The sequence below is a fragment of the Clostridium tagluense genome (assembly GCF_003865095.1).
Classification (GTDB): Bacteria; Bacillota; Clostridia; order Clostridiales; family Clostridiaceae; genus Clostridium_AD; species Clostridium_AD tagluense.
On sequence record NZ_BHYK01000010.1, the window covers coordinates 1 to 57,671 of the forward strand.

The following is a 57,671-nucleotide window of genomic DNA, read 5'->3' on the forward strand; positions in this document are numbered from 1 at the left end:
TCGTTCTCCTTTTCAGTTTCGTCACTAAAAAGGATAGTATATTTTGAGGGTGCTGGCAATGGATTTTTCCATTTTATGCTTGGTTTTTTAAAGGCCGGTCTGCATTGATTTTAGTATACCAGAAACAAATGTTATGACCTTTGAAGAACTGGATATATTCAGTGACCCCGACAACATGTACATAAGAGACGAAATATTAGCCTGTTGCAACAAACTATGGGCACTGAAGAAAGAGTATAATAATGATGTTAAGGTAGAACATGATTTCTATTTGAAACTTTTCCAACTTTCTAAGAAAAAAATGAATAACCAGTATCATTGTATTGTTTTAGACGAGGCACAGGATAGTTCTTTATTAACATTGGATTTAATCCTTAATTCGCAAGTTACGGGAATTGTATGTGTCGGGGATTGCTACCAAATGCTCTACTCATGGAGAAATGCAGTTAATATATTAGATAAGATAGAGGGAGCAACCGAATATGTCCTTACAACAAGTTTTAGAGTAGGGCAAAGCATTGCTAATTTAGCAAATCTACTAATATCAGATTTAACAGATACAGATATAAACATGAAGGGATTTAATACTAAGCAAAAAATTGTAGATAAGATAGATAGAAATAAACCCTATGCTTGCTTAAGCCGAACTAACTCTTCTTTATTTGAAGAAGTTATAAACGCTATTGAAGCAGGTAAAACAAAGTTGTATTTTGAAGGTGGATTTCAAGGTTATAAATTTAATAATATTAGAGATTGCTATTACTTCTCAATAGGATTTGAGACTAAAAATTCAATGTTATCCAAATTTGACAACTACGGTAAGATGGAAGAGTATGCAGATAGCAGTAAAGATATAGAGTTATTATCCTTAATTAGTATGGTTAAAAAGTATGGAGCACAGATACCTAGCTTAGTGGAGAGTATAGAAGGAAATACAGTAAAGAGTAAAGAAACTTCACAGGTAATATTCACAACCATACATAAATCTAAAGGAATGACATTTAAAAATATGGTGATATGTAATGACCATATGGATTTAGCCGATTTTTATAAGAAAAAATTCATAGAGGAAGACCAAGACCTTAAGCAAGAAACTTTTAAGGAAGAATGTTGTATTCTATATGTAGCTATTACAAGAGTAAGTGGTGAAATAGAACTCAGTGATAATTATAAGGAATATTTAGTATTAAGACATAGATATATAAGTGGCAGAGTAGGTCTGCAAGAAGAAGATTTAGCTATATAGCTAAGATGTAATATGGCGAATTAATTATAGGGGTTGTAAATATGAAAATATGGGAAGTTTTAAAAAGAGAAAACATAGATAAGAAATACAAGACTACAATTTATTCAATGGATGAAGTTTTAAAAGTTGGCTACGATATAAATTCTAATACGCATTTAACTCTAAAGAGGAATAAGAATAGTGATAGTATAGAGTTTCCGTTATCGCAATTGTATTTAGGGTGTATCTTAGAAATGGATTTTGAGGAAATAAATAAGACGTAATTCAAATAAAATATGATATAAGTAATAAACTGGTTTGGCTCTATGAAAAAAGTGTGACGAAACACACAAGTTGAAATAGTATATTTAAAAAGGAGAAAATTATGAAAGAAGCAACAAAAAACAAGAATGATTACCTTATAAGACTTTGTGACCAAACTGGTAAACGTATGAAAACCTTGTATGGAAGTCTTTCTAAAGAGCAGTTTGAAGATATAAATAAGATTTTAGAATCAACAGAAGAAGATTGGCATTAGTTATGCAATTCAAAAAACATAAGTCATAACAAGGTAAAATCAATAATGCTATTAAATTAATAATAAATAATTATAAAATGCTTTACATATTATTAATTTGATGGTATTATGTAAATAAGGAGATAACAGATGTTGGATTTTAACAAAAATGATTTTATAAATAATTTTAATCCATTTAAGAGAACTGCAATAGTAAGACATACATTTTCAAGACCTATGAGAGAATTATTAAATAGAGGACTCTTAGATAATAGCACAGTATTAGATTATGGAACAGGAAGAGGAACTGATTGTAAGTTCCTAGAATATTCATATCAATGTAATAATATTGATGCTTATGGATATGATGAATATAATGAAGAGTATTCGGGTATTTATGTGTTTAAGAGATTTTACACTAACCTCACAAGTATATATATGATGAATACAGTATATTCACTGGAAACTCATAAAAGGTTAGTTGATTCATTTGGGAAATTAGCTAAAAATGTTTACATAGCAGTAAGGACAGATATAAGTAGTGTTAAAGACACATGGAGATACATAGAAGAATATGATGGTTATATTACTCCAAATGGAAGTTTTCAAAGATTCTATACAGAAGAAATGATTACAAAATATTTTGGAAAGGTTACTTATATCAAAAGCACCACAGGGTATAAGTTATTCAAATTGGAGGATTAGACATGACAGCAGGGAAGAGAATTGGAAATAATTTATATATACATAGAAGTGTCATTGCAAACCTAAGTTTTAATAATTTAAACTTAGTTGGTGATAAAATATTATATTTGTTAAAGCATGATTTTAAGTGTAATTGGGATATAATAAGGATTAATTTAAAAGAACAAAAGGTTGCATTTATTATAAGTGAAGATTGGGATACGGCTACAGAGCCACAGGTAGGGGATAGCTATTGCGTAGATAAAGACAATATAATTCATTTCAAGAAAGCCTGTGGTCAAATATATCATCATAAATGGAAATTTGTTCAAACGGACTATAAAGGATTTGATGTCAAAGAAAGTATTGCATGGTCAGAAAAATGGTTAAATAGTGATATAGTTAAAAAACTTAAAGCAGACCCTCAAGAAAAATTTAATTGTAAAATAGGATATAAAAAATATTTTGATAAGGTTCTCAGACTAATAGAGGAGGATTCTAAATGATGTGGTTTAATAAGAAAACAGAGGAACAGATTAAAGCTAAACTGCTCAAAGATACTAGAGTGGATGTATACAATAGATATAGATATGAGATTACATTTATTAATGGTGATATATTAGAGGTAACAGATACAAGGTATTCCAAATGGAAATTTATATATTTTGTAGATAGAATGTTAGCAGAAGAAACTATTATTGTTGGAGAATGTCAATATACTACTTCCAGTATACTTAAGGTTCAATTCATAGATGTTTTAGAAACAATTAGATATAGGAGAAAAGACGTATATTATACTGACCTAGGGAATATAGTTTGGGATAAAAAATATTTTAAAGATAATTTAATAATAGATTAAAAATAATTATAAAACAATATAAAAATAAGGAGGTCATACCAAAATGCAAAGAGATAATAAGATACCAGTAAATAATAAGAATGATGAAGGATGCTTATGTTTAGTAATATTTTCTTCGGTTATTATAGCAATATTGATAACTTTTCCAAAATTATTATTAATTCTAATAATATGTGCAATAATATCAATCAATTCATTACATAAATATTAAAAATAAATATCAAATACATATAAAATGGAGGAATTAAATAATGGATAAAGGATTATTAGTTTTGAAGGAAAATAAGGGAAATAAATATGGTGAGAGTAAGATAGAATATGGGATTGATGCTAAACTAGAATTCATTGATTTGACGGATATTTTCAATAGCTCACTTATGGATAAGGTAGAAATTCTAATACTAATACAACATGCATTATACGTATCTAAAGGTGAATTATTATATAAATTGGTTAATGGAATATTGCAATTACATGTGGGAGATACAAATATAGACGAAATATTATGGAATAATGTAGGACAACAAATTGAACTGAAAATGACCGTAGTTAAAGAATGTGAGAAATAAAAATAATAATAATAATATATAGGAGGTTATTAAAATGAAAATGGATATTAATTTAATTAGAACAGATTTAGTAACAATAGAGGATATAGGAATTATACAGGAACTATGGCAGTATGCTTTTCCAAATAGAGTTTATGCCGTATATAAATCAATTACAAGAAAGAATTCAGAGACAACATATCTTCAAGCTAAAAAGAAATTAATAAGGGATATATTATTAAGCAATGAAGCACCTATAATTAAAGGGTCTGAACATAGAAGAATTTTTTATTATGGAAATCTTACCATAGAAATTGATGTAGTGAAAAGAAGTATTTGTTATATAGCTAATGATAAAGGTAAGTTTCGATTCACACTAAATAAGGAAAAAAGAGCCGTATTAAATGAAATAATGAATATCAAGGAGAGTATGTAACATGGATATTAAAGATTTTACGCTTTTATCAAATACTAATCATATTTATTTTCAAAATGAATTAACTAAATCTATATCAAAGTTACAGGGACAAGATTTAGAGGTTGAGATACAACTATACTAGATACTATTGACGGGAAACTAGTTCATTCTGCTTTAGTTATAGGAAGAGTAAAAAAGTAGACATATAAAATAATTATACAATATACATAAATTAGGGGGAAGTATATACATATGAAAAATGAAAATACATATATAATGAATTTAGAAGCTTGTTACATATATAAAGACATAATGAATGGAATAGAGATATCATCAAAGAATAAAGATTTAAATAAGTTATTTTCTGCTACAATCCCTTATAGTTTAGAAACTATTAGAATGGATGAAATATATAAAGATACTTTCTATGAAGTTAATAAAAAACAATATACTAAAAAGATAATTAATATCACTTTTGAAAAGAACTATACTGTTTGGAATGAAGATAAAGAATTTGTGAATAGAGAAGGAGAAAATCAAAAAGGTAAAAGGGTAGTATTTGCAAATAAAAAGAAAATAAGAAAGTACTTATATGTTAATGGATTCGTAATGGATGGAATTAAATACATATTTTATAAAAGAGGAGCAGGGAAAGCTAAAAATGGATATGCCCTATATATTCAAGATAGTATGCAAGAAACTTTAATAGATAGAAGTAGATTAGGACTTAAGTTTGAGAAGAATGAACTGTTAGATTTAACCTCTGTATTAGCTTATGAGTCGCTTATAACCTCGGGCTTAAGCTTCACTATAGAATTAGACCCAAAGACAGAAATATTGCTCATAGAGGACATATATGGAATAGAATTTGATAGTAATGCAAGTGTTACTAGAGAATCAAATGGAGAAATAATCACAGGAAATGAAATACTTAAGTTGCAGAATTGTTTAACGGATGGTCAAGCTCTAATTGATGAATCAATTTTTGATAAGTATGGTAAAAGTGGTCATGCATTTATGTTGTTAAGAAATGACTTGCTAAAAAGTTGTGGGTTTAATACAAAAATACAAGCTTTCTTCTTAGCTAATAATATAACAACTGTAATAGATATGTTTGGAACAGTCTATGATGCAAGTAAAATTAAATTAATTACAACACCTAATTCAATAAAATTCTTAAAATTTGCCTATAAAATAGGGGATGGAAGTAAAAAGGGATGTTATGAATATTGGAAGGAACACATTACAAATGTATTTGGAGTGGTGAAGTGTGATAAAGAAGGAAATTATGGTAGTTATAACAGGACAACTTATCAATTACTTAACAGTATACCGAACTTAAGTTATGAAGACTTAATGGCTATAACTGAACGTGAGAGAGAATATGTAATGTTGCTTAAGAATGACAATGCAGTATTCCGAAACTATCTAGGGTGCGATGCTAAAGCCAGTTTAAAGTTAGAGAAACATATGGATAATGGAGATATTAGTTTATATGAAGATACTGACTTAATGAATGCATTACTTATGGTAAACTCGGATATGCAGTATACTAAGAAGTTTAAAAAAATGAAAAGTGATTTAATAGCTAATTATGTGTCTCATTTAAAACAAGGCAAAATTAGAATGAAAGATAATAAGTATGTAACCCTAATATCCAATCCTTATGAGATGTTATTAGCCAGTATAGGTAAGTATGACGGCAAATCTATCATGCATGGCAGGGAAGTTTATTGTTCTTACTATGAGGATGGGCAGGAATTCTGTGCAACTAGAAATCCTCATATAAATGGTGGAAATGTTATGTATACGAGAAATAAGCATCATAAGGAATATATAATGTGGTTTAATTTTACAGACAATATATGTGTTATTAATTTCTATGATAATGATGCTCCCGATAGATTGCAAGGAGCAGATACAGATTCAGATACAATGCTTTTACTTAAGAAAAAAATAATGGCTGACAAGGCAAAATATTGTGAAGATAATTTTCCTACACCAATTAACAGGGTAAGAGGTAGTTCTAAGCCACGTAAAAATAACATGGAAGAATTATATAAGTTAGATGTTATTTTGAGTGATAATTACATAGGTAGGATAGTAAATATGTCTCAGATAATTAATTCATATTTAAATGATGCCATAACAAAGGGAAAATCTCAAGAAATAATTGATGAATTATATCATGCAAGTTCTAGGCTTTCAAGTATGAGTCAGATAGAGATAGATAAGAGTAAAAAAGTTTTTGATAATATAAGCATGAGTAAAGAATTGTCAAAAATGAGACAAATACAATCTATTAGATATGCTAGAGAAGAGGATAAATATGGAGAAATGGTTAATAAGATGATAGTACCTAATTTTTTTGATATGATTTCTGATAGTAATGAATATAGAGTATTTGAAAAATTTGACACACCATTAGATATTTTACAGGAAGTCCTTCTATTTAATAGAGGTAAAAGACTTGAAGGTGATAAGAATAAAGAAATGAAAGAATTATTAGTTAAGAATTCAAGGTATGTAGAAGGTATATCCCAAAAGAGACAATTCAAACCTATCCTTGAGATAATAGCAGAATGCGGTAAAAAAATTAATGGATTAAGAATGAAAACTTGTACATTAAATGATAAATCTAAGAAAACTGTTGAGAAGAAAGCAAAAAAAGAGGCAATAGAAAAAATTAAGGATATGGAGATATGTAGTGCAACCATATTAAACTACCTTAAATTATGTTTCAGTAAAGAAGATAAAGATTATAGTAAGTATGCAACATTATCTTTAAATATTTTATTTTGTGCTAAAAAGAAAGAATTACTACCATGTTTTAAAAAAGGGGATATGGACAATGATGAAGTTTTAATTAAAATGGAAGATAAATGCGATTACAATATTTTTGGAGAAGAATACCAAAAGAGTATAAGAAAGAATTTAACATAGTAATAAAAAATACATATATAATAGAAGGTAAATAATTTGAGTTTGGTTACTCATATTTAAAAAAATTACTAGTCTCATGTTAGGATTGGGTTTCTTGAACCTCTCAAACCCTTGTATATCAACGGTTGAGAGAGTTGACGTTAACCTTGTATATGAAGTATATAACATGTATCTACACAAAATTATTGGGACAAAGTTTCCCACCATAGAGATACTTAAAGTTATATGCTTTAATTATATTTTTATAATTAACCAAAAGCAAATATTGCAAACAGATGCCGAAATAATGGATGGATTTCCATATCGGTAGTGGATAATGATAGTCCATATAGGCGAGTGCAACCTATTAGAAAAGACAGACACATTGATATTTGATAATTAAATAAAAGTAGGCAAACACACTTATATAAATATGTGATTTAAATACACATGGGTAACAATTCCCATGTTCTCTACGGTGGAGAGTTTAAATATGAGCCGAGAAAGTAAAATTGTTATTGATAATTATATAACCGAAAAGCCGATAGGTGAGAAATTTATATAATTAGAAATAATTATAAAGTTAGACGATTTAACGCTCAATAAAATATAATAAATAAAGTTGAGAATGAATTAGTTGTTTAACTTTTAAATATTGATGATTAGCTCAGTTGGTAGAGCATTTGGCTGTTAACCGAAAGGTTCGTCAGTTCAAGTCTGACATCATCATCCACAAAATTTTCTTTTCCTCGATTCTTTCTATATATAAAAGTAAATTGAGGTGTGTTATGGAGAGATGGCGAAATTGGTATACGCAATAGTTTGCTAAACTATCATCCTTAACGGGTGTGGAGGTTCAAGTCCTCTTCTCTCCGCCAACGGATTTTCTTTTACTCAGTTTCTTTCTAGCATAAAAGCAAATTGAGTTTCTATAACATAATAGTTCAGTTGGTTAGAATGCCACCCTGTCACGGTGGAGGTCGAGGGTTCAAATCCCTTTTATGTTGCCAATAAGTTTCTTTTCCCTGTTTTCTTTAAGTTATAAGTAAAACAGGACTATACGCATCATTAACTCAATTGGCTAGAGTTCTTGCCTTCCAAGCAAGTTGTTGTGAGTTCGAGTCTCACATGATGCTCCAATATAGGGTTTGAAGATAAACTTACAAAAGGAATCTTCGATTATTATGCTTTCGTAACTCAGTTGATAGAGTGTCTGTTTTGTAATCAGAATGTCACAGGTTTAATCCCTGTCGAAAGCTCCAATGTTTAAGGTTTTAGAGATTTATACGCTCAATAACATTAAGGAAATAAGCCGACTAATAAGGTTGGTGAGCTTTCGCCCTTGTGGTACTTAAAATGTGAGAAATCTCGGGTTTCTTTTAGAGAAACAGTTATATAAAGTGGTTGGATTATATAACAATATATTATTTTAATTATTAGGAGGTAATAGAATGTCAAGAGCAAAAATAATTGAAAACCATAGTATACAAATTGAAGGAATATTAGATACCACAACGGATATTTTAACAGTAGATGTTGAAGATGTCGGAGTTAAAACATTAAAAACTTTACTTTCAGATTTTGGTAAGAAAAAATGTAAAATAACAGTTAGATTAAGTGAAGAAATAGTAACACCTTAGTAATTATGCAAGTATGGTGTATAAAAGAGCACATTAGCCTTGAAGCTAGAAGTAAGAGTTTAAATCTCTTTACTTGCCCATTCGATTTTCTTTACTGATTTCTTTTCAAGAAAAGTAAATTAGATTTAATATCGCAGAGTAGCCAAGGTGGTAAGGCAGAGGCTTCATACGTCTCCTATCAAGGGTTCGACTCCCTTCTCCGCAACCATAAGCTTTTCTTTTTTAGTTTCTTTATTAGGTGTAAAAGCAAACTATATTCAATTTATATGGGTGTGACTCAATTGGCAGAGTAGAGGTCTCCAAAACTTCCTGTTGTATGTTCAAATCATACCACCCATGCCAAGTATTTTCAGTTACATAATGAAGTAATATAAAACTAATAAATTCAGAAGGAGAAATAATATTATGCAAATTTCTATTACAAGAGCACTAAATGAGGTAAAATTACTTGAAAAAAGAATTAATAATAAAATAGAAAATTCTCAATTTATAATAGCTAATAAACAATCCAATAAAAAAATAAATGGAGCAGATACTATTGAACAATTTAAGAATAGTGCAAAAGCAGATTATGAGAGTTCAATTGATTTAATCGAAAGAAAAAAATCAATGAAGACATCTATAGTTGAATCTAACGCTATTACAAAATTAGAAATAGGAGAATATCAATACTCTGTTGCGGATGCTATAGAAAGAAAGAAATCTATATCCTTAGATATACGATTACTTAATGTTATGAAACAACAATATGCTAGAGCATTGGTTGAAGTAACTAATAAAAATGAACAAATGGAAGTCAATTTAGATAGACAACTAGAAACAATGTTGGGTTCTGAGGGTAAGAAATCAGACGGGGCAGATGCTTATGCTAAACAATATAGAGAGACTAATTCATTTGAATTAATTGATGGATTAGAATTAAAAGAGAAGATACAAGCACTTGAAGAAGAAATTAACGAATTTTTAAACAATGTTGATTTTTGCTTGAGTGAATCAAATGCATTAACTAAGATAGAAATATCTGAATAATAAATAAAAATAAAGTGTAAGTTATGTGAAATTGCTATAAATTTTAAGTTCCCTTATGAATTTTGGGTTAATAAATTTACATGAGAAATTAATACTATGATAAGTATTGCTAAGAAGAATTCAAATATGAATTTATAATGTGGTACGGATACAGAGTTATCCGTACAATTTTAAAAAGTTTAAAGTTGAAAGCTTAAAGGTCAAAATTCAAGTATTAAAGTTCAAAATATTAAAGATTAAAACTCAAAAAATAAAGTTTTATAAAATCCATGATTAATGGTTTTGGTTTTGACTTAATATAACCTTTAGTGTACCACATGGCTACATAGCTTACACCTATTTTATGAGAAGAATAGTATTTTATATGGGTGCAATTCCAATACTTTTCAAATAATATATAAAAGAACAATGTAGTTCCCTACAAAGTGGGAAAATATTAGTCCAAATAAGGACAACGAGGAGAAAATAACAATGAATAAAACAGAATTAATAAATAAATCACAAGAAAAATTACAAGGATTTACAAAAGCAGAATTGGCAATGGCATTAGATACAATAACTGATACAATACAGGATGCTTTAGTAGCAGGAGAAAAAGTTAAACTTTCTGGTTTCGGTACATTTGAAACAAGAGCAAGGAAAGGTAGAAAAGGAGTTTCAAAATTGCCAAAAGCAATGGGTAAAGAATGGGCTTCTGTAGATAGAACTGTTCCAGTATTTAATGTGAGCGAAGGATTCAAAACAAGAGTAATAGAAGCTAATAAACTAGTAGCAGAAGTTAATCCGACAGTATAAAATAAATATAAAGTGAGAGGAATAAAATCCCCTCACTTTTTTTGTAATTTAAAGTTTATAATGACAAAATAAGTAGCACATTCTTTGTTGAATGTTGTGAGGACATTCATATTATTAATGAACACGGAAGTGGGGAATTACATATGCATAAGAGTAGAAAAGGAACTAAAATACAGAATAGAATAAGGAAAGTAAGAGAAAATACACTTTTTAATCTATTACATGATTTGCCTTTAAAATGTCAGAGTTGTAGATTTAATTCTAATTGTACTGAAATGGAAAGTGAAAAACACATTGCAGACAGTTGTATCAATTATAAAAATGAAATAAAATTGAATGATTTAATAGAAATGATAAAAGTTCAAAACATTAATTTGCAGAGTTTTGCAGATGAATATGGATTAAAAGTTGAATTCCTACGTCAGATGTTAAAAGGTAAGATTTTGATGCCTTATAAGTATTATGTGGCTATTGGAAAGAGGCTTCACTTATCGGAGTTTGATGAATTTCATAAATATGAAAAGAATTTTGAAGTATAAAAATATACGGGTATATCTAATGAATTATATCCCTAGTAGATAAAAGCTATTCTTGATTTTTAATTCAACTGTTATGTTAGAGAAAATATAACACTACGGATAAAAGTTACTCATTTACTCTTTATAAATAAATATAAAGACTGGGATAAAAGTTTCTCCCCTTTATTTAATAAAATGATATAAAAATAGAGGAGAAGTGATTATTAATGTTAGAAGGAAATGAATTATTAGAACAAAAAGAATTAAGAGAAAAAGCTATTAGTAGGATTGAAGTTCTTGATAAGGTAGGAGATTTATTATTGCTTCCAAATACTGAGAAAGCAACAACGACACAAGTAGCTACTTATTATGGTGTTGATAGAGGAGTTATAGAAAATTATTATAAATTATCTAAGTATCAATATATAAAAGAAGAGCTAGAATCGGATGGTATGAAATTATATTCTTATTCTGAAATTACTAATGAAATAGGTAATAATTTTAAAACGTTACAAGATAACGGATTGAAAATACCAACAAGAGGTACTTATTTATTCCCTAAAAGAGCAATTCTTAGAATGGGAATGTTGTTAAGAGATTCATTAATAGCAAAAGAAATTAGGACAAGATTATTAGATGTTATTCAAGACGTAGAAAAAGAATCACCACAAATAATACATAATGTAGTTCAAGAAATTTCAGAAGAAAAGCAAATTATGCTTGACAGAATAACTGCCGAGATGGATGGTAATTATGATAAAGTTTGTGAATGTAATGCTAAATTATTTGCACTTAAAAATAAAAGAATTAAAGAACTTGAAGTAACAAATGATATAATAATAACTAATGCATTGACTATAATGGAATCAAGAGATGTTATTAATAGACTTGTTAGAAATATTTCGATGAAAGAATATAACGGAATGTTTGGCATGGCTTATGGAGAATTATATACAAAAGTTAATTATAAATTAGGAATTAACATTAAAGCAAGAGATAAAAAGAAAAGTGAAAGCTACTTACATACTTTAACTCAAGACGAAACTTATAAAGTTGAAAAAATAGTTAGGAGTTGGGCAGTTAAACTTGGTTTAAATGTTGAACATTTATTAAAATTAGCTTAATTTTTTGAAGTATAAAATAATTATAAACAATAAAAGGAGTTTTATTAAAATGAAGAAGGAAACAAACATTTTGGAATATGGTTTAAAAGGTAATTTAGTGTCTGTAGAAGACGATGGTATGGTTAAAGTTGAGATAGTTAAGCCAAATATTACAGAGGCAGACCAAGAGAATATCAATGATATTGCTAAACAACTATTAGATTTTTGTACTAGAAATCTTGAAGAAACTATTGAGATTAAAATAAGTGCAAAGCTTATTCAAGATTAATTTAAGACAAATATAGTTAGTACAGAGTGACTAACTTATAATAAATTTGGGAAAGTTGCAGTAGGAATTTTATTATTCCGTTAGAAAATGGTTCTATATAGACGTATATAGAGGGGCAACAAGTATCACTGGTAAGATACTATATTATGGATAGATATGTCTAGTGGCGATGACGGCAGGTTGTAACCCTGTTACGTAAGATACACCGTAGGTTCGACTCCTACTCTGTCCACCAAGAGATTTTAATAATCTCATATAGTTAGCTTTTGTAGTTTTTCAAACTGTCAAGAAAATACTACACCTATAAGATGATGATGTAAGAAAAAATTGGCTATAGTTCATCTTTACAAAAATACATGTGTACTCTTAGCAGTTTTGCCAATTTGGTGAGGGTATAGATTGTGAAATTCCTATTTTGATAGTTTTAGGGAATTATTAAATTTAATTTGAATGGAGAATAAAAAATGATATTTGATTTTTTTAGATTAGAAAAGAAACTTAATAAAGTAGATGGTAATGTATCAAAAACAATTGCTTCATTAGTAAGTAATATGAAAGATATAACAAAGTCTAACAATGCACTTCAAACAATGGGTGCTGAATGCAGTATGAAAAAGGAGCACTATTCTTCGGTTCACGAATCTATTCAAGGAAAAGTTGAAGCGAATAATCAAATAATAGCTAAAATAAAAGAGATAATTTCATAAGGATATGAGGATAGGCAATACTTCCCTATCACGCTTATAAGGGTATATATCACCCGATAAAAAGGGTGTACAGTATTTTATAAGTTATCAGAAATATGTGAGTTGTGACACATCATATTCTTATGTTAAAACATAAACCTAACCTAACCCTCTGCCGACAGATAGAATGGCACGTTATGAAGGAGGTAGCACTATGTAATATTCAAACCTTATGAGTGTAAGATTAAGACTTACTAGCATTTCGTTACTTCTGTGATAAATCAAAGTAATAGATATAAAAATGTAAACAAATATTAGCATAAGTTTCTATGTAAACACAATGTAGACACAGTAAACTCAATGTAAACAAAATAGGAATGAGGATTATAATAAAATGACTCTTAAATTTGACGGAAAATCAAGAAAGAATAATAATAAGATTAAGTGCCCTAAATGTGGGAACAAAATGAAAGCAGACCTTCTAATGAAAGAAGGATACATAGAGAAATTTGCAGGAGTAACACAAATAACATGTACTGGATGTACTCATATATTTAATGAGAAATAAATTTGGGAGAAGATATTAATATGATAGAACAAGCTAAAGATAATATTATTAATCCAAGATATAAGAAAAATGAAAATGAAAATGATGTAATATATACCTTACGGTTAATAGAGATACTTAAAACAGAAAGACCATTTGATTTAGAATGGGAAGATATAAAACAATTAATAAAATTTGAAGGAAATAAAGATAGTCTTAGAAAAGCAAATGATACTTTTGTAGGTGGATATGCAGTTCATAAATACTATCAAGAATTAATAAATAAGAATATAACAGGAAATATAACTGATAAAAATATAATAAAAGAAATTGAAGATAAAAAAATAGAATTACAAAAAGAACGTATCAAATTAAACACAACTAAAGTGGAATTGAACAAGTGGATAAGAGAAGATGCTAGATTAGAACTGTTATTTGATGGAATAAAAGAATCTATTGTAAAAATAGAAGTACCTAATTTTAAGACTATAGAAATAAACAATGGACAAAAAGAAGGATTATTAGGAATTTCTGATTTTCATTTTGGGAAATTATTCGTTTCTATAAATAATAAATATTCAGAAGATATATTCTACGAAAGAATGAATAAATTAGCTTCTGAAACCGTGGAGCTTTGTAAAATTAATGGAATATCACATTTACATGTACTAAATTGTGGTGATGATGTAGAGGGTATGACCTTAAGAATTAGTCAAATGGCTAGTTTGCAATATGGATTAACAGACCAAGTAATTAAAATAGCAAGATATATGGCTAAATTTTTAAATAAACTTAGTGAAGATTTAGAAATTACATATCATCATGTTTTAAGTGGTAATCATTCAGAAATTAGAGCATTTGGTGATAAATCATTTACTTTTGAAAATATGGAAAGAATTATAATAATTTATATCCATGACATATTGGAAAATAATAAAAGAATACATATACCTGTTTACAATGGTAAATATCTTAGTTTTAAAATATTTGATTATAATATTTATGCACAACATGGACAGAAGATTAAAAATCCTAAAAGAGTTATTGCAGACATAAGCCAACAATACAGAAGATTCTTTGATGTTGCTTACTTTGGACATTTACACCATGATTGTCAAATGACTACTAATGAAGCATCTACTCATGATTGCGAGGTTGTTTATATTCCCTCAATAATGGGGAGTGACGAATTCTCAGACGATAATTTCTTTGGAGGAGCAAAAGCAAATGTAGAAAAGGAAGTTTTAAGATAATATTAAACTAAAATAATTATAAAACAAAGGGAGATTACTAATAATGAATACAGGAATCAGTACATATGATAATTTGGAAGATAAGATTGATGGTATTGTGAATTATGTTGAGAAAAATGGTGGTATTTGTATTATAACTGATTATGATACCGCAATGGCAGTAAATGTTCTATTCTGTGGGAAACATTATGAGGATGATATATCTATTAGTTTAGTAAAAGACATTGATGAATATTTAGTTGAAATTGAAGAGGGTAAATATTTTTGCATTGAAAAACTAGTTAGAGATGGTGGATATTTTTCTATAGAGGCAAGTGAAATCATAATTGAGGATGAAATTTTTGGAAATAATATTTCATTGATAGAATATTTAAATTGTGATGAATTGACTATTCTTTGTGAAGAAATTGATGAAAAAGATAATTATTGTGATTGTAAATGTAGAGGTGCTCTACCTTGTGTTTGTGATGAATGTGATTGTGAATATAAGGAAGAAGCAGAACACATTGCAGATGATGTTTCAGAGATAATAGATTATTACTCTTCAATATTAAGTGACTTTGAAGATAAAACCATTATTAAAGATATATTGCTTGAGTTTATGAACGAATTAGACGGGGCATTAGAAACTGATAATGAACCTTTAAAATCAGAAACAAATGATGTAAAAGTAGAAGATATAATTGAATCTGTATGTAAAACATTTTTAAATGCATTTAAAAGTTAAAATTATATTTTGATAAATGGGACTATAATTTAGTCCCATTAAATGAGGATATAACTGGAAGGGAGTAATTATAATGAATTCAAGAGGATTAAGGGCTAAAGTAATTTGGTATGATGAATCTGCTTTTTCTGAAAAACAACATGAGAAATTAGGAATACTAAAACTTAACAAAAACAGAGGGAATATGGTAGATATAGAAGCTATTATGAAAAAACAAGGATATGAGCTTAGCAAGATGTAAAATCTATATTTTAATTTTTTATGGATTTTTATTCATTAATATCCATTATAAGAATAACATTATAAATCATTAATGTCAAGCAATTATAAGGTATATAAATAGGATACATCTATACGGTGTATCTATATATGTATATTTAATGAAAATAAAGAAGGTGAAAAGTATAAATGCCTAAAGTGAATAAGGACATAACTAAAAAATCAACTGTGAAGAAAGCTACTCCTAAAAAAGTAACAAAGATTCCTGCAAAGGGGATTTTCTGTAGTTGTTGTGGAGAAGAAAAAGAAGAAGGTCAATTCTATAATAGTCAAAGTGAGATTTTTAAATTCCATAAAAAAATAGGCATTTGTAAAGAATGTATTGTTAGTGTTTTTGATATCTATATGGAAAAATATAATGGAGATAATCAAGCTACTATATATAGAATGTGTGAGCTTTTGGATATCTACTATGACGAAAGGTTAATAGCTTCATCTCAAACAGAATTAGAAGGTAGGGGAGTTGAAGGTGTTAGTTCTTTAATAATTTTTTATATGAAGAATATTGCTATGCCTCAATATAAAGGGAAAACTTTTGAGAATCGAAAGATTACTTATGAACATTCCGAAAGTATTGTGTTGCAAAATGAAAGACTTGCCCAAGATTTAACTGAGAGTCAGATAAAATCAAAGGCAGATGTAATTAGATTATTAGCTTCTGACCCTTTTGATGGATATGATTTAGCAGACCAAAAGTATCTGTATACAGATGTAGTTCCTTATTTAGACGAGGATACCATCGAGGATTCTTTTAAATGTGGTGTCATAATTCAGATAGTTATAAATAATAATCAAATTAGGAAAGCAAATGTTGCTATAAATAGTCTTAGCGGAAATGTTGCTTCTATGGTCAAAAATAGTAAGGATATTTCTGCATTAGCTGATATAACTACTAAATGGAATCAACAGAATGATAAGTTATCTAAAGAAAATAATATTGCTTTAAAACATAGAGGTGGTTCGGGTTCTAAAAATTCAACACTTGGCTCTATGATGAAAAATCTAAGAGAATTAGGATTTGAGAAAGCGGAACAGAATTATTATGATATGAGTAAGGCTTATGGTATGAAATTATCTGCTGAAATAAGTAATCAAAGCATAATGGATATTATACATTTTGATGATTCAACTATGAATGATATGTTTAAAATGCAAAGAGAAGAATTACAGAAATTACAGGATAAAGAATTGGACTATAAAGAACAGATTAGAGTATTAATTAATGAATCTAATAAAAAATAAAAATAAAATTGACAAATAGTGAGTAATGTGGTATTATTTTATTGAGGGATAGGTTAGGAGTAATTACCTTAACTAAAAGCACACACTTCGATTGTGTTTCCCTTTTAAATTTTAAAATCGAAGAAAATAAACATTACTCGGAGGTAATTATAAAATGTTAATAACAAAAACTGTTATGCTTAAATTGAATGGGCAGAATGTAAAACACTTAGAAAATTTAGGATATAAAATAGAAAGAAGACAGGACAAATGGGGTTCTTTTTCATTTAAAACAGGGACAGAAATTGAAGTTAAGGTAGAGCATTTAAAAGAAGGGTCTCATATAAATATAAAATGTTCATGTGATTATTGTTTAAAAAAAAGATAATAACTATCATAACAAAGGAATGGAGAAATTACGTTAGAGATAATATTAATAGTGTAGTACATACAGATTGTTGTGCTAAATGCCAACAAATTAAATCTAAAGAATGCAATCTGATAAATTTTGGAGTAGAGAATAAGATGTATATTAATGAGTATAAGAATAAAGTTGCAACTACTATGATTAAAAGGTATGGGTTTAAGTCCCCCTTACAATCTCCTAAAATACTAAAAAAACAGAAAGAAACAGTATTGAAAAAATATGGAGTAGATAATGTTATGAAAATTAAAGAAATATCTAATAAAGCAAATATAAATGCACAAAAAACTTTTCATTTAAAATACGGGGTGGATAATCCTATGAGGCTAGAGTTTTTTAGGGAAAAACAAAGAATGTCATATTTTAAAAATGGGACTACTCCTACAAGTAATCAACAGAGATATTTAAATGATAAACTTGGAGGTATATTGAATCATCCTATTGGACAATGCTCTTTAGATATAGCTTTTATAAATGAAAAAATATATTTAGAGTATAATGGAGGAGGACATGATTTAATAGTAAAATTAGGTGGAATATCAAGAGAAACTTTTAATACTAAAGAAATAAGAAGATATCAATTTTTAAAAAGTGAAGGATGGAAGGGTATTTTTATAAATTCTCCATATGATTATATTCCAATAGAAGATGTATTGAAGAATGAAATAGAAAAAGCATTTAAATGGTTAAAAACAGATAGTAAAGGTCATAGTCATTATAATATTAATATTGGAAAATCAATTAATGATATTAATTTTGGAAGACTTAGAAAGATTAATAAAGAAGATTTAGCAGAAGTCATTTAATTATGGCTTCTTTTTTGTCGTGTATAAATAAACAGAAAAGATTTATTTTAAAATCATCCTAATAACTAATCAACACGGGGTTAATTAAATAATTGAGGTGAAAGAAAGGTGATGCCATATGAAGCTTATGAACAAAAGAGATAAAAACATTCTTTCAAGCAGGAAACTAGAATTATACGAGAAAAATGCAGATATAATTGCATTCTACAGGAGAAATCCTTGCATAGCATGTGAAGATTTACTTGGGCTAAAATTATTAGATGCACAAAAATACATATTAGACCAAACATGGAATTGCCAGTATAACGTGTGGAGTTGCAGTCGTAACTTCGGGTGATTTGGTAAATCATTCCTTGGTTCAGTAATAATGATGTTAAAATGGTTACTCTTTGAAGGACAAGCAATTTATATTGTCGGTTCAGTAGGTTCTCAATGACCCAAAGTATAGAAGCTTTTAAGAAGGTAGAGGACATAGCAATGCAAAGAATCCAATCAAGTAAATCACTAAAAGATATATTTGCAAATGAAACAAAAAAATCCTCAAGTTGCCAAAGTGGATTCATCCATAATCCTGCATCTCATACAGTATTTTCATACAATGAGAGTGGAATATATACATTAAATGGAGACCCTTCCAATATTAGGTCAAAACGTGCAACACTTGTCTTTTTTGATGAATCAGCTTTTTCATGACAAACGATGAATTGTTAACCGCAGGAATAGCATTTGCTACTCAAAATTTGGATTTCTCAACTAGTATAGAAGAGGCATATGACCCAAGAGGTGAATTTCAAAAATGTCCAACTCAATTACTATTTGCATCTTCAATGAATGACCGCACATGCCTTTTTTATCGCAAATTCAAGGATTACTCAATGAAAATGTTTATGGGAGATTCAAAGAATTATTTTGTTACATCAATGCCATGTGGTATCCCTCTTTCCCCATTAATGGATGGAAAACCATTTCCTCCACTATTAAAACAATCCCAAATAGACGATGAAATGAGGGTTAATCCTCAAAAAGCATTACGTGAGTATTACAATATTCCAACAGCAGAGCATGAAGACCAAATGATAAAGAATGCACAAATAATCAAAAATTGCACATTTTCATTACCACAATTATACAACAAGGATAATAAGAGTAAATATATCTTAAGTTCCGACCCTGCTCGTTCGGGTGACAATTCAATATTATCAGCAATGGAATTATGTTATGACGATACCCTTGGTTATTATGGAAACATAGTAAATTGTACCAACTTAATAGATACAACTAAGAAAAGAAAAATGTCTATGAAAATCCCCGACCAATTAACAATAATGAAGGAGCAAATATTAGCATACAACGGTGAAAATGTACCCGACTATGAAAATATGGAAGAGTTCTTAATGGATGCAGGAGCAGGTGGACAACCAAGTGGTTTTGCAGACGTATTTATGGAAGATTGGAAGGATAGTAAGGGAAATACACATGTTGGATTTATTGATGAAACTCATGATTTATATGCAGAGGAAGCTAAGAAATATCCAAAAGCAAGTAGAAGATATAAATTAATAAACCCTAAGAAATATCGTATGCAAATGTGTGTTGAACTTATTGAGTTGATGAAAGCGGATGTTATTAAATTTCCGAAAGAATATGACAATAAAGGATATGTAGTTGAAGAAGTTATTGATAAGGATGGAAAAGTAGAAATCAAAGAACGAAAGTTATCATTAGACGAGGAATTAGCGTTGATAAATATAGATTCTATGAAATCGGAATTAACACAAATACATACATTCAAGGATAGCAATGGAACGGTTACAAGATATGCAAATCCCGACCAACACGCACATGACGATAGATTTTATACATTATTGCTCTTAGCACATAAATTGTATGAGATAAGAAGAAAAGATTTGTTGAGGTCAAAAGTAGTACAAGAAAAAATAGATATAAAAAAACTATTAATGTTTAAGCAACCAAAAATAAGATAGGAAGGAGGGGATATGATGGCAGATATTATAATGACAGAAAAGACGGAAGACGAAATCAAGATAGAAAAGACTAGGATGTTTTTCTCAGCTATGGCTAATATGAAAACAAGAGATTTGATTAAAGAACAAGCCCAAAGCTCTATATTTAAAACATATAAAAAAGAAGACATTATAGGGTTCTTACAGAATCCTGCTAAGAATGAAGTTAAGATTAGAAAGATATCACAATTTATATATGATAATTCTTCTCATTATAAGAGATTAGTTCAACGTTTTTCAACAATGCATTTGTTAAGATATACCTTAACTCCTACAAAAATAGATATAAACAAGGTAAAGATTGATAAATTCAAGCAAGATTATTTAGATACATCTAATATGATAGATAATATGAATATTCAGCATGAATTTAGAAAAATTATGAATGTATGTTTTAAGGAAGATGTGTTTTACGGATATGAGTATACGTCTGATAATTCCTATTTTATACAACAATTAGATGCTGACTATTGCAAGATATGTACTATTGAGGATGGAGTTTATAACTTTGCATTTGATTTTAGTTATTTCGCTAAATATGAATATAAATTAGATATGTTTCCAAAGGAATTTAAGTCTAAATATAATAAATATAAAAGAGATACTAAAGCATTTAAATTTCAAGAATTAGATAGTGATAAGACGATATGTATAAAGGTAAATGATGATATAGAGTATCCATTACCACCATTCATAGGAGTCTTTGAAGAAGTCTATAATATTCAAGATTATAAGATGTTAAAGAAAGCAAAAACGGAACTTGATAATTACCAATTGTTAGGAATGAAGATACCTACAAAGGGTGATGATGTTAATGATTTTATGATTGACTTAGATTTAGCAGGAGATTTCTTTGCTAATATTAGTGCAACATTACCAAGTAATGTAGGATTGTTTTTAACACCAATGGATGTTATACCTATGAAGTTTGAACAGGATAAACTGAGTAATGATAGTGTAACAGAAGCAGAGGATGCTTTTTGGTCTGGTGCAGGAGTAAACGGTAATTTGTTTAATAGTAAGGGAAATTCGGGAGCAGTTGTTGCCTTAGCAAATAAAACTGATGAAACAATAGTATTTAAGCTAACAAGACAAATGGAACGATGGGTTAATAGGAAGTTAAAATTCCTTAGTAAAAAATATTGTTATAAATTCAAATTTCTAGATATTACTACAGATAATGAAACAGAAGTGATTGATGGATATTTAAAACTAGCACAATATGGAATTCCTGTAAAATTAGATTTGGCTCAAGCTATTGGTATGACATATGCAGATATGGTTACAAAGAATTGGTTAGAGAATGATGTATTAAATATCACAGAGACATGGAGACCTTTAGCATCAAGTTATACTCAAAGTGGGGATGGTACTGATATAAAGAATACAACAACTCCTGCAAGTGGAGGTAAAGGAAAACCAACACTTCCTAATAAATCAAGTAATGTTACGGAATAAGGAAGGTGATAACATGAAAAAGTTTATATATTGTGAAGAAAAAGATAGAGGTAGATTTCTTAAGGAAGGTTTAAATTTCATATGTACGCAAGAGTTGGGTAATAAAGAATACTTTGTATTTGAGAATGATGAATTAAAGACTCTTACGTTTGACACTGAAATTTTTGTTACTTCCGACAAAATGTACTTCTAGTAAGTAGAGGAGGTGATAAAAGTGAAAGAATCTAAGAAATATTTAAGTTTACCTATTGAGAAATTCACTATAGAAGATATTGATGAAGATTTGGCGAGAGTAGAAATATATGTAATGCATGATGGAAAGAACTTAAAGAAGTCTAATTTTTCAAAAGCTTGTATGGAAGATGCCCAAGAAACAATTAAGAATAAACCTCTGATTGGGGCATTTGAAAAAAACAAGAATGGCGAAGTGATAGATTTTAAGGGGCATGAGGTTGAATATAAGATAGTTAAAAAGGATGGGGCAATAGACATCGAAACTATCTATATTGAGCAACCATTAGGGCTAATTCCCGAGACAAATAGTGGACACTATGAGGAATTGGATGATAAGTCATGGTTTGTGGTTGACGGTTATATATGGAAAGAATATTGTAGAGAAGCCTATAACTTAATAGAGGAATCAGAATCTAAAACAGTATCAATGGAAATAAAAATATTAGAGAGTCATACAGACGAAGACGGAGAATATTGGATAGATAAGTATAAATATCTAGGTGTCACTATATTAGGTGATAGTAAAACTCCTGCAATGTCAAAGGAAGCCATAATATCTTTATATGAATTATCAGACACAGAGAAATTTGTTAGTTCATTCGAGGTAATCTCCGATGAAATCAATAGATATATAAGTAATAAAAAAGAAAGTGAGGTAGAAATAATGGCTAAAGCAAAAAATGAGCAATTTTCTATGAGTGTAAGTCAAATACAAGATTTTATTCAAAAGGAATTGCAAAAACGAACATATATAGGAAAGACTTATTACAATGAAGCAGTTGAAAGACAAGAGTTTTATTTGCAAGACGTTTTAACAGAAGAGAATTTAGTTATAGTAAGTGATTCAAAGAACTGGGGTGTATACTTTGGTATTGGATATTCTTTCAGTGGAGACCTTGTTACATTGGACTTTGAAGGAATGACAAGATATGTAGTAGGAGATTGGAGAGCAATGGTTGAAGGTACAGTAGATAATACTGTAGTAACTTTTGAGGCAATCAAAACTGAATATGAAAAAGAATTAGAAACATTTGAAGCTAAAATTGTTGAAAAGACAAATGCTGACTTTGATGTTAAAGAAACAGAAGCATATAAGGCTATTGAAATTGAATTGAGTGAAGTTAAAGAAAAATTCACTGTTCCAGTAGAAGGAATTGAACCAATAGTAGAGGGTGAAAAAGATACATTTGAAGCAGAAAAAGTTGAACCTGTTACAGAAGTTGAAAAAGCTACATTTGAAGCAAAAGAACTTGAATTAAAAGAAGTAACAGAAAAATTTGAGGCTTTAACAATTGAGAATGAAAGACTCCAAAAATTTGAAACTGAAAAAATTGCAGAACAAAGAGTTACTGATGAAAAAGTATTGTTTGAACAATATACTGAATTAAATGAAGTTGAAGGTTTTGATATATTGAAGGATGAATGTTCTAAATATACAATTGAAGAATTGGATACTAAATTAGCAGTATTATTTGCAAAAACATATAAAAGTAAGGGTAAATTTACAGTTGAGGATAAAAAAGAAGGAGCAGTTAAAGTTCCTATAGGCATTCTTACTGATAATGAAGAAAAACCTTATGGTGGTTTATTTGAAAAGTATTCCGAGTAGTTGGAACACTTATTAAAAATAATTATATAAAATAAAAATAGTCTAATGGACTTTAAGAGGAGGAATATTATTATGGCAATCGCAAACAATTATGGAATGATAATTCTATCAAAGGTTAAATCAGTATACAATGGTAACATATTTTCAGTAGTAAGTGCTGATGCTTTACAAAACGGACAAATTGGACATCTAGGAGCTTTAAAAGCAGGAGAAAGAGAAATTAGAAGTCTTGTAAAACCAACCGCTGAATCAATCAAAACTAAAGGTATGGTATTAATCGCTCATGATGAAATTATATATGATGAAACAAACCGAACTAGTGGAGCATTACAGAATTTTATCTGTGAAGCAAATGTACCTGCAAGAGCGTATGAAATATCACCACATGATTCATTTGAAGTATCAAAAGTTGGAATAACTCCAATTACAGTAGGAACAGGAGTCGTTGTTGGTAATTATGTTGTTGGAACAGTTGGTGGATATGGCTTTACAGAAGTGGCTACTTTACCACTTGTTACAGAAGCAATGTTTGTTGCTGAAATCACAGGAAAAAGAACAGTTGGAATAGCTACAAATGTAGGACAGAATGGAATGATTTCTGGAGCAGTAGATTATGTAGAGTTAGAAGTTCTTAGAAACAATTACTAGAATCTACATTATAAATAATTATAAAACGAACAAATAAAAACAGTCTATTAGACTTTAAGAGGAGGAATATTATTATGGCAAATGAACTAGTTAAATTATGTATGGATACTTATAAAGGAAATGTAGATAAATATTCAGTAAATCAAGGTAGTGACGTTATTAGAAAGGCTTTCGTTGATATTTGCGGAACAGACAAATTAGATTTTAAAACATTCAGAAAGCACAAAACTGAGGTTTTTGAAATACTTGAAGAAGTAGTAGACCAACTAATCGTTGATGGATGGGGACAAAATACATTCTTCGACCAATTCGTTGAGACAAAAGACCTTGCATTTGGAGACAAAAACGAGTTCTACGTAGAAGATAAATCTCTGCTATTAGTATCTAAATTCAGTGGTGGGCATTGGAATCTTAAGAGACAAAGAATGGCAGAAGGTAATAGTTTCTCAGTTACAACTTCATGGTACGGAGTTAAAATCTATGAAAATTTCATGAGATTCTTAGCAGGAAAAGTTGATTGGAGTGCATTTATCAACAAAATTGCAGACTCTATAACTAATCAAGTTAAGCAAGAAACTTATACTGCTTTCATGGGAGCTACTGCATACTTACCATCACAATTCAAAGGTAGTGGTACTTTTGAAAAAGATACATTCCTTGAGAAATGTGAACATGTTTCAGCATCTTGTGGAAATGCTCCAGTTCTAATTGCAGGAACAAAAACTGCATTAGGTAAACTAACAGGTGGAGTAGATACTTCTTGGATATCTGAAAAAATGAAAGACGAAAGAAATGTAAATGGAATTGTACAATCATGGGAAGGTTACAAAGTTCTAGTTATAGAGCAAGTACATAAAGCTAACACTTTTGATTTTGCTATTGATGCTAAGAAACTTTTAATATTACCTGCTAATGTTAAGCCAGTTAAAATGGTAAATGAAGGCGAATCCCTTATTAATGAAGTTTCTGACGGAACTAGAAATATGGATGGTTCTATGGAATACATGTTCCAAAAGAAAATGGGAACAAGTGTTATATTCAATGTAATGTACGGTTCATGGGATTTGGCTTAGGCTTAATAGTCTAGTCTGTAAAAAGGGTAGTATTCAGTTACTACCCCTTATTTTTTATATTAAAAGATTATAGTACATAAGGAGAGGAATTAAAAATTATGGCAAAAACAGATGAAAGTATAATAGAGGAAACAGTTCCAACTACTGAAACAACAGTTGTTGAAAAGAAAGTTGCGGTAAAGAAAGTTAAGAAAACAGTTAAAGAAGCTCTAATAAAACCAGACAATACAGAGTTAATTAATTGTACAAGTTCGGTTTTAGGACAGTTAGTATATGTTTCTAAGAAAACAGGAGTAACAGTAATATGGGATAACTTAGGTGATGAAGAATTTCTTGAGTTTGGTGAATTGATAACAATGAAATCTTCACAATCAAGATTCTTGAGTGAACCTTGGATAATGGTAGATGATGAAAGAGCAATTGAATATTTAGGATTGAAAAATCTATATAGTAAACTTGCGAACTTTGATGAATTAGAAGATTTCTTTGGATTACCTTTGGATGAAATGCAATCAAAACTAGCACAATTCCCGACAGGAATAAGAAAATTATTTGGTGAAAAGGCAAGAGAAATGATTGAAGCTGAAACATTATTTGACACAAGAGTAATTAATTTACTAGAAAAAGAATTACATATTGAACTCAAACCAATAGAAGATTAGAAGGTAGGTGAATAACTATGGCTACTCCATTTTATGATGTGTATGATAATTTTTTCTTACAGATAGGTGATGATGCTAAATTAGAATTGTTAAAAATGACAGATACAGATTTAGATGAATTATTATATTTGATGCTTAGAACAGCTATAGTTAAATTCAAAAGGTGTAAGAAGCTTTTACCAAGCAATATTGATATAGTGAGTAGCACTTTTTTGATAGATTTAGATTTGGAAGAAATTTTAATCTTGAGCGAAGGTATGACCTTAACTTGGCTAAATCCAAGGATAATAAGATTAGAAAATTTGAGACAATCAAGAGGAGATAGAGATTTCAAAACTACCAATAATTCAACTACATTATATAGTTCCTTAAAACTAAGAGACAGTATATCAAAAGAATTAAATATGAAAATCACAAGTTATACTTATAATGCAATAAAAGATTTACCTATTAAAAAATAAGGGGGGTGCTTAATTGAGTTATTTAGACAAATATAAAAGAATGGTTAGTGTTGACAATATGAAAACTACGAAAGACCTTTTATTGGAAGCTGAAATTTTATCGTTTCAAGAATACTTAAATGGAGCACCTAATCAATATGCTTATAATAAGTATAAAGATACTAATAAATTTTTTTGCACAATACAAGATACTGCATTTAATGATAATAAGAATGGTGATGAAAAAATTTTATGTGTAGAAAATTCAAGTATTTTAGTAATGGGTGATTTAATAGAGTGTGACGGCAAGATATGGTTAATTTCTTTTGAAGAGCATAATACGGTTAAATCACATAAAACATTTATAATGAGACCTACTAATAATAGCTTAAAGTATATAGTAAATAAAAATCAAGTAAATGAGGCTATTTTTAATGTTCCTGCAATCGTTACAAATCAAACACTATATACAGTAGGATTGAATGATGGGACATACTTTAATACAGGAGATACTAAGTTAAGCTGTATTATAGGTGTTAGTAAAGATACCATGTACATTGCAAGAGATATGCGATTTATATTTAATACCAATAGTGAAAAGGTAGCTTATTTTATAACGTATGTAGATACTATCAGCAAAGAAGGATTACTAATTTGTACATTAAAAGAAACTATTATAGTAGAAGAAGACGATTTAGAAAAAGGTATCGCCTTTAATGATATGGGAAAAATATCAATTAAAGATATGGATAATACAACTAAAATTGTAGCAGTCCAAGGGACTAATGTGGATTATATTAATTTTGAAAGTTTAAAAAGTTACCATATGCTTGATGATAAAAATATAGAACCAGTAGGAAGAACTTTTAGTTGGAGATTAGAACAATCAGTTGAAAATCCATTAATTACTCCTGCTGACTTAATAACAAAATTGGAAATTATAAGTCCTGTTAGTTGTAGACTTACTTCTAATGATAAAATAAAGGGATATTTCAATTTAATTTCTATATGTAACGAAGATAAGACTGAAATAGTAAACAACTTAAGAATAAAAGATAGTATGGATTTATAAATATAATATGGAATGGAGATAAAATTATGGGTAATGCATCTAATAAATTAAAAGGAATAACAAAAATCAGAAACGAAATTATGAAAATCATAGATAAAGACTATGAAATTAAGAGATTAATATATTATAAAACAAGAACTCCATTAGAATCTACTGGAATAGATTTAGATAAAGGATTTATTCAACAACCAGATATTTCAGAAATGGATTTTATAAATGGAGAAAAGAGGATTTTTCCTATTTTTAGTAATGAAACACTATCAATTGCTAATGTTTTTATATTTGTTCGTAGATTTGAATGTAATTTAGAAGATGAAGTAATGGGAGATAATAAATTAGTTATAGACATAGCCGTGCCTACAATGAATTCTATTTTAGATAATAACCAAGATAGAGAATCTCAAATTGCTACAAAAATATGTGATTTAATAGATGGAGAAGTAATTCAAAGTTTGGGTAAAATAAAAGTGGTATATGCAAAAGATAGTATTATAGATAATGACAAAAAATTTAATTTATTATCTCTATTTTTAAAAATACCTACATTAAACACGAAAATAAAATAAGGATGTATGCTTACTATGATAAAGAATAAAGATTTAAAATTAAGGTCAATGAAAGCAATTTTTATAGATAAAGACTTTCCTTTATGTTATCCTATGAGTATTTTCGATTTTCATGAAAATATTGAATATTTAAATGTTCTAGCTATAACAATTATTAATTTATTACAAGGCTTAGATAAAAAAGATTATGATAGGAGTCAATACATTAAAAAAAATGTAAAAAATTTTGATGTAATAATGAATAGTAAATCTTTAATTGGTATGTTCGTAAATTTAATAAAAATACAATTCAAGCTTCCAATGAAAGATATAAAAGTAATGAAAGATGACAATGGTAATAACTGTTATATAATGATTCAAAAAAAATACTTTATACATAGAGATAACTATGATAAATTTAGAAATTATCTTATTGAGATTAATGATATAAAGTTTCCCAAACAGGTTGAAGATAAAGAATTAAATGAATGGTTTGAGAGAGCTAGATTGGCAAAATCGAGTAAAGATAATCCTACTATTGGAGAAACACTAGATTTATTATGCCTAGAAACAGGAATTGATTATGATACTTTAATGTATGGTTATTCGATTTATAGAGTAAATAGATTGATTGAAAGATATGGAGCAATTCAAGATTTCAAATCAAATATTCAATATATGTGTGCGGGTGCAGAAAAAATAGATTTAAAATCATATTTAACACATATTGACATAAATAAGGAAGAAGAGTTGAGTATTAAATTTGATGATTTTGCAACAAAAATGGGTGGAATAATTCAATAAATAAGAATTAAGATGTTTTAGTATTTAAAAATATTAAATTATTTTATATAAAATAATAATAAAATAGTCCGAGAGACTTTAAGAGGAGGAATTAATTATGTCATTATTTGGAAAAGATTTACAAATGGTTGATACATTTAATGTTAGTTACATTATAAAAGACGATGATGGGGTTGCAAGAAAGCTATTTAGTGGTTCTACATCAAAGGCAACACTAGATTCAAAGGTTGATAAAATAGAGGTATTTAGTGGTATTGGTCAACAAAAGACATTTAGTTTATTTACTAAGAAGGATTTATCTTTAGATGTTGAAATTGAAGAATTCGACTTGAATTACATAGCTATGAAACATGGGGTATTTATTGACAAGTCACAAAAAGGGACTTTTGTTGTAGGTAAAAGTTATCCTGTTACTGCATTAGCTACTACAATATTAAAGTGTACAAGATTAATCAATCTCCAAGATGAAGCAGGTGTAGACTTGAAAATTGTTGCAACTAAACCCTCAAAAGTGAATGAAGTTCAAGTTGTTATTACAGCAGGGACAGCAGTTCTAACATTAGAAGCTACTTCTACTGTAAAAAATCTAGTTGCAACATTTGAAGGAGAAGCAGATGCATTAAAAGATAATTATACAATATCATTTGGAGCAAGAGCATTCCCAAAAGGTGGAGAACTTATTTGTCAATCTATTGCATATGATTCAACACCATCAATAGTAGGAGATATTTACTTAAACTTCTATAATGCGTTACTTGACCCGAATGGTTCACTAGACTTTTCAATGGGTAAAGCTACTAAAATACCTGCTAAGTTTGAGATATTGAGACCAAGAAAATTACCAGATGGAAGTCTTAATATTGATGACAAACTTGGAAATATGATTATCACAGAAAGATAAAATAATTTAAAAATAAGCCTATATAAATCCCTTACATAATAAGGCTTATATGGGCTTATTTTTTATGTAATTATTTAAAATATAAAAGGAGCATATATGAAAAAAATAACAAATGATAATAAATATGAAAAAAATAAAATATTAAATTGCAAAGAATTTATAATATCAGTTGCTAATTCAAAAGGAATAAAAATTACAGAAGATAATTTTAAAATAAGAAATGGTGAAGAATGTTTATATCTCTCTCATAATGGGAAAGAGTGGATTGTAATAGTGAATTATGATGGTTCTTTAACAAGGCTTGACAAGAATACTACAGGTAGATTAAAACGCAATAAAATGAGCTTTCACAAAGATAAATGTTCCAATTCTAAAATATACTCTTGGATTATTATGCTTGATTCCGTGGCTACTACCCACAATCCAAAGTCTATGAACCAAAACCTAGGAAAATCAATGAATTTAGTTGATAGAATTATGAATAAAAAATAAATATATGAAAGTAAGGTGGCATAAATGATAAAATTAAAGGGTGTGTTAAAGTGGTCGAAGATAATAATATATACTTTATTTTAAATAGAGATACTGATTCTGTTAAAATTGGGATTACTAAAAGAGAAGTACAAAAAAGATTGAATGCCCTACAAACAGGATGTCCTAATAAATTAGAATTAATATATGCAGTAAAAGGCAATTATACAACTGAAAAATATTTGCATAAATTATTTGATTTTGACAGGATAAGGCTTAAAGGAGAATGGTTCAATTACTCTTATCATATAAAGCAATGGATTAATAATGATAAATTTTTAAGAATTAATCAATAAAATACGTTAAACCTCATTGAATTATTTACATATTATGGTAAAATAAGAATGTGCATTAATCTAAATAATAGATAACAAATATTTTAGTTGGTATTATTATGTAAATAAGGCTAATATTTATGGTAATTGTATTGAAATATGGAAAAAGAGGTGCTATAATGAAAATACAGATGTGGACAAACAAAAAGAAAGTGGTATTGTACAATGGCAAAATATACGGGGGTATATATATGAATAATTTAAAATCGTTTAACCTACATAACTTTATAGTAAGTAAAAACCCCACTATAATCTCTTCCAATGAGGCGTTAAAAGATGTTGAGCCTATTAAATGGAATGAAAGTGTTTTATCTGGAAAGAACAAGATTTTAATAGATTCTAATAAATAATGATGAATTATGGAGATGGGGCAAAATGTGTAAAGTTGGGGACATTATATTAGTACAAGAATGCAAAGATAATTGCATAGAATTAGGTAAACATTCATTTATTGTTTTAAGTGATGTAGCAGGTGAGATTCAAGGCGTAGCATATGATATTATATGCAATGTACTATCTTCATTTAAAAATGATGAACAAAAAAAGAAAAAGCTAAGTTATGCAGGAAATTTTCCTATAACTTGTTGTGACTCTAAAATAAAAAATGGAAATAAACTTGATGGCTATATAAAATCAGAACAGTTTTATTACTTCAACAAAGAGAAACTTGATTACATGGTTTTAGGCCAGATTAGCTCAGATGTATTAGCTTCCCTTATGACATTCATACAAAATTTAGATATACCGTTCAAAGCAATAACCGAAAACTTATAAATTTAAAACTAGGCTGATATAATATTGGTCTAGTTTTTTATTGTAAAGGGATAGCATATATTGACAAGATGTTTAAATATGGTATGATAGTTGAAGGATGAAACTTAAAGGAGAGATTTTAAATGTGGTATATATTAATTCCGATATTATTAATAGTAATAATGATGGGACTCTTGTGTGTGGGGGCTAAAGAAAAAGGGAAATTTTTATTTACAGATATTCATACAATATATATAGATGGATTACCAAATGTATTAAGTGGTATTAAAGTCCAATTTCAAGTTGATAAAGATAAGTTTATCTTATGTGAACATTTAAGACCTATAAAAGAAATAAATAAATCTAATCTAATAAATGCAGAAATAATGAGTGAACACCAAATAACACAAAGAATTTCACTTGGAAAAATGATTGTATTTGGTGTTTTTAGTTTAGCAATGAAAAAAGATAAAATAGTTCATATAAATTATTTAGTTGTAACATATAATCAAGATGGAGAAGAAAGACAATTAATATTGAATCCCACAGTGAATTTGAAAAGTTCAGTGGATTTTTTAAGAGAATACATTGGAGTGACTTGCTAAGGTTTCTCACTTATTATAAAAAAGAATAATTATAAATCAAGGAGTAACTTTTAATAGGTTACTCTTTTTATTGTGTCAAAATATAAAGTAAAAATTAGGAGGCAATTAATAATGAAAAATAACAAAACAATATCAATAGATAATTTAGGAAGAAATGAAATTAAAGCAATTTTATACACAGGTGTAGAGGGTGAACTTGTAATTACATATGCTCAAAGTGTAATTGTAGATATCATTGAGAATGAAACAATTGAGCATCCAGTAATAATTTATAATCCCGATATAGAAACTCAAAGCATAATCAAAAAAATAATTATGAAACAAGTTAATGATAGTAAAGATTCAAATGATGGCAAAGTAGATATTAAAATAGACGGTGAAGAATTCATAAAATCACTATTGAAAATGCTTACTAATATTGATTTAGGATTAGATGCCGATACAGAAGAAAATAGAGAAAAAATAAAGAGAATATTAGATGACCCAAGTCCTTTATTGAAAAAAGTAAGTAGCATAGTTTTAGCTATATTTCGTGAAATTGGTACGGAACTACGTGATACCTTTGATTCTGTTTCTAAAATGTCAAATGAACAGATAGAATCTTATAATAAGGAAACTAAAGAAGAATTAGAAATAGTAGAAGTGGAAGAAATCAAAGAAACTGATGAAGAAATATTAAAAAGAGAATATGAAGAAAAACTGTCTCAATTAGAGATAAAAAGAAGTGAAATTAATGGCAAATAATTTGGCAGAAGTAATTGCAAAAGCTAAAGAAGTAGCACAAAAAATATTGGAAAATGAAGTAGCGGAAGCAATTATCAAATTAGAACAAGACCATATTCAAAAGGATGTATATAATGCTTATACTCCAAAAATTTATCCCCGTACAGGTGACTTAAAGAAAAAAGAAAATTTCAAAATAGAGAGAACTCTGAATGGAATAAGTGTGAAGAATGTAACTGTTCATAATGGAGTAAATGGAGAAGTTAAAGATATAGTGGATACAGTGGAATATGGTCGGAATTATGATTTTACTGGATATGCATATTCTTATGAAGAACCAAGACCATTTGTTCAAAACACAAAGGATGAATTGGTAGCAAGCCAACTCCATGTTAAAGTATTAAGGGAAGAAATGAAAAAAAAAGGATTTAATGTAAGGTAGGCTACTCATAGTCTACTTTTTGTTTTATTTAAAAAGGAGGCTGATTATATGGGAGAATTAGACATTAAGTTTGATATAAGTTTTAATGAAAAAAATAGTGATAAAAATTTAAAGAATGTATTAAAAATGTTAGAAACAAATAATAAAATAGCTTTAAGCCTAGATGCTAATGCATTATCAAGTATAAAAACTCAGATTGAATCTATGCAAAAGAAATTAGGTGAAGGAACTGGAACTAAACTGGCCGTTACATTTGATAAAGAAAAGTTAGATTCTCAATTGTCAAATATTAAAGCTAAATTAGAAAAATTAGGAAATACAGATGTTAAAGTAAACTGGGCTAAAAATAATAATGATGCAATTATAACCTATAACAATAGTTTAAATACTGCAATTAAAGAAACTTATACACTTGGAGAAGCAACGAGAAAAGTTAATGATACGGTTATTTCAAGTACTGTTTTCAAAAAGAATGTAGACGAATTTAAAAATGCCAACAAGAATTTATACGAAGATTTAGAAAAAAGAGCACAGGCTATAAAGACTGCAACAGGAACAAAAGCCTCTATTCAGATTACAGACGATGGAAAATCGGGTAAAATAAATGGAGCAGTTCTAACATGGACAGACAATGTTGGAAAATTACAAAAAGAATATTATAAACTGCAAACAACTATTACTGAGACTAATGCTACTATAAAAACAACTTCTTCTTTTGCTAATACTAAAAATACATTCACTGATAATATTCAAAAATCAATAACAATGTTAAATAGTTTTAGTAAAGAATTAAATAAAATAAAAACTAAAAATACAGGATTAGATGTAAAGACAGGAGAAAATACAGGGTTTAATAGTAATTATACTAGTACACTCAAAAAAATCAATGCTTTGAAATCAGCAGGAGTATCTATTTCAGAGGAAGATAAAAATAAAGTAACAGAAATGCTCAGTCTGTTAAGTCGAGAAAATGATGCTATAAGTAAAAATATAGCAAGTGAAAGAATTAAAGAAAAAGCAATGCAGGATGAAATTCAAAGGGTTAGTAAATTAGGTGAATTGAAAAATGTATCAGTTCCCACAGGTATGTTTGGTAAATCAAGTGAAGAAATTAAGGCATGGGTTACCTCTATAAGTGGAGCAGATGCTAAAATAAATAGTTTTAAAAAGAGTGCAGATACACTACAAGCACCTTTTGCTCAAATGGTTATCACTACTAGGAATAGTTCGAATGAATTAAGACAAGAGACTGTAATCTTAGATAGTAATACTAATTCATTATATAGAAATGAAGTGGCTCTCAAAACTAATACTTCAAGAAATGTTGACTTCATGGATAAAGTAAAAAATGCATGGTCAACAGTTACGGCCTTTGCTAGTATTTCGGCTTTAATGTATAAAGGCATTCAAGAAGTACAGTCTGGAATTCAAACGGTTATAGAATTAAATAGTGCTCTAACGTCAATTAATATGACAATGGAAATGTCAAGTACCGAAATGAATACATTGACAACTGAAAGTCAGAATATGGCAAAGCAAATGGGAATATCTATTGAGGAAGTTATGAACGCAGTAAAAGTTTATGCAAATGCTAATGAAAATGTACAATCTATTTTAGATAAAACTAAAGCAGATATAATGTTGGCTACTGCTAGTGGTATGAATACAACGGAAACAACTGATGCGATACAAGCTATTATGAATCAATTTGAGTTAGAAACAGAGGGTAGTGCTGAAAGAATTGCTAATACTTTGGAAAAAGTTAGTGCTAACATGCCTATGGATTTTGGAAGAGGAATTAAAGAAATGACAGAAGGTATCAAGATATCTGGTTCTGTGGCAAAAGATGCAGGGTTTGAATTGGAACAGTATGAAGGAGTTCTTGGTAATATTATTTCTAGGACAAGGTTAAGTGGGTCTGTTGTAGGTAACGGATTAAAAACTGTTATGGCAAGATTAGGTAAGGCCAAGACAGGGGATGCATCTGTAGAAGAAATTAGTAAAGCAGAAGGAGCATATCGTCAATCTGGAATAGAGCTAAGAGATAAATCAACTGGTGAATTCAGAGAAATACCAAAAGTATTAGACGAATTATCAGTAAAATGGAAAACCATGACAAATGTACAAAAAAATTATATTACAGAGGTTAGTGCAGGTATTAAGCAGGGCAATATTTTTAAAAATATGATGAATGGTTGGACAGATAGCACAGCTTTATATGCTAAGGCATTGGATTCAAGTAATTTTGCACAAGAAAGACAAGCAATATACTTAGAATCAACAAAAGCAAAAATACAACAATTCAAAACTGCAATGGACGTTATGTGGCAAAATACAATATCATCTAAGGGTATGAATGATATAATTTCTGTTACTACAGTACTAGCTAAAACATTTTTAAATTTAAAGGGAATTATTCTATTAGTAGCAACAGCTTTTGCAGTTTTTAATGGACAAGCAATAGTAAGTAGTATTGGAGCTATGTTGAGTGGAGTAGGGGCTACGGTTTCTTATATTGCAGGATTATTTGCATTAACTGGTGCTGAGGCTATGGCAAGTATAACTACAACTAAATTAGCTTATGATATTAGATTACTTGGTACTGCTATGTTAGAGAATCCATTAGGTATAGCTTTAGTAGCCATGACTGCTATGATTGCAGGACTTGTATTATATAAAAATCACCTTGAAAATGTGAAAAAAGCAAATGACGAATTATTTGAATCCTCAAAAAAGATAGAAAAACAACGAGGTGATGCATCTGTACTATTAATGAAAATGGACTCTTTGCAAAAACAAGCAAATGATACTTCTGATGTAAAAAAATCTACTCAAGCTAAATCAGATTTATTGGAAGTTCAAAAACAGATGGCAACGATATTACCAAATACCACCTCTGGGTTCACGGATGAAGGAGTAGCAGTTTCTGAGAATACATCCCTTATTAGAGAGCAACTAGAACTTAAAAAACAGGAAATGGTTTTAAATGCACAAAAATTTATGAATGAAAATAAAGGAATGTCTGAATTAGCCACAAAATATGCACAAGCTAAAAAAGATGTACTCGCATTAAAGGTTGCCCAAGCACAAGGTAAGAAAACTATTACTGTTCAAAATGATTATAAAGACGGAAGTAAAACTGCTACGGTAGAAGTTGATATCTCAAAAGCTTTGGAAGAGAAAAACAAATTTATGCAAGATAGTATAAGCTTAATGGGACAATACAACGTATACTCGGATATTTTAAATAAGAATACGGGAAGCAGTATGCAAGCTATAACATTAGAAACCAAAGCCATTGATGCAAATACTAAGTCTACAGAAGATAATGCTAGTGCTACTGGTAGTTCAACTGTTAAGGTTTCAGATTTTGCAACGGCAATGGGCACAATGTCCGAACTTATGAAAACTGCAAAAGTAAATATAAGTGAAGCTAATAGTATATTAGACCAACATACAAAAAGTAATGAATGGGATTTAGAAGCTATTATAAAATTATCTGATAAATACCCCGATTTGTTAGAATGTATAGGCAATGATGCTTCTATGACAGAAAAATTAAGGACAATTAAAGAAAAAGAAAAAAATACTGTTTTAGATTCATTAAGAAAACAAGTATTAGCAAATAATGCGATGGTTGATTCATTAGCTACTGCTTATGGGGTGGATGTAAAGAATAAAGCTATGGCAGAAGGGGCTAAAAATCAATCAGTTATAAATGCTATTAAAATTAGAATACAAGCCTATCAAACAGAAATGGATGCTATAAGTACTACATCTCAAGCTTCAAATAAATTAGCACTATCAAAAGGTCTGAATTCATGGCTGTCTAGTGGGAAGATTTTAGAAACGGCAGATGGAGATAAAGCAAAAACAGATGCCCTTAAGGCAAAAATTGCACAATCCCAAACCGATTTAAAAAATTTAACTACTGCAACTGAGAATTACAATAAATTGAAAACGGTAAGTGGTAATTTAGATAAGTATTTAACAAGCACAGGGGATGACCTAAATGATGGAACTAAGGAACGTATAAAGGCAGAAAAGGCAGACACCGCCCAACAAAAAGAATTGACGGCACAACAGAAACTATTAACTGCCGAAACAAAACGAGCAACAAATGCAACAAAAGATTATGAAACAGCAATGAAGTCATTAAGTATTCAACTTAAAGCCCAAGATATATCATTGGGTAAGCTTAATGAGAACTCAAGTAAGTATAGGTCGGGATTAGAGAAGAAAGCTGAACTCCTTAAGGCAGATATAAAACTAACTGAACAATCTATTATCACAAACACTAAGAATGCAAAGGCACTTATGAACATTGAAGGGAAACCTAATACAAGCAATACAATTTCTTCTAAAAATGTTGCTAGTTCCGCAGGCCAAGCTGTAGTCAATGAAGCTAAAAAGTATCTTGGAACTCCTTATGTATGGGGTGGAACTAATCAAGAAGGCTTCGATTGTAGTGGTCTCGTTCAGTTTGTCTATAAGAAGTTAGGCAAGGATATATCTAGGACTACAACAACCCAAATAAATGAAGGCAGTAAGATTGCTAAAAAAGATTTACAAGTAGGAGATACCGTATTCTTTGGTAATCCCTCAGAGCCACATCATGAAGGGATTTATGTTGGTAGTGGCCAATACTTACATGCCCCAAGAACAGGGGATGTAGTTAAAATATCTGATTTGAATTCAAGAAGTGATTTTGCGGGGGCAAGAAGAATGGTAAGTGGAGGAACTTCTATCCCTTCCGAAATTCAAGGATTTATGGGAGACTCTACAACAGATGGTGGCTCAGATAAAATATTAAGTGAGATTGAAAATCAGAGGTCTCACTTGGTAGATGCAAGAGAAGAACTTGATAAACTAAAAATTGAGGTATTGAAGTCTAAAGTAGGAGTGTTTGATGAACAAGTTGCGATATATGATAAATATATTAATCTAAATAAAGCTAAGTCGGAAAGATTTGAAGTAGGTAGTATAGGTCATACTAAGGCTATGAATGATGAATTACAAGCCATGACTAATAAATATATTAATCTTACTAAAAAGACCCAATTATTAAATGAAGAGATAAAGTCTGGTGGTTATGATGAAAAAACGGTATCTGATTTAAAAACCCAATTGTTAGATACTGATTCCGCTTATCTTGATATTTATAATAATATAAGAACTTTAACTAAGGAAATATATGCGAATGCTTTTGCTGAAAATGATAAGCTATTAGCTAAATTTGAGAGTGATGCAAAAAAAGTTGATGATTCGATTAGTTTGCTAGGAACAATTGATACTGTTAAAGAAATGGGAAAACAATTGAGTTTAATAACTGATAAAAAAGTTATTAAACTAAGTGAGTTAGTGAAAATTAATCATGAGATGGAAGCATTGAATGAAGAATTAAAAACCATTAATTCTACCACTACTCAAGGTGAAATAAGATTAAAAGCTGTAACTGATAGGTTAAAATCATTAGCAGAGACTCAAGTTAATCTTGAAATAAGTATCACTACAGATGAAGAAAGTATTAATAGTATTCCAGAACAGATAAAGTCAAAACTCATGGAAGAAGCTAATTTTGTAAAAAGTATGCAAGATAAAATTGGAGAGGTAATTAAAAAACGTTATGAAGAAGAACAAAAACTTGCTAAAGAAAATTTAGATTTAAAAATCAAAGCAAGAGAGAAAGAACATAAAAACATCATAGCGAAACTTAATGAAGAAAAAAATGCATATAAGGAGTTTTATGAACTCAAACTTCAAGACTTAGATAGAGAAAAGGGTCAATCTCAATATGAGTCAAAGATTAGTGATTTAGTAAAAGCTAAAATGATTTTACAAAAGGAATATGACAGTTTACTCATGGATGACTCTCTTGGCTCTAAGGCCAGAAGGTCAGAATTAAAGGAAGAACTTTCTAATTCTCAAGAAGGTATCAATAGAGAACAATACGATAGGAATATTGAGCTTCAAAAGGATAATATTTCTGCCTTGCTTAAGGCCGAAGAAAATAAAACAGATAAGGAAATTAAAGGTAAGGAAGAATTATATGATAAGGATAAAGAAGCTTTTGACATATCCCTTAAACAAATAGAAAAGAAGTATGAAAATCTATTGAAGGCAGAAAATATATATAGAGAGTCAACAAAAATATTAATTGATAATCAATATACAGATGAAGAAGGGCATATAATCAAACTAACTGAACTTATGACAAAATTTACTGATGAATGGGGAGACGGGTTAAGTGCTGTAGGGGATAAGATTAAAACAGAATTACTTGATAATATAGCAAAAGCACAGGGATATCTTGGAGTTGAGTCTAAAACAACGAAAGATGAAAGAACTCAAATAAAAGATATGACTGACATGTCTGTATATATTGATGGAATAGTTTATAGCTTAAGTGAGATAAATGGAAACCCCGATAAATACAAAGATATTGTAGCAAATGCAAAAGTGGTATATGTGAAAGGTATGAATGATGAAATATGGGATGATAAAGCAAGTAATGCCAATTCTACTAATAAAAGCATGATTGAAAGTTCTGAAAAAAAAAGAATTAAAGAAATGAAAGTGATGTCTGCTTATGTTGATGGAGCTATTTATAGTTTAAATGATTTGAACTCAAATCCAGATAAATATAAAAACATTACAGATAAGGCAAAAGTAGTATACATTAAAGGTATGGATGGAGATATATGGGATGGGAAAACGAATAAAAAAGAATCTTTTAGCGAAGGTGGAGTAATTGATTATACAGGGGATGCTAAAGTTCATGGCTCTCCTAATAATTCAGAGGTCGTATTTAATTCTAAACAAGCGTTAGGATTATATAACTTTGTTAAAACAATGCCAGTCCAATCATTCAATCGAAATGCTATTTCTCCTCCACAATTTTCACAACAAAGTATGGAGTCCGTGGTTCATTTAAGTGTTGATAATTTGATTAATGTTAATGGCAACGTTGATAAAGAGTCATTGCCAACTTTAAAGGAAATTTCCAAGTTTGTAATAGGAGATATTCAAAAAGAACTTAATAAAACTGGAATTTATAGGAGAGTGTAGTAATACACTTTTTTGGTACATAAGGCATCTGCAAAGGGTGTCTTTTTTAATACCCAAAAATAAAAATTAACGAAAAGGATGGTGAAAGATTATAACAATATAATTGTCCCATTTATTACAAATTTATAAAGGCTGAAAGTGAGGTAGGTAAAGATATAAAATAGAAAATGCCAGAGCGTATTAAAGCAAATAAGTGTTATAAAAGTTATGAAAAGTAAAGAAGAAATGAAAATATATAGGCACAATTATTACATAAAACATAAGGACATAGAACAGGCACAAATGAAAGTATGGCAAGCAAATAATCCTGAAAAGGTTAGACAGATAAAGGAACAACTTAAAGAAGATGGATATTATAAAAATTATTATGATGCTAATAAAGAAGAGATAATAGCTTATAACATTAATTATAGGAAGAATTTCTATAAACAATTTGAAAGACATGTAGTTTATCTTCTTGTTAATAAAAGTATGAAAGTTTTATATACGGGGTCAAGTTTTAATATTAGGCGAAGATTGGAAAATCATATTGGAGGATGGTCTCATTTAGAATTAACTAAAGAGAAATGGAATGCTTTAGAGTGTAATTATTTTCAATATTGCTATTTAGATGTGGGTGATAATAATGAAAGATTATATATTGAAAGCTTATTAATAAATAAATTTGAACCAGTATTAAACTCTTATGAGCCTATTAAAAATAATAATATTACAGAAGCAAGGAAAGCAGAATTAAAAGAGTATGCAGATACTTTAATATTTAAGGTTTGGGATAAATAAATACAAATTGAAAGTATGGATAATGATGGAAAATAATAAAGAATTAGAATATATAAAAAACGAATTGAAGAATGGGGTATATAAAATAGAGGATATAGAAGTCAAAGATTCTATATTAGATATGTGTGTAGGTTATAAAGGATATAAGCAATTAGTTAAATTAGATTTAAATACAAAGTATCCTGTAATAGCTGAATTAAAAGAAGCATTAAATAAGTGGGTTATTAAATGTGATGCTAATATAAAATAAGCATATACATTGCTCTATCATCGTTTAGAATGGTTTTAAATTACATTGATGATACGTTATACGTTTTAGTATATAGATTCAATGAGAGTGATAAAAGGTGACCAAGGCAATGGCTTTAGGACATGTTGTTTAAAGTGGAAGGAGGTGATTACATGAAAGGTGTGCCAACATCAAAAGAAGAGATTGAGGACATACTATGTTTATATATACAAGGGGTGGGAGTTGCTGAGATAAGTAGGCAAACAGGTATTCCTATTCGTACAGTGTATAACAATTTGAAACGTGAGGATGTAGTGAAGAGGTTGCAAGAAGAAGCAACATTCATGAAAACCCAAACAAGAGCTATGTTAATGAGGGATGCGACAAATTATGTCAATAATCTCAAAGATATAGCTAATAAGAGTACAGATGTTAGAAGTAAACTAAAGGCTAATGAGGTATTGTTAGCGTATTTGATAGGTTCTCCTACTTCAAATGTAGATGTAACTGTTAACGAAACTGCTGATAACATTGACAATGCTAAAGACCTATTAAAGAAGTATCGTACTAAAACAGCAGATACTACACAGGGTATAGAACAAGAATAGTAATAACATATAGATAGAGATATTAAGTTATCTCTATCTTAATAGAGTACATATGTTTATATTATGTGTATTGTATTAAGATATAGTTCGTTTGGGGTAAGGTGCAAATGAATACTATTGTAGGATTAACAAATGGCTTAACTACTATTCGTTTGAAGTTGTATTTTAATTAATGAACAAGTATTCGCATATATCCTTGACTTCATATGAACACTATGATAATATAAGTACATAAGATATGAAGGTGAGGTTATCAATATGAATATAGGATATGTAAGAGTTTCAACAATAGAACAGAACTTGGACAGACAGTTGGAAGGATTAAAGAAGCATAACATTGATAAGATGTTTAATGAGAAGGTTAGTGCTAAGGATACTAATAGACCACAGTTACAAGCCATGTTAGACTTTGCAAGAGAAGGAGATACAATATACATCCATTCATTTGATAGGTTAGCAAGGTCAACTAAGGACTTATTAGACATAGTAGAGAAGTTAAACAGCAAAGGAATACATTTAGTAAGTAATAAAGAAAGTATAGATACATCTACGGCTACTGGTAAACTAATGCTAACTATGATAGGTGCAATAGCTGAATTTGAACGTACCAATATGTTAGAACGTCAGAAAGAAGGCATAGCAATAGCAGTACAAGAGGGTAAGTATAAAGGACGTAAAGAAATAGAATATCCTGCTAACTGGACTGAAATATATGATAAATATAAGACTAGGGAAATGACAGGAACTAAGGCAATGGAGATATTAGATTTAAAAAGAACAACATTCTACAAATTGATAAAACAATGTGAGGAAGGTAGTAAATAAACTATCTTCTTTTTTTATTGTAATCAAGCATGTGTGTAAATGCAAGGGGTTTAAATAGATATTTGATTATAACGTTCGACATATATAGACAGGGGTAGGGGTACTTCTATCTTGACTTTACAAATAAATTGGGTAGTAACCTCTACAAATTTTATAATAAAAATAGAGACTTTGAATAAAAGAAGAATACATTTCCTTGAAACTATCTTCAAGGAAATCAAAGAGCTATTTTGGTGAATATTTTTGCATCATGTCCATTAAAGCTATGAGTTTATTCGGTTCATTTAACATTGCAGGCAAAAGAGATTCCATTAAAGTTGCCTCAGTAGTTTTTGAGCCAGTATCTGTATTAACTTATCAGCTAATACAGATACTGCTGAAGTATCTTTGTGTGATATATCAACCGTTAATTGTTTAATAGAATCTTGGATTTTAAATATTTCTTGTAAAATTTGAGCATTAAAATTTGATGCTTGGTTTTCTATAACTGAAGTGCTTTCATCAAAGTTTATATTTTGAATAGTTTTAATAAGTCTTGTTTTTAATTCCTCAACAGCATCCAAATCAGAAAGGTCATAAGGTAAAGTTCTGATTGCAGATATATCAAAAGGAAGTTTAGTTCCCTTTTGGCTTAAATGAATAACGGGCTTGCCTAAAGCAAATCTATATCCAAGTTCAAAAAATGCATTTGGGTTATGTTCTGTTAGGTCAGCTATAACTAAATCTGAGTCTTTTAAATTTTTAATTATTGTTTCAGTTATTGAATCGGTATCATTTAAATGGTCAACTCTTATAGGGTCAAGTTCACATGATTCACAAACAGGAGTAATTATATGTTTAAATAGTAGGTCTGAGCGTTTACGAGTCGTTGTATTTTCATCACCAATAGGACAAACAATAAAACATTTTTTCACAAATTCCACCCCCTTTAAACAAAATTTTACCATAGTGTGATAAATAATACAAATAGAAAAGCATTTTAATAATCAATTAAATATAAAAGGAGAGGATAATATTAATGGACAACACAATAATTAACAATGATACTACAGCACAAACACTAATAACTATAAAAGTAGATAACAAAAATATAAATCACGCTGCACTCAATAAATTTTTAATAGAGTTAGAACAATTACAACAGAAACATTCAATAATTTCAGCAAAGGAGGGTGTTGTCTATGGCAGATAATCAGCTAGAACAACAGTTATTAGACCTACAACTACTAGAAAAGCATCTTACTAAAATGTATGAAAAAGAGGGATTAAACTATAAAGAATCTTTAAAAATAGCACAGAAAACTATAGATAATGAATCAAATATATTTGAATTTAAAGGGTTAGCATGGTTAGTAGGTAAACAGGATTTAGAATATTTTTGTTTATATTTTTTATCTAATATTTATTGTGGTGAAGGGAAATCTCCTTTATCAGAAACGCATTTTCAAATATGGCAAGAAATTCAAGATATGATTCTTAAAAAAGATTATACTCAACGAAATTACGTTTGTCCAAGAGGTTTTGGCAAGACCACATGTATTTCAACACCTTTAGCAATATGGTGCCATTGTTATCAATATAAAAAATATACTGTCATAGCTTCAGCAGTAGGTGACACAGCAGATGAATTTCTAAAGAATATTAAGAATGCAATAATTGATAATAAAAAAATAGAATCAGCATTTGGAAAGTTAATTGATAGTAAAAAATACATATGCAATAGTGAAAAAATAGAATTTACTAATAGAACAATGATACAAAGTATATCAGCCAGTGGAGCTATTAGAGGTAAGAACTATAATACTTCAAGAATAGAACTTTTAATCCTTGACGATTATCAAAAATCAGATGAAACTAACACAGAAGAAGCTACAGAAAAGAAATGGAAGATATTTAATGAAGATGCTAAAAATGCTATGCAAAAGAATAATTCTACTATATTAGGAGTTGGAACAATACAAAGGGATACATGCTTCTATAGTAGACTAATTAAATCAGCAACATGGAAGAGTAGAATAGAAAAGGCTTTACCACTAGATAATAATGCAATTAATGAATATTTTCACAGTGATTTATGGGAGCAATTTTATAAATTATTAGCAAACACTAAAGATGATAATAGACTAGATACTGCAAAAGAGTTTTACTTCCAACATATAAATGAGATGAAATTTCCTATGTTATGGTGTGAATATTGGGATTGTCTTGATTTTGCCTTACTTTATTATGAGGATAAACAAGGGTTCTTTCAAGAGTATCAAAATGATTTGTCATCAATAGGCGAGAAAAGATTCCAAACCATTATTACAAAGTCTAAAGAATATATTGAAGCACAAAAGTTTAGTAAGATATGTTTATCAATTGATCCGAGTGGTACTGCAAGAAAGGGTAAGAAGAAAGATTATTATGCTTTTGCTTTAGCAGGACTAAGTAATAATATAACCTATATCCGTAAAGGAGAAATTAAAGACTTTGAGTATGATGATTATATAAAACATACTCTTTTTTTTATTGCGTGAATATAAGGATATTACACATATTGCTATAGAAAAAAATGTGTATAGTGGTGCTGATGTAATTAAATTACAAGAGTTGATAAGTAAAGATAAAGAATTATGTAATAGAAGATTAACATTTATAAATGAGCATAGAACAAAGAACAAGTTTAATCGTATAGATACTTGCGTAGGAGCAGTTAACTTAGGACAAGTTATATTTTGCGAAGATGATGAAGAAGCTATTGAACAACTAAAGGAATACTGTGGAGAATTTTCCATACATGACGATTTTCCCGATGCATTGGCTGATGTTGTCCAAAGACTTTTAGAAATAAAAACAACTCAATACCTAAAATTTGATACAGGATTCTACTTTTAAACTTAAAAAGGAGCGTGATACTAAATGACCGAAGTAACAACAAATACCATAGTATTAGACGATACAATGTTAAATAAAATGTTTGATGTTTTTAACAAAATACAAACTGCACCAGAATTTGAGTATGCAAAGAAACAGAGATATTATAACTCTAAGCATGACATATTAACAGATTATAATATTTTAAAGGGTAAAACACGAAGTAATGAAATAATAATTAGTAATTACATCCAAAAATTTGTAGATTTAGAGAGTGCATATGTAGCTTCTAATCCTATTTGCTTTACAAGTTCTACAAAAGAGACTATACATATAGAAGCTTTATATCAGTACATAAAAGGATTTAGTAAGAATTGTTATTCAGACTTATTAAAACAAGTTGGTATATATGGAGAAGCATATAAATTATTATATTATGTTGTGAATCCGCTAGGCGGATATACATTAAAATCAAAAATATATAATCCTACGAATGCATTCATTATTAAAAATGATTTTGATGAAATAGAATATTTTTTCTATGTATATAGTAAGAACTTTTTTGATGACAGCAAATATATAGATGTATATACTAGGGATTCTATTACAACTTATAAGGTCTTAGAAAAGGATACTAAAACTATTAAAGTTAATGAATATAGTTTAAAAGATTTTGAATTAATAGACCAAGTAGAAAATCTATTTAAAGAAGTCCCAGTTTCAATATGTAAAATTGATAAAACTATATTTGATAAGATAAAGAGAATTAATGATAATTTAAATATATCTTTATCAAATAATATCAATATTTCTAATGATTTTAGAACTTCTTTTTTAGGAATTAAAGGTGCTGAAATAAAAGAGGAGGATAAGGAAAAAATAAATGAAGGTGGTGTAATCTGCATACCTGCTGATGGTGATGTTAAGTTTATTACTAGAGATATTAACTCGGAATTTGCCATAACACTTATTGAAACTTGTATAGACCAAATATATCAGCAAACTGGACATATAAATTCACAGGAGAAAACTACAAGCAATACAAGTGGTTCTAATCTTAGGAATAGATTGATTCAGCTTGAACAACGTTGTGGAGAGTTATCTAATTCACTTCAAGATGCAATATCTAATGAAATTAGATTGATATATAATTTTGATAGTTTAGTTAATAATACTCAATATAATTATCTTGATGTAAATATCAAAACTACAATGAATGTCCCAATCGACATAATTGTTTTAGGAGATTTTATTTCAAAAGTTAGTGATAAATTCCCATTAACAACGTTATATTCTTTATGTCCTTTCGTAGACAATCCTCAGTTAACTTTTGAGAAGTATCTTGAAGAAAGAAGAATATTAATAAATTTGGAAAATGGTGATATATTAGACGACATAATAGTTGATGGAAATATAGAGGATACAGAGGATACAAATGAAGAATAAAAAACAAAAGGAGTTAGAGAACAAGTTGCTGACTCTTTTTGTTTTTTCTATGAAATATAATAAGAAACTTGCACCATTATTAGTTAAATATAAAATATATAAAAATGAGTTAATTAATGAAATCAATAAAATATATAAGAAATATACTAAGGATGGTAAATTTGTTATCACTTCAAATAGTCTCAATAGAGAACTAAAGAAAATAGAGCCTACTATATTTAAAATAAGCAATGGTTTATATGAACAGGAAAAAAATATACTTCCAATAATTTTATATCTTGTAAATGATGAAGTTTATGGTAAGACTTATAATATTTTGAATAAGGACTCTAAGGACTTTAAAAATATGAGTAAGGAAGAAATAAATAAGATTACTACAGGATTTAAAATTAGTGGAAAAACAAACTTGCAAAGGATTAAAGATAATAAGACTATTTTTAATAGTAAGTTAAATAAGGATATTAAAAATTCATTGAAAGAATCTAAAACTATTGAAGATACTAAGGCTTTAATAGAGGATAGATTTGAAAAAGAAATGAAAATAGCTATGAGACTTACTAATAATGAAATAGCAAGAGTTTACAATGCTACAGCAGACGTATTATATAAACAAAATGGAGTCCGTAGGGTGCAATGGATTTCGCAACTCGAACAAAATACATGTGGTGAATGTGCTGATTTAGACCAAGAAATATTTGATATAGAAGATGCCCCTATTCCAATAATTTCAACACATACAAGTTGTCATTGTATTTTAGTACCAATAGATTAAAACAATAAAAAATAAAAACGCACTCTTTAGGACTAGAGACTATGGAGGACACGAAGGGATGGTTATTAATATGAGTATTGAAAATTTACAAGAAATACAAGAATATTTTACAACAAATGGAGAAAATGAAGAGGTTAAAAACTACATTGGTGGATTTAATAAAATAGACATGAATGGGGTTAAATCATTCTTAGAAACTAATGAAGAGGGTAAAGGATATTTAAACTCTTACTCAGATTCAAAAGTTACTAAAGGCATAGAAACATTTAAGACTAATAATTTGCAAAAATTAATAGAGGCTGAGATGTTAAAAAAGAATCCATCATTAACACCACAAGAATTAAAAATCCAAGAATTAGAGAAGAAATTTACTGATATGGAGAAGTCAAAAACAAAAACTGAGCAAATGTCAAAATATAAAGATGTTCTCCAACAAAAGAAAATACCTAGTAATATGGTGGACTTCTTAATTGATGATGATGAAACGGTCACAGAGGCAAATATAACACTTTTTGAGGATTCTATGAAATCTTATATAGAAGAAGCTATTAAAACTAAGTTTGGTAGTAATGTACATATACCCTCAGATGCGACTGCAACTACAACATCGACTATAAGCCAAGAGGAATGGAATGCTAAAAAGAATGATTTAGATTGGTATGCAAAGAATAAAAAGCAAATATATGAAAGTATGAAACAGGGATTAATTAAAAATAAATAATTAGTCCTTTTATTATGTCTTTTTTAGAATTTTGAAGACTTTAAAGAACAAAATGACTAATATTTGATAATGAATTTTCGTGATGGAGTTACAAAATGGTAACCGTCAATTAGGAGGAATATTTTATGAGTAACAAATTTATACAAGAAACAGTTTCAAGAGAAATTTTGGTGGCACAAAGAGATGCATCTGTAATAAGACAATTCTGTGCGACAGAATATGAAGGAGATATTAAAGGAAAAGGTACATCTGTAAAGGTTAATATCTTAATTCCTGCTACACTTAAGGATACTTCTACTAGCCCAGTTTCAAGAGAGGCAGATGGACTAGATACTAATACTGTTACAATATCCCTAGAACAAGACAAAAACTATAAGTTCGAAATATCTCATAAGGATGTAGCTGAGGGTATGCCAACTGGGATGTTTGCTGAAACGCTTACAGATATAGGACAACAAATTGCTCTTGAAGCAGATAAGCTTGTATTATCTAAATATACTGAGGTTTTAAAAGAAAATATAATCCCTAAAGCTTCCGTAGATAAATCTAATATCTATGATTACTTAATAGATTTAGATGTTAAAATGGATGAACTAGAAATACCTCAAATGGGTAGAATAGTTGTATTACCTCCAAGGATTGCAGGACTTTTAGCTAAAGATACTATAATCAGAACTGCTAAGGAACAGGATATGCCTTTAGGTTATGTTACAAAAGTTGGTAACTTAACAATAGTAAAATCTAACAATGTAGCTATAAAAGAAGTTTCATCTGTTAAAGATTCTTTTGAATGTTTAGCATTTGTTGCAGGAAAAACTTTTGCACATGTTAATGGATTTTGTGAAGATAAAGTAGTAGATAGTAGTGTAGTTACTACTGGATTTAAGGATATTGCCATGGGACAAATAATCTCAGGTGCTAAACTTGTAATGGCTAAATATGCAGTTCTTTTTGAGATATCATATAAATAATACATAAAAATAAGGGGGTATTTGGGTAACTCCAAGTATCCCCATTTTTTTCAATAAGGAGGCAGAGAAATGTGGTTTTTACATATAAAAAATAATACAGAATGGGATATACAAGATAAGGAACATCAAAATAGACTTTTAAAAGATATTGATTATAAGGTAATTGAGAAAGTTGAAGAGACAAAGCCAGCATTGGATTATGACACTTTATCTTATGCAGAAATTCAAGCAATTGCAAAAGAAAAAGGTCTTAAATATAATGGGATAAAAAAAGTTGAATTAATAGAATCTTTAAAGGAAGGTGAGTAAGAAATGAAGATATTAACAATGTTAAAAATGTTATTAGGTATGGATACATTAGATATATCAAAGGATGAAATATTAAATTTTACACTAGAAAATAGTAAAATAAAAATATCTAATTATTTGAGAGATTTATATGTTCCAAATGATGCAGTAGAAAAACTTGCATTTGAAACAAAATATTTCAACGCAATAATAGAACTAGCAAAATATGATTACAAAAATCAAAAAGCCACAGGAATAAAGCAATATTCAGAGAGCAAAAGAAGTGTAACTTATAAAGATTCTATAGATGGGATTCCGTCACAAATAAAAGCAATGCTACCAAAACCTAGTATTGTAATGTTTTAAGGAGGTGTAAAAATGTTTGACGATACCATAGTAAAAATACTAGGAAACTCTTATGCTAATGCACCTTTAAAGTCTATTGAGTGTGATGTACAAGACCATACGAGCACTATTGATAAAGAAGATTACTCCTATAAATGTAGCAAATTACTATTTGTAGATTCTATAGAGCCATTAATTTCAGAGAATTTTTATCTTAAGATTGAAAATAAAATCTATAAAATTATTAAGGCAGATACATACTCAGACCATATGGAAGTGTATTTATTTTATTGCGATTTTAAAGATGTTATGATAAATGATGTAGATAAAAAAGTATTAATTGAAGAAACTACTGAGCAAATTGCTACACTTGACGAAAAGTTAATTTTATCAAATTTTGAAATAAGAACAGGAGACTTGGTGGAATTTCAGAGCCATAAATGGATTATAACAAGCCAAATATCAAAGGATGGCAATGCAATTGAATATAGAGGTAGAATGCGGAAATGTAATAATAATCTTAGGTATAAGGCTATAGTAGATGGAACAGATAGAGTAATTTCCATTCCTGCCATTATAGATAAAGGCACGCTTTCTCTAACAGAAGGTAAATATTTTAATACAGTAGACAATGAATTAAGTTGTCAAGTGGGATATACTATGATAAATAAAATAAAATATATTAAGGTAGGATTTGAATTTATTTTGAATGGAACAGTCTGGAGTGTATTAGGGATTGATAATGTGAGTAGTATAATATTTGATGAACAAGGAATTATTTATATTAGATTACGAAGCACGCTTAGTAACCAAGGAGACAATTTTGAATTAGGATTACCTCATAACGAAACAACTCCCGTAATTACTACATCCATTGGAGATGATTTTACTATTGAATTACCTACTTATAACACTGAGATAATACAAAATAAAAAATTTCAGATTATGGCAATTTGTAAGAATAATAATACAATAGTAACTTCGCCTACATTAAATTACAATGTTACAGATTATACTATTTGTAAAGTAGATGCTACTGGATTGGTTACTGGGATAAAAGAAGGGGCTACAACTATTATAATTAACTATATGGGAGAAGAAGTAACACTTAATGTAACTATAACTGTTGCTAGTATTGAGCCAGTAATAACATATAAGATAGTAGCAGTCCAAGGTAGTGACGTTAATTACATAAATTATGGTAGCCCGAAAACATGGAGAATGATTGATAAAAAGGGTATTGATGTTGTAGATAAAACATTTACTTTTGCTTTGGAGCAATCTGATAAAAACCCAACAATTACTCCGCAAAAACTACTAGCTTCCTTTACTATTATAAGTGATGTAAGGTATAAAATGATTGCAAATGATTCGAATATTAAAGGATACCTTAATCTAGTAGCAACTTGTAATGAAAATGGTGTAATAGCCATAAAACAGATAGAAATTAAAGGTGCAATGGATTATTAATTAGGGGGAAATATATAGCTATAGAATATTTATTATCACTAAATGCCATTGAGTGCTAATAATATAGATTTACAAACAAAAGATTCCTAATAAATTAAGTTAGGTGTCTTTTATTATGTCTAAAAATAATAAATAATGGGAGGTAATGAAATGGATATAGAAAGTTTAGTTTCAACTTTGGGATTTCCAATTGCTTGTGTTGTTGCTCTTGGGTATTATATAAATAATTGATCTAAAATAGCAAGGGAAGACGGAAATAGCAGAGAAAAAGTTTTAATGGAAGCGGGTAATACAAGAGAAACAATACTAATGGATGCAAATAAAGAATTTGCCATTGCCTTGAATAAAGCATCTGATGCTATTACAGAAAACGGTAAAATACAACTTGCGTTATTTGAAAGAATGCATACTGTAGAATGTAAAGTAGATAATTTGGATATCAAAGTAGATATACTTATAAAAAATGATATAAAAGAATAAATGGATAAGCGAGAATACATATAGGGTGATAGATTAATTTCTTACACCCTTTTTTTCTTTTTTGTAATAATAAATGTGCTCGTCAATTGACACAACTTACATAAAAGGTATATTATAGGATTATATATTAATGAGGAGGTAGACATATGAATAATTCAAAATCATTTAATCTACATAACTTTATACAAAGCAAAAATCCCACTATAATATCTACAAGTGAGGCATTAAAAGATGTTGAGCCTATTAAATGGTGTGATGATGTTTTATCGGGAACGAACAAGGTTTTAATAGATTTTAAATAATATAGTTATATAACATTTATTAGTATTCAAAACCATTGTATATTACATAAACACTTAAAATATAATCATTCATAAAAAATATGTTTAATATTAGAACTCAAAGCCATAGTATCCTACTAAAACATCAAAAATATAGTAAAACACAATGGCATTAAGTGATAATATAGCTTTATAAATTAATTTAAGCTAGATTTATTTTCACATTAGCACTCAAAGACATTGTTTTCTATTCAAATATGGCTTTTTAAATGAAAATACAGATGATAAGAAATAAAATATAGGGTATAGGATTAATTTCTTATACCCTTTTTTCTTTTTTGTAATTATAGCCCATGTTTAATTACTTTAACTTAATACTATTCTCATAAACTTCATCAGAATATTTATTTTGAGTTATTGCATAGTAATAAATTTTAATGTCAGCATCGATAAAACCCCTTTTCTGTGCACCCAATAGAGTATAATACATATTGTCTCTACCGACAGGATTATCAGTGTGGAGATATATTCTCTCTGCTCTTAAGCTTTTCTCACAAATATATTTGACTAAATCGTATCCTGTAGGTATTAGATTTCCTTGTTCATCAACGCCTAGGTCATGGTCAAGTGATAGGGTTTCAATCTGAAAATTTTCAAGATAATATTTTGCTTGGGCTATATTTCTTGCAATTACAAACCCCTCGGGACAATCACGTAAATCGTCAACATATAAATTTATTTTTTCTTTCATAACAATTGAATCTCCCAAATTTTTATTAGCACTATTTAAACTTACCTTAGCACTATATTACTATTTTTGAGTAAGACAGTAAATATTTATTTTTCTAATGCCGTACCTTTGCTATTTGTTAAATTTAGACCTTTTGAGTATTTAGATTAATGTTTATAAAAGTGTGTATATTAATAAAATTAAACTTAAAGCCGAAACGTATATTAATGTAGAGAATTTTGAAATTTAAATATCGTAATGTATACCATCATGAAACACTTGATTTTGGTGTATTTATAATGGTATACTACTGGTAGATGATGGTTTATGTATGTATTCCATGATGGTATATTAATATAATAAGAGATTACAATGATACCAGATAATATGACACCTGTTAGCTTAGAAGGCGCAGCTAAGGTACAAAGGCTTATAGATATGCTTGAAGACGATGATGATGTGCAGGATGTCTATCATAATGCAGAGTTCCCTGAGGAGTTTGTGGGATAAGTTATATAAAATGCGTATATTACTATTATTCAGACAATTTAATTGATGTTAATCTTAATAAGAAATGTAATCGTGATTACAACAAACGCATGATTATGATTTTTGTTTAAGACAAACATCATTGAAGGACACTTTTTGTTTAATAAAATAAACAGGAGGTGTCTTTTTATGTTTTTAGAACGATTATTAAAAGAATTTTTATTCATTCTTTCGCAAAAAGGAATATATGATTGAAGATGAAAAACGCACAAAGGGATTTTCTTATGGTATGCTGGTAGTTACAGTACTGCTTGTTATAATAGGGATTCTGCTAGCTTTTCATCCTATAATAAGACCTGAACTGTTACCGATTGAATTACCGAAATGAAGATGAAAAGAGCAGGGGAATTATCATCTGCTCTTTAATGTACACTATTGTGAAAGATGATGTAAAAAATACCGTAAAATTATATAACCAGAATAATACGGTGTTTTAAATAATTGTTCGTTTTTTATAGTTGTGTCACAATATTAGAATTATACGTCTTAAAGGTGAGTGGTAATTTCAAATTAAAGTATGGTTAAACATTACACATGGGTTTGAAATTGAATTAACCAAAAGTTTCTTTTTAACCATAAGTTACACCTCTATATACCCTGCTTAGAGTGTATCATTATGTGGATGTTTATGAAATATATTTTTAAAAATGTGATAGATACTAATTATGTCGAATTATTCTTATAATATGGTGCGCAATCTATTAAGGGCAATAGCCTTTTTTTATGCTGTTTTCTAGGAGGTTATTTTTACATTAGTCGTTGGTCGTACTCCTACTTAGTTCAAGCATTGTTTTTGCTACTGTAGCCAGCGGACATAACCTCTGTATTAACAGGAAAGACAGTGCAAGCAAGTTATAAAAGATGAAGAGGTTGGAAAAACCTATTTGATTATTTCTCTCAATCCCAATAAATCCTTGGAATGATATCTAATTCCATCCACCATCTTACTTCTTACAAGAACACACTTTATACCAGCATTTTCTGGACCCTTTACATCTGATACAATGCTATCTCCTATCATCCAAACATCTTTAGGGTTATTGTATTTTTCTAACGCATGCTCATATATTTTAGCATTAGGTTTTTCATACCCCACATTAGCAGAAGATATACAATCTACTAAATAAGCTGATAATCCCAAACCCTCTACTATACTTGGTAGTTCTGGAATATGATTAGATAGAATAACATTTGAGTATCCCTTTTCTTTGAAATAATTAAGCATTTCTATAGTATCCTCATATAAAATGAATTCATCTACTTTTATAAATTCTTCTCTCACTTGCTTTGCATATTGAATTGCTTCTTGCTCTTTTATATTAAATTCTTTATAGCAATTTAAAAAAATACTTTCAACATGTTTCCACCATGCATTACTATTTGTTAAATGTAAATACTCCTTTTCATGATTTTGCCATGGAAAACCCTGCATTGATTTCTTTTTAAAATCATCAATTCCTATGCTAGTATTTGGCTGGTTTTTAATAAGAACTTTATATAATGCCTTACTGACCATCCAATCATTATATGCTAATGTATCTTGAAAATCCCAAAATATCACCTTATCCATATTAATTGTTCCTCTACTTTTAATTGTTTATTTTTCATAATAAATTCCACCTTATTTATATGTTTTAGGTTCGCTTTAGATTACGGTTGCGACACAAAACATTTATTTAATTATACTATTATTAGCGTTACTTAACGAGTAAAGTATTTACATTTATGGGCTTGTAATTTACTTAACGTACGAAATATCATTTTTGCGTATGCTACCCCAAAAACGAACTACTATTTATTTTGTGGCTGGTATAGTATGACATAAAATATGAAGAGTGCGAAATAACTCAACATTAGATAATGCTTATTATGAACATAATATTGAATCTATCTCAAACCAGTGTTCCGTCAGCCAAATCATTTCATCTTTGAACCGCTTTGGGATTTTGTCACATTCTCCAAAAAATTCTGGCTGTATCCACCACGGTATTTCAATACACCACGAAAGCCGCAAAGCGTCCGCTATATTAGTTAAAGTCAACGCTGAATGCTGTGAATAGCCTTCAAGGAAAGCGCATACCTTTTCGACGTTCATTATATTGCCTTCCAACGCAAAAGACAGTATCGCTCTTCCTATATCATGCCAAATATAGCTGTAGCAATTACGGTCAAAATCAACGACAGCGGATATGCGATCCACATCAAACAGGATATTGCCGGGCTGAAAATCCTCATGAGCGAATCCTTTGGGAAACTTATCAAAAAAATCGGTGCTAAGCTGCTTCAAAATCGGCTCCAGCGCAAGCAAAGCTTTCCGATATTCAACATGAGCGTATGGCGAGCATTTCGTCATACGGGAGTTAAAGTTTTCCCATAATAAATCCATCGTATAACCGCCAAAAACGGGTAGGTTCTTGACTGAAGGCTCCAGTAATTGTGAAAACGCTTTGTGCATTACCGCGCAGGTGCTTCCGAGACTGCGCATTTGCGTTATTGTGATTGTGTCTGGGTTTTCTGTCTTTCCCGAGCGGAAATCCATGACCATATAGGCTGTTTTGTCATCCAGCCAACGAATTACACGGTCTCCGCACTGCCAGAGAAACGGACAAGGAACGCTGCTTTTTTCAAGGATAATCTGCCGCTGCAACGCAGACTCAATTTCTTTCAATTGTCTACTGCTGAACCGCTTAGTGCTGTATTGTTTGACCAATAATTCGCCTTTTTCAGTTGAAACCTTACATTCATGATTCAGCAATCCACCTGTTACCGGAGTAATTTGATTAAAAGTTATCCCATAACTTTCTTTCAAATCAGCTATAATTTTATCTTCCATTCAATAACCTCCTAAACAAAATATAAATTTTCTACTTCGTATAAAATTACAACTCCGACCTAACCTTGAGTAAACAAAGGCGTTTCCGCCTATGCTCCTCGACAGAACCGTACGTGCCCTATTAAGGCATACGGCTCTTCACATCATATTTCAATTACCTATAGAATAAACTCACTTTTATAGTTGGCTCTAATAACGGAAAAGTTTTCAGCAAACCATTATAGAATGTATCCAGTGTGTAACTTCTTCTTTGGCTTCTTCTATTAAGCCATTTAAACAGTAACCACTTGACCACATTTTGATAACTTTTCACACCTTTTGTATTATCCGTAACTCCATAATACTGGTAATGTCCCCTAAGTTTCTCATTAATTTTCTTAAACAATTCACCTAAAGGTATTATTCGGTTATTCTTAACCCATTCCTTCACTGTCTTGACTTTGCTTCTAAATTTCTTCTTACTAGTCTTAACCTTACAGCGAAAGAATCTCTTATTACCATTTAAACTACAGTAAAATGTAAATCCTAGAAAGTCGAAAGTTTCGGGTTTACACAATCCTCGTTTTGTCCTGTTTTGCCTGGCAAACCTCCCGAATTCCAATATCTTGGTTTTATCTAAGGCTAGTTCTAACCCAAACTTCTTGAATCTCTCTATTAGCCTTTGATAAAATTCTTCCGCTTCCCATTTGTTTTGAAAGCAACATACAAAATCATCGCAATATCTTACTAAATATGCTTCACCATTACACTGGCGTTTTACTTTAACATCAAACCAATAATCCAGTACGTAATGCAAATATATATTTGCAAGAACCGGTGAAGCTCCATTTCCTTGAGGGGTACCTTGCTCACTTTCCAAAAAGTTTCCATCTTCCATGATTCCAGCTTTTAAGAACTTCTTTATTATTTCTATGAACTTCTTATCTGCTATATCATGTTCTAGAAATTTTATTAACCAATCATGGTCTACGTTATCAAAAAAACCTCTTATATCAGCTTCCACAATGTAATTTACTTTATGGTACTGAACATTTTCTATGATTTCTTTGACCGCCTGATGACAATTTCTG

At 29.2% G+C, this 57,671-nt stretch carries 67 protein-coding genes, 8 tRNA genes and 1 pseudogene (1 of these 76 running past the window's edge); 71 read left to right on the forward strand and 5 right to left on the reverse strand.

Annotation, left to right across the window (positions count from 1 at the left end; translation table 11 throughout):
* Nucleotides 1-133 precede the first annotated feature (133 nt).
* From Ctaglu_RS10285 to Ctaglu_RS10545, 58 genes are all read left to right on the forward strand, one after another.
* Nucleotides 134-1,246 (forward strand): UvrD-helicase domain-containing protein, encoded by a 1,113-nt coding sequence (locus Ctaglu_RS10285; protein ID WP_125000985.1) that lies wholly within the window; start codon nt 134-136, stop codon nt 1,244-1,246.
* Nucleotides 1,247-1,287: 41 nt separating this feature from the next.
* Nucleotides 1,288-1,509, forward strand: coding sequence for a hypothetical protein (locus tag Ctaglu_RS10290; protein WP_125000988.1), 222 nt, complete (start codon nt 1,288-1,290; stop codon nt 1,507-1,509).
* 101 nt (nt 1,510-1,610) lie between these two features.
* A complete protein-coding gene (locus tag Ctaglu_RS25120; protein WP_185732660.1) occupies nt 1,611-1,763 on the forward strand; it encodes a hypothetical protein in 153 nt (50 codons plus the stop codon).
* Nucleotides 1,764-1,892: 129 nt separating this feature from the next.
* Nucleotides 1,893-2,447 carry a methyltransferase domain-containing protein gene (locus Ctaglu_RS10295; RefSeq protein WP_125000991.1) on the forward strand — a complete coding sequence of 185 codons (555 nt, stop codon included), beginning with the start codon at nt 1,893-1,895 and terminating at the stop codon, nt 2,445-2,447.
* 2 nt (nt 2,448-2,449) lie between these two features.
* On the forward strand, nt 2,450-2,932 hold the full coding sequence (locus Ctaglu_RS10300) for a hypothetical protein (protein WP_125000994.1): 483 nt from the start codon (nt 2,450-2,452) through the stop codon (nt 2,930-2,932).
* Nucleotides 2,929-3,285 carry a hypothetical protein gene (locus tag Ctaglu_RS10305; RefSeq protein WP_125000997.1) on the forward strand — a complete coding sequence of 119 codons (357 nt, stop codon included), beginning with the start codon at nt 2,929-2,931 and terminating at the stop codon, nt 3,283-3,285. The genes Ctaglu_RS10300 and Ctaglu_RS10305 overlap by 4 nt, the downstream gene beginning before the upstream one ends.
* 43 nt (nt 3,286-3,328) lie before the next feature.
* A complete protein-coding gene (locus tag Ctaglu_RS25125) occupies nt 3,329-3,496 on the forward strand; it encodes a hypothetical protein (RefSeq protein WP_185732661.1) in 168 nt (55 codons plus the stop codon).
* 40 nt (nt 3,497-3,536) lie between these two features.
* A complete protein-coding gene (locus Ctaglu_RS10310; RefSeq protein ID WP_125001000.1) occupies nt 3,537-3,854 on the forward strand; it encodes a hypothetical protein in 318 nt (105 codons plus the stop codon).
* Between the two features lie 34 nt (nt 3,855-3,888).
* Nucleotides 3,889-4,269: a YorE family phage-derived protein gene (locus Ctaglu_RS10315; RefSeq protein ID WP_125001005.1), complete on the forward strand. Its 381-nt coding sequence runs from the start codon at nt 3,889-3,891 to the stop codon at nt 4,267-4,269.
* A 234-nt stretch (nt 4,270-4,503) separates the two neighbouring features.
* Nucleotides 4,504-7,194 (forward strand): hypothetical protein, encoded by a 2,691-nt coding sequence (locus Ctaglu_RS10320; RefSeq protein ID WP_125001008.1) that lies wholly within the window; start codon nt 4,504-4,506, stop codon nt 7,192-7,194.
* Between the two features lie 635 nt (nt 7,195-7,829).
* Nucleotides 7,830-7,906 (forward strand) — tRNA-Asn (locus Ctaglu_RS10325).
* 57 nt (nt 7,907-7,963) lie between these two features.
* A tRNA-Ser gene (locus Ctaglu_RS10330) sits at nt 7,964-8,051 on the forward strand.
* Nucleotides 8,052-8,106: 55 nt separating this feature from the next.
* Nucleotides 8,107-8,183: transfer RNA gene (locus Ctaglu_RS10335), tRNA-Asp, on the forward strand.
* A 52-nt stretch (nt 8,184-8,235) separates the two neighbouring features.
* Nucleotides 8,236-8,312 (forward strand) — tRNA-Gly (locus Ctaglu_RS10340).
* Between the two features lie 47 nt (nt 8,313-8,359).
* Nucleotides 8,360-8,435: transfer RNA gene (locus tag Ctaglu_RS10345), tRNA-Thr, on the forward strand.
* Between the two features lie 189 nt (nt 8,436-8,624).
* The gene (locus Ctaglu_RS10350; RefSeq protein WP_125001011.1) at nt 8,625-8,813 is read left to right on the forward strand and encodes a hypothetical protein; all 189 of its coding nucleotides are present in this window, start codon (nt 8,625-8,627) and stop codon (nt 8,811-8,813) included.
* A 132-nt stretch (nt 8,814-8,945) separates the two neighbouring features.
* A tRNA-Met gene (locus Ctaglu_RS10355) sits at nt 8,946-9,021 on the forward strand.
* A gap of 58 nt (nt 9,022-9,079) precedes the next feature.
* A tRNA-Trp gene (locus Ctaglu_RS10360) sits at nt 9,080-9,155 on the forward strand.
* 63 nt (nt 9,156-9,218) lie between these two features.
* Entirely contained in the window at nt 9,219-9,842 is a 624-nt protein-coding gene (locus tag Ctaglu_RS10365; protein ID WP_125001014.1) for a hypothetical protein, read from the forward strand.
* Between the two features lie 471 nt (nt 9,843-10,313).
* Nucleotides 10,314-10,637 (forward strand): HU family DNA-binding protein, encoded by a 324-nt coding sequence (locus tag Ctaglu_RS10370; protein WP_125001017.1) that lies wholly within the window; start codon nt 10,314-10,316, stop codon nt 10,635-10,637.
* A gap of 143 nt (nt 10,638-10,780) precedes the next feature.
* Entirely contained in the window at nt 10,781-11,176 is a 396-nt protein-coding gene (locus Ctaglu_RS10375) for a hypothetical protein (protein ID WP_125001020.1), read from the forward strand.
* A 206-nt stretch (nt 11,177-11,382) separates the two neighbouring features.
* Nucleotides 11,383-12,279 (forward strand): hypothetical protein, encoded by an 897-nt coding sequence (locus tag Ctaglu_RS10380; RefSeq protein ID WP_125001022.1) that lies wholly within the window; start codon nt 11,383-11,385, stop codon nt 12,277-12,279.
* A 49-nt stretch (nt 12,280-12,328) separates the two neighbouring features.
* On the forward strand, nt 12,329-12,547 hold the full coding sequence (locus Ctaglu_RS10385; protein ID WP_125001025.1) for a hypothetical protein: 219 nt from the start codon (nt 12,329-12,331) through the stop codon (nt 12,545-12,547).
* A 148-nt stretch (nt 12,548-12,695) separates the two neighbouring features.
* Nucleotides 12,696-12,782 (forward strand) — tRNA-Tyr (locus tag Ctaglu_RS10390).
* Between the two features lie 229 nt (nt 12,783-13,011).
* Nucleotides 13,012-13,254 (forward strand): hypothetical protein, encoded by a 243-nt coding sequence (locus Ctaglu_RS10395; RefSeq protein WP_125001028.1) that lies wholly within the window; start codon nt 13,012-13,014, stop codon nt 13,252-13,254.
* Between the two features lie 373 nt (nt 13,255-13,627).
* The gene (locus Ctaglu_RS25130; protein WP_185732662.1) at nt 13,628-13,801 is read left to right on the forward strand and encodes a hypothetical protein; all 174 of its coding nucleotides are present in this window, start codon (nt 13,628-13,630) and stop codon (nt 13,799-13,801) included.
* Between the two features lie 20 nt (nt 13,802-13,821).
* The gene (locus Ctaglu_RS10400) at nt 13,822-15,033 is read left to right on the forward strand and encodes a hypothetical protein (protein WP_125001031.1); all 1,212 of its coding nucleotides are present in this window, start codon (nt 13,822-13,824) and stop codon (nt 15,031-15,033) included.
* A 43-nt stretch (nt 15,034-15,076) separates the two neighbouring features.
* Nucleotides 15,077-15,760, forward strand: coding sequence for a hypothetical protein (locus Ctaglu_RS10405; RefSeq protein ID WP_125001034.1), 684 nt, complete (start codon nt 15,077-15,079; stop codon nt 15,758-15,760).
* 73 nt (nt 15,761-15,833) lie between these two features.
* The gene (locus tag Ctaglu_RS25135) at nt 15,834-16,001 is read left to right on the forward strand and encodes a hypothetical protein (protein WP_185732663.1); all 168 of its coding nucleotides are present in this window, start codon (nt 15,834-15,836) and stop codon (nt 15,999-16,001) included.
* A gap of 167 nt (nt 16,002-16,168) precedes the next feature.
* Entirely contained in the window at nt 16,169-17,281 is a 1,113-nt protein-coding gene (locus Ctaglu_RS10410; protein WP_125001037.1) for a YonG family phage-derived protein, read from the forward strand.
* A 154-nt stretch (nt 17,282-17,435) separates the two neighbouring features.
* Nucleotides 17,436-17,648 (forward strand): hypothetical protein, encoded by a 213-nt coding sequence (locus Ctaglu_RS10415; RefSeq protein WP_125001040.1) that lies wholly within the window; start codon nt 17,436-17,438, stop codon nt 17,646-17,648.
* Complete coding sequence (locus Ctaglu_RS10420) at nt 17,630-18,490, forward strand: DUF7487 domain-containing protein (RefSeq protein ID WP_125001044.1); 861 nt, start codon at nt 17,630-17,632, stop codon at nt 18,488-18,490. The genes Ctaglu_RS10415 and Ctaglu_RS10420 overlap by 19 nt, the downstream gene beginning before the upstream one ends.
* Nucleotides 18,491-18,608: 118 nt before the next feature.
* A complete protein-coding gene (locus tag Ctaglu_RS10425; RefSeq protein ID WP_125001047.1) occupies nt 18,609-18,827 on the forward strand; it encodes a hypothetical protein in 219 nt (72 codons plus the stop codon).
* A 95-nt stretch (nt 18,828-18,922) separates the two neighbouring features.
* Nucleotides 18,923-19,183 carry a hypothetical protein gene (locus tag Ctaglu_RS10430; protein ID WP_125001050.1) on the forward strand — a complete coding sequence of 87 codons (261 nt, stop codon included), beginning with the start codon at nt 18,923-18,925 and terminating at the stop codon, nt 19,181-19,183.
* Nucleotides 19,180-20,475 carry a hypothetical protein gene (locus Ctaglu_RS10435; RefSeq protein ID WP_125001053.1) on the forward strand — a complete coding sequence of 432 codons (1,296 nt, stop codon included), beginning with the start codon at nt 19,180-19,182 and terminating at the stop codon, nt 20,473-20,475. The genes Ctaglu_RS10430 and Ctaglu_RS10435 overlap by 4 nt, the downstream gene beginning before the upstream one ends.
* 15 nt (nt 20,476-20,490) lie before the next feature.
* Nucleotides 20,491-21,972, forward strand: a complete 1,482-nt coding sequence (locus Ctaglu_RS10440) for a hypothetical protein (protein ID WP_148097590.1) — start codon at nt 20,491-20,493, stop codon at nt 21,970-21,972.
* 13 nt (nt 21,973-21,985) lie between these two features.
* Complete coding sequence (locus Ctaglu_RS10445; RefSeq protein ID WP_125001059.1) at nt 21,986-22,165, forward strand: hypothetical protein; 180 nt, start codon at nt 21,986-21,988, stop codon at nt 22,163-22,165.
* A 21-nt stretch (nt 22,166-22,186) separates the two neighbouring features.
* Complete coding sequence (locus Ctaglu_RS10450) at nt 22,187-23,815, forward strand: hypothetical protein (protein WP_125001062.1); 1,629 nt, start codon at nt 22,187-22,189, stop codon at nt 23,813-23,815.
* A 72-nt stretch (nt 23,816-23,887) separates the two neighbouring features.
* Complete coding sequence (locus tag Ctaglu_RS10455) at nt 23,888-24,463, forward strand: hypothetical protein (protein WP_125001065.1); 576 nt, start codon at nt 23,888-23,890, stop codon at nt 24,461-24,463.
* Nucleotides 24,464-24,537: 74 nt separating this feature from the next.
* Nucleotides 24,538-25,536, forward strand: coding sequence for a YonB family capsid-like protein (locus Ctaglu_RS10460; RefSeq protein ID WP_125001068.1), 999 nt, complete (start codon nt 24,538-24,540; stop codon nt 25,534-25,536).
* Nucleotides 25,537-25,634: 98 nt separating this feature from the next.
* Nucleotides 25,635-26,198 (forward strand): hypothetical protein, encoded by a 564-nt coding sequence (locus Ctaglu_RS10465; RefSeq protein ID WP_125001071.1) that lies wholly within the window; start codon nt 25,635-25,637, stop codon nt 26,196-26,198.
* A gap of 17 nt (nt 26,199-26,215) precedes the next feature.
* Complete coding sequence (locus tag Ctaglu_RS10470) at nt 26,216-26,659, forward strand: hypothetical protein (RefSeq protein WP_125001074.1); 444 nt, start codon at nt 26,216-26,218, stop codon at nt 26,657-26,659.
* A gap of 13 nt (nt 26,660-26,672) precedes the next feature.
* Entirely contained in the window at nt 26,673-27,710 is a 1,038-nt protein-coding gene (locus Ctaglu_RS10475) for a hypothetical protein (protein WP_125001077.1), read from the forward strand.
* Nucleotides 27,711-27,736: 26 nt separating this feature from the next.
* Nucleotides 27,737-28,276 (forward strand): YomW family phage-derived protein, encoded by a 540-nt coding sequence (locus tag Ctaglu_RS10480; RefSeq protein ID WP_125001080.1) that lies wholly within the window; start codon nt 27,737-27,739, stop codon nt 28,274-28,276.
* A 15-nt stretch (nt 28,277-28,291) separates the two neighbouring features.
* Nucleotides 28,292-29,059 carry a hypothetical protein gene (locus tag Ctaglu_RS10485; protein WP_125001083.1) on the forward strand — a complete coding sequence of 256 codons (768 nt, stop codon included), beginning with the start codon at nt 28,292-28,294 and terminating at the stop codon, nt 29,057-29,059.
* A 97-nt stretch (nt 29,060-29,156) separates the two neighbouring features.
* A complete protein-coding gene (locus tag Ctaglu_RS10490) occupies nt 29,157-29,960 on the forward strand; it encodes a YomU family phage tail tube protein (RefSeq protein WP_125001086.1) in 804 nt (267 codons plus the stop codon).
* Between the two features lie 96 nt (nt 29,961-30,056).
* Nucleotides 30,057-30,452 carry a hypothetical protein gene (locus tag Ctaglu_RS10495; RefSeq protein WP_125001089.1) on the forward strand — a complete coding sequence of 132 codons (396 nt, stop codon included), beginning with the start codon at nt 30,057-30,059 and terminating at the stop codon, nt 30,450-30,452.
* Between the two features lie 50 nt (nt 30,453-30,502).
* Nucleotides 30,503-30,787: a GIY-YIG nuclease family protein gene (locus tag Ctaglu_RS10500; protein ID WP_185732664.1), complete on the forward strand. Its 285-nt coding sequence runs from the start codon at nt 30,503-30,505 to the stop codon at nt 30,785-30,787.
* Nucleotides 30,788-31,017: 230 nt separating this feature from the next.
* On the forward strand, nt 31,018-31,176 hold the full coding sequence (locus Ctaglu_RS25140) for a hypothetical protein (RefSeq protein WP_185732665.1): 159 nt from the start codon (nt 31,018-31,020) through the stop codon (nt 31,174-31,176).
* Nucleotides 31,177-31,201: 25 nt separating this feature from the next.
* The gene (locus tag Ctaglu_RS10505; protein WP_125001095.1) at nt 31,202-31,600 is read left to right on the forward strand and encodes a hypothetical protein; all 399 of its coding nucleotides are present in this window, start codon (nt 31,202-31,204) and stop codon (nt 31,598-31,600) included.
* Nucleotides 31,601-31,722: 122 nt separating this feature from the next.
* Nucleotides 31,723-32,184: a hypothetical protein gene (locus Ctaglu_RS10510; RefSeq protein WP_125001098.1), complete on the forward strand. Its 462-nt coding sequence runs from the start codon at nt 31,723-31,725 to the stop codon at nt 32,182-32,184.
* Between the two features lie 111 nt (nt 32,185-32,295).
* Nucleotides 32,296-32,928: a hypothetical protein gene (locus Ctaglu_RS10515; RefSeq protein WP_125001101.1), complete on the forward strand. Its 633-nt coding sequence runs from the start codon at nt 32,296-32,298 to the stop codon at nt 32,926-32,928.
* The gene (locus Ctaglu_RS10520; RefSeq protein ID WP_125001104.1) at nt 32,918-33,349 is read left to right on the forward strand and encodes a YomN family phage-derived protein; all 432 of its coding nucleotides are present in this window, start codon (nt 32,918-32,920) and stop codon (nt 33,347-33,349) included. The genes Ctaglu_RS10515 and Ctaglu_RS10520 overlap by 11 nt, the downstream gene beginning before the upstream one ends.
* A gap of 48 nt (nt 33,350-33,397) precedes the next feature.
* The gene (locus Ctaglu_RS10525) at nt 33,398-40,417 is read left to right on the forward strand and encodes a phage tail tape measure protein (RefSeq protein ID WP_125001107.1); all 7,020 of its coding nucleotides are present in this window, start codon (nt 33,398-33,400) and stop codon (nt 40,415-40,417) included.
* A gap of 207 nt (nt 40,418-40,624) precedes the next feature.
* On the forward strand, nt 40,625-41,197 hold the full coding sequence (locus Ctaglu_RS10530) for a GIY-YIG nuclease family protein (RefSeq protein WP_125001110.1): 573 nt from the start codon (nt 40,625-40,627) through the stop codon (nt 41,195-41,197).
* Nucleotides 41,198-41,219: 22 nt separating this feature from the next.
* A complete protein-coding gene (locus tag Ctaglu_RS10535; protein WP_125001112.1) occupies nt 41,220-41,447 on the forward strand; it encodes a hypothetical protein in 228 nt (75 codons plus the stop codon).
* 152 nt (nt 41,448-41,599) lie between these two features.
* Nucleotides 41,600-42,034: a hypothetical protein gene (locus tag Ctaglu_RS10540; protein ID WP_125001115.1), complete on the forward strand. Its 435-nt coding sequence runs from the start codon at nt 41,600-41,602 to the stop codon at nt 42,032-42,034.
* 258 nt (nt 42,035-42,292) lie between these two features.
* Nucleotides 42,293-42,859, forward strand: coding sequence for a recombinase family protein (locus Ctaglu_RS10545; RefSeq protein ID WP_125001118.1), 567 nt, complete (start codon nt 42,293-42,295; stop codon nt 42,857-42,859).
* Nucleotides 42,860-43,170: 311 nt separating this feature from the next.
* On the opposite strand, the gene Ctaglu_RS10550 is transcribed toward Ctaglu_RS10545, so the two are convergent.
* Nucleotides 43,171-43,773, reverse strand: coding sequence for a nucleoside 2-deoxyribosyltransferase (locus Ctaglu_RS10550; protein ID WP_233439748.1), 603 nt, complete (start codon nt 43,771-43,773; stop codon nt 43,171-43,173).
* 104 nt (nt 43,774-43,877) lie between these two features.
* On the opposite strand from Ctaglu_RS10550, the gene Ctaglu_RS25145 reads away from it, so the two are divergent.
* The 12 genes from Ctaglu_RS25145 to Ctaglu_RS25150 all read left to right on the forward strand — a co-directional run bounded on the left by Ctaglu_RS25145 (nt 43,878) and on the right by Ctaglu_RS25150 (nt 52,510).
* Complete coding sequence (locus Ctaglu_RS25145; RefSeq protein ID WP_185732666.1) at nt 43,878-44,051, forward strand: hypothetical protein; 174 nt, start codon at nt 43,878-43,880, stop codon at nt 44,049-44,051.
* On the forward strand, nt 44,041-45,378 hold the full coding sequence (locus Ctaglu_RS10555) for a hypothetical protein (protein WP_125001121.1): 1,338 nt from the start codon (nt 44,041-44,043) through the stop codon (nt 45,376-45,378). Before Ctaglu_RS25145 ends, Ctaglu_RS10555 begins: the two co-directional genes overlap by 11 nt.
* A 37-nt stretch (nt 45,379-45,415) precedes the next feature.
* Nucleotides 45,416-45,736 carry a hypothetical protein gene (locus Ctaglu_RS10560; protein ID WP_207669465.1) on the forward strand — a complete coding sequence of 107 codons (321 nt, stop codon included), beginning with the start codon at nt 45,416-45,418 and terminating at the stop codon, nt 45,734-45,736.
* A gap of 24 nt (nt 45,737-45,760) precedes the next feature.
* Nucleotides 45,761-47,161: a phage portal protein gene (locus Ctaglu_RS10565; RefSeq protein ID WP_125001128.1), complete on the forward strand. Its 1,401-nt coding sequence runs from the start codon at nt 45,761-45,763 to the stop codon at nt 47,159-47,161.
* Complete coding sequence (locus tag Ctaglu_RS10570; protein ID WP_125001131.1) at nt 47,151-47,933, forward strand: minor capsid protein; 783 nt, start codon at nt 47,151-47,153, stop codon at nt 47,931-47,933. The genes Ctaglu_RS10565 and Ctaglu_RS10570 overlap by 11 nt, the downstream gene beginning before the upstream one ends.
* Before the next feature lie 58 nt (nt 47,934-47,991).
* Entirely contained in the window at nt 47,992-48,654 is a 663-nt protein-coding gene (locus Ctaglu_RS10575; protein ID WP_125001134.1) for a DUF4355 domain-containing protein, read from the forward strand.
* A 125-nt stretch (nt 48,655-48,779) separates the two neighbouring features.
* Nucleotides 48,780-49,625 (forward strand): major capsid protein, encoded by an 846-nt coding sequence (locus Ctaglu_RS10580; RefSeq protein ID WP_125001137.1) that lies wholly within the window; start codon nt 48,780-48,782, stop codon nt 49,623-49,625.
* Between the two features lie 69 nt (nt 49,626-49,694).
* Nucleotides 49,695-49,934: a hypothetical protein gene (locus Ctaglu_RS10585; RefSeq protein ID WP_125001140.1), complete on the forward strand. Its 240-nt coding sequence runs from the start codon at nt 49,695-49,697 to the stop codon at nt 49,932-49,934.
* Between the two features lie 3 nt (nt 49,935-49,937).
* Nucleotides 49,938-50,279, forward strand: a complete 342-nt coding sequence (locus Ctaglu_RS10590) for a phage head-tail connector protein (protein WP_125001143.1) — start codon at nt 49,938-49,940, stop codon at nt 50,277-50,279.
* A gap of 12 nt (nt 50,280-50,291) precedes the next feature.
* Nucleotides 50,292-51,728, forward strand: a complete 1,437-nt coding sequence (locus Ctaglu_RS10595) for a hypothetical protein (RefSeq protein ID WP_125001146.1) — start codon at nt 50,292-50,294, stop codon at nt 51,726-51,728.
* A 276-nt stretch (nt 51,729-52,004) separates the two neighbouring features.
* A complete protein-coding gene (locus Ctaglu_RS10600; protein ID WP_125001149.1) occupies nt 52,005-52,208 on the forward strand; it encodes a hypothetical protein in 204 nt (67 codons plus the stop codon).
* 146 nt (nt 52,209-52,354) lie between these two features.
* Complete coding sequence (locus Ctaglu_RS25150) at nt 52,355-52,510, forward strand: hypothetical protein (RefSeq protein ID WP_185732667.1); 156 nt, start codon at nt 52,355-52,357, stop codon at nt 52,508-52,510.
* Nucleotides 52,511-52,850: 340 nt separating this feature from the next.
* On the opposite strand, the gene Ctaglu_RS10605 is transcribed toward Ctaglu_RS25150, so the two are convergent.
* Nucleotides 52,851-53,240 (reverse strand): cyclic-phosphate processing receiver domain-containing protein, encoded by a 390-nt coding sequence (locus Ctaglu_RS10605; protein WP_125001152.1) that lies wholly within the window; start codon nt 53,238-53,240, stop codon nt 52,851-52,853.
* A 342-nt stretch (nt 53,241-53,582) separates the two neighbouring features.
* Here Ctaglu_RS10605 and Ctaglu_RS10610 point away from each other — a divergent pair.
* A pseudogene (locus Ctaglu_RS10610) lies at nt 53,583-53,729 on the forward strand (YebC/PmpR family DNA-binding transcriptional regulator); the annotation flags it as partial.
* 919 nt (nt 53,730-54,648) lie between these two features.
* Here Ctaglu_RS10610 and Ctaglu_RS10615 read toward each other — a convergent pair.
* The 3 genes from Ctaglu_RS10615 to ltrA form a co-directional block, all read right to left on the reverse strand.
* On the reverse strand, nt 54,649-55,338 hold the full coding sequence (locus tag Ctaglu_RS10615; RefSeq protein WP_125001155.1) for an HAD family hydrolase: 690 nt from the start codon (nt 55,336-55,338) through the stop codon (nt 54,649-54,651).
* A gap of 297 nt (nt 55,339-55,635) precedes the next feature.
* Entirely contained in the window at nt 55,636-56,601 is a 966-nt protein-coding gene (locus tag Ctaglu_RS10620) for a phosphotransferase enzyme family protein (RefSeq protein WP_125001158.1), read from the reverse strand.
* A gap of 154 nt (nt 56,602-56,755) precedes the next feature.
* Nucleotides 56,756-57,671, reverse strand: the 3' portion of a protein-coding gene (gene ltrA / locus Ctaglu_RS10625; protein WP_125001160.1) for a group II intron reverse transcriptase/maturase. Its footprint extends 398 nt past the window's final position; 916 of the gene's 1,314 nt are visible here — the last part of the coding sequence; the start codon falls outside the window, past its right edge — the gene reads right to left on this strand; it ends in the stop codon at nt 56,756-56,758.

What these genes read in the sequence shown, in the direction of transcription:
- Ctaglu_RS10515 (WP_125001101.1), top strand. Translation starts at nt 32,296, where the DNA reads ATGAAAAATAACAAAACAATATCAATAGATAATTTAGGAAGAAATGAA.
- Ctaglu_RS10300 (WP_125000994.1), top strand. Translation starts at nt 2,450, where the DNA reads ATGACAGCAGGGAAGAGAATTGGAAATAATTTATATATACATAGAAGT.
- Ctaglu_RS10455 (WP_125001065.1), top strand. Translation starts at nt 23,888, where the DNA reads ATGGCAATCGCAAACAATTATGGAATGATAATTCTATCAAAGGTTAAA.
- Ctaglu_RS10435 (WP_125001053.1), top strand. Translation starts at nt 19,180, where the DNA reads ATGACAAACGATGAATTGTTAACCGCAGGAATAGCATTTGCTACTCAA.
- Ctaglu_RS10295 (WP_125000991.1), top strand. Translation starts at nt 1,893, where the DNA reads ATGTTGGATTTTAACAAAAATGATTTTATAAATAATTTTAATCCATTT.
- Ctaglu_RS10405 (WP_125001034.1), top strand. Translation starts at nt 15,077, where the DNA reads ATGAATACAGGAATCAGTACATATGATAATTTGGAAGATAAGATTGAT.
- Ctaglu_RS10350 (WP_125001011.1), top strand. Translation starts at nt 8,625, where the DNA reads ATGTCAAGAGCAAAAATAATTGAAAACCATAGTATACAAATTGAAGGA.
- Ctaglu_RS10385 (WP_125001025.1), top strand. Translation starts at nt 12,329, where the DNA reads ATGAAGAAGGAAACAAACATTTTGGAATATGGTTTAAAAGGTAATTTA.
- Ctaglu_RS10395 (WP_125001028.1), top strand. Translation starts at nt 13,012, where the DNA reads ATGATATTTGATTTTTTTAGATTAGAAAAGAAACTTAATAAAGTAGAT.
- Ctaglu_RS10495 (WP_125001089.1), top strand. Translation starts at nt 30,057, where the DNA reads ATGAAAAAAATAACAAATGATAATAAATATGAAAAAAATAAAATATTA.
- Ctaglu_RS10490 (WP_125001086.1), top strand. Translation starts at nt 29,157, where the DNA reads ATGTCATTATTTGGAAAAGATTTACAAATGGTTGATACATTTAATGTT.
- Ctaglu_RS10440 (WP_148097590.1), top strand. Translation starts at nt 20,491, where the DNA reads ATGGCAGATATTATAATGACAGAAAAGACGGAAGACGAAATCAAGATA.
- Ctaglu_RS10445 (WP_125001059.1), top strand. Translation starts at nt 21,986, where the DNA reads ATGAAAAAGTTTATATATTGTGAAGAAAAAGATAGAGGTAGATTTCTT.
- Ctaglu_RS10620 (WP_125001158.1), bottom strand. Translation starts at nt 56,601, where the DNA reads ATGGAAGATAAAATTATAGCTGATTTGAAAGAAAGTTATGGGATAACT.
- Ctaglu_RS10520 (WP_125001104.1), top strand. Translation starts at nt 32,918, where the DNA reads ATGGCAAATAATTTGGCAGAAGTAATTGCAAAAGCTAAAGAAGTAGCA.
- Ctaglu_RS10585 (WP_125001140.1), top strand. Translation starts at nt 49,695, where the DNA reads ATGTGGTTTTTACATATAAAAAATAATACAGAATGGGATATACAAGAT.
- Ctaglu_RS25125 (WP_185732661.1), top strand. Translation starts at nt 3,329, where the DNA reads ATGCAAAGAGATAATAAGATACCAGTAAATAATAAGAATGATGAAGGA.
- Ctaglu_RS10465 (WP_125001071.1), top strand. Translation starts at nt 25,635, where the DNA reads ATGGCAAAAACAGATGAAAGTATAATAGAGGAAACAGTTCCAACTACT.
- Ctaglu_RS10510 (WP_125001098.1), top strand. Translation starts at nt 31,723, where the DNA reads ATGTGGTATATATTAATTCCGATATTATTAATAGTAATAATGATGGGA.
- Ctaglu_RS10575 (WP_125001134.1), top strand. Translation starts at nt 47,992, where the DNA reads ATGGTTATTAATATGAGTATTGAAAATTTACAAGAAATACAAGAATAT.
- Ctaglu_RS10415 (WP_125001040.1), top strand. Translation starts at nt 17,436, where the DNA reads ATGTTAATAACAAAAACTGTTATGCTTAAATTGAATGGGCAGAATGTA.
- Ctaglu_RS10545 (WP_125001118.1), top strand. Translation starts at nt 42,293, where the DNA reads ATGAATATAGGATATGTAAGAGTTTCAACAATAGAACAGAACTTGGAC.
- Ctaglu_RS10605 (WP_125001152.1), bottom strand. Translation starts at nt 53,240, where the DNA reads ATGAAAGAAAAAATAAATTTATATGTTGACGATTTACGTGATTGTCCC.
- Ctaglu_RS10480 (WP_125001080.1), top strand. Translation starts at nt 27,737, where the DNA reads ATGGGTAATGCATCTAATAAATTAAAAGGAATAACAAAAATCAGAAAC.
- Ctaglu_RS10290 (WP_125000988.1), top strand. Translation starts at nt 1,288, where the DNA reads ATGAAAATATGGGAAGTTTTAAAAAGAGAAAACATAGATAAGAAATAC.
- Ctaglu_RS10315 (WP_125001005.1), top strand. Translation starts at nt 3,889, where the DNA reads ATGAAAATGGATATTAATTTAATTAGAACAGATTTAGTAACAATAGAG.
- Ctaglu_RS25130 (WP_185732662.1), top strand. Translation starts at nt 13,628, where the DNA reads ATGACTCTTAAATTTGACGGAAAATCAAGAAAGAATAATAATAAGATT.
- Ctaglu_RS10470 (WP_125001074.1), top strand. Translation starts at nt 26,216, where the DNA reads ATGGCTACTCCATTTTATGATGTGTATGATAATTTTTTCTTACAGATA.
- Ctaglu_RS25140 (WP_185732665.1), top strand. Translation starts at nt 31,018, where the DNA reads ATGAATAATTTAAAATCGTTTAACCTACATAACTTTATAGTAAGTAAA.
- Ctaglu_RS10305 (WP_125000997.1), top strand. Translation starts at nt 2,929, where the DNA reads ATGATGTGGTTTAATAAGAAAACAGAGGAACAGATTAAAGCTAAACTG.
- Ctaglu_RS10590 (WP_125001143.1), top strand. Translation starts at nt 49,938, where the DNA reads ATGAAGATATTAACAATGTTAAAAATGTTATTAGGTATGGATACATTA.
- Ctaglu_RS10410 (WP_125001037.1), top strand. Translation starts at nt 16,169, where the DNA reads ATGCCTAAAGTGAATAAGGACATAACTAAAAAATCAACTGTGAAGAAA.
- Ctaglu_RS10595 (WP_125001146.1), top strand. Translation starts at nt 50,292, where the DNA reads ATGTTTGACGATACCATAGTAAAAATACTAGGAAACTCTTATGCTAAT.
- Ctaglu_RS10600 (WP_125001149.1), top strand. Translation starts at nt 52,005, where the DNA reads ATGGAAGCGGGTAATACAAGAGAAACAATACTAATGGATGCAAATAAA.
- Ctaglu_RS10400 (WP_125001031.1), top strand. Translation starts at nt 13,822, where the DNA reads ATGATAGAACAAGCTAAAGATAATATTATTAATCCAAGATATAAGAAA.
- Ctaglu_RS10525 (WP_125001107.1), top strand. Translation starts at nt 33,398, where the DNA reads ATGGGAGAATTAGACATTAAGTTTGATATAAGTTTTAATGAAAAAAAT.
- Ctaglu_RS10565 (WP_125001128.1), top strand. Translation starts at nt 45,761, where the DNA reads ATGACCGAAGTAACAACAAATACCATAGTATTAGACGATACAATGTTA.
- Ctaglu_RS10320 (WP_125001008.1), top strand. Translation starts at nt 4,504, where the DNA reads ATGAAAAATGAAAATACATATATAATGAATTTAGAAGCTTGTTACATA.
- Ctaglu_RS10570 (WP_125001131.1), top strand. Translation starts at nt 47,151, where the DNA reads ATGAAGAATAAAAAACAAAAGGAGTTAGAGAACAAGTTGCTGACTCTT.
- Ctaglu_RS10425 (WP_125001047.1), top strand. Translation starts at nt 18,609, where the DNA reads ATGAAGCTTATGAACAAAAGAGATAAAAACATTCTTTCAAGCAGGAAA.
- Ctaglu_RS25135 (WP_185732663.1), top strand. Translation starts at nt 15,834, where the DNA reads ATGAATTCAAGAGGATTAAGGGCTAAAGTAATTTGGTATGATGAATCT.
- Ctaglu_RS10430 (WP_125001050.1), top strand. Translation starts at nt 18,923, where the DNA reads ATGACCCAAAGTATAGAAGCTTTTAAGAAGGTAGAGGACATAGCAATG.
- Ctaglu_RS10310 (WP_125001000.1), top strand. Translation starts at nt 3,537, where the DNA reads ATGGATAAAGGATTATTAGTTTTGAAGGAAAATAAGGGAAATAAATAT.
- Ctaglu_RS25150 (WP_185732667.1), top strand. Translation starts at nt 52,355, where the DNA reads ATGAATAATTCAAAATCATTTAATCTACATAACTTTATACAAAGCAAA.
- Ctaglu_RS10370 (WP_125001017.1), top strand. Translation starts at nt 10,314, where the DNA reads ATGAATAAAACAGAATTAATAAATAAATCACAAGAAAAATTACAAGGA.
- Ctaglu_RS10555 (WP_125001121.1), top strand. Translation starts at nt 44,041, where the DNA reads ATGGCAGATAATCAGCTAGAACAACAGTTATTAGACCTACAACTACTA.
- Ctaglu_RS10375 (WP_125001020.1), top strand. Translation starts at nt 10,781, where the DNA reads ATGCATAAGAGTAGAAAAGGAACTAAAATACAGAATAGAATAAGGAAA.
- Ctaglu_RS10365 (WP_125001014.1), top strand. Translation starts at nt 9,219, where the DNA reads ATGCAAATTTCTATTACAAGAGCACTAAATGAGGTAAAATTACTTGAA.
- Ctaglu_RS10380 (WP_125001022.1), top strand. Translation starts at nt 11,383, where the DNA reads ATGTTAGAAGGAAATGAATTATTAGAACAAAAAGAATTAAGAGAAAAA.
- Ctaglu_RS10540 (WP_125001115.1), top strand. Translation starts at nt 41,600, where the DNA reads ATGAAAGGTGTGCCAACATCAAAAGAAGAGATTGAGGACATACTATGT.
- Ctaglu_RS10285 (WP_125000985.1), top strand. Translation starts at nt 134, where the DNA reads ATGACCTTTGAAGAACTGGATATATTCAGTGACCCCGACAACATGTAC.
- Ctaglu_RS25120 (WP_185732660.1), top strand. Translation starts at nt 1,611, where the DNA reads ATGAAAGAAGCAACAAAAAACAAGAATGATTACCTTATAAGACTTTGT.
- Ctaglu_RS10460 (WP_125001068.1), top strand. Translation starts at nt 24,538, where the DNA reads ATGGCAAATGAACTAGTTAAATTATGTATGGATACTTATAAAGGAAAT.
- Ctaglu_RS10505 (WP_125001095.1), top strand. Translation starts at nt 31,202, where the DNA reads ATGTGTAAAGTTGGGGACATTATATTAGTACAAGAATGCAAAGATAAT.
- Ctaglu_RS10530 (WP_125001110.1), top strand. Translation starts at nt 40,625, where the DNA reads ATGAAAAGTAAAGAAGAAATGAAAATATATAGGCACAATTATTACATA.
- Ctaglu_RS10535 (WP_125001112.1), top strand. Translation starts at nt 41,220, where the DNA reads ATGATGGAAAATAATAAAGAATTAGAATATATAAAAAACGAATTGAAG.
- Ctaglu_RS10615 (WP_125001155.1), bottom strand. Translation starts at nt 55,338, where the DNA reads ATGGATAAGGTGATATTTTGGGATTTTCAAGATACATTAGCATATAAT.
- Ctaglu_RS10580 (WP_125001137.1), top strand. Translation starts at nt 48,780, where the DNA reads ATGAGTAACAAATTTATACAAGAAACAGTTTCAAGAGAAATTTTGGTG.
- Ctaglu_RS25145 (WP_185732666.1), top strand. Translation starts at nt 43,878, where the DNA reads ATGGACAACACAATAATTAACAATGATACTACAGCACAAACACTAATA.
- Ctaglu_RS10485 (WP_125001083.1), top strand. Translation starts at nt 28,292, where the DNA reads ATGATAAAGAATAAAGATTTAAAATTAAGGTCAATGAAAGCAATTTTT.